General features: G+C 68.8%; 47 protein-coding genes and 3 pseudogenes (1 of these 50 running past the window's edge). 27 read left to right on the top strand and 23 right to left on the bottom strand.

Annotated features, from left to right (window positions below; all coding sequences use genetic code 11):
* Positions 1-204 precede the first annotated feature (204 nt).
* A pseudogene (locus tag ACWCQ6_RS20895) lies at positions 205-357 on the top strand (nitrate reductase); the annotation flags it as partial.
* A 19-nt stretch (positions 358-376) separates the two neighbouring features.
* A complete protein-coding gene (locus tag ACWCQ6_RS20900) occupies positions 377-2,140 on the top strand; it encodes a recombinase family protein (RefSeq protein WP_451091252.1) in 1,764 nt (587 codons plus the stop codon).
* A gap of 559 nt (positions 2,141-2,699) precedes the next feature.
* On the opposite strand, the gene ACWCQ6_RS20905 is transcribed toward ACWCQ6_RS20900, so the two are convergent.
* The 8 genes from ACWCQ6_RS20905 to ACWCQ6_RS20940 form a co-directional block, all read right to left on the bottom strand.
* Positions 2,700-4,379, bottom strand: a complete 1,680-nt coding sequence (locus ACWCQ6_RS20905; RefSeq protein WP_451091254.1) for a hypothetical protein — start codon at positions 4,377-4,379, stop codon at positions 2,700-2,702.
* 219 nt (positions 4,380-4,598) lie between these two features.
* A complete protein-coding gene (locus ACWCQ6_RS20910) occupies positions 4,599-5,015 on the bottom strand; it encodes a hypothetical protein (RefSeq protein WP_451091256.1) in 417 nt (138 codons plus the stop codon).
* Between the two features lie 199 nt (positions 5,016-5,214).
* Entirely contained in the window at positions 5,215-5,949 is a 735-nt protein-coding gene (gene drmC, locus ACWCQ6_RS20915) for a DISARM system phospholipase D-like protein DrmC (RefSeq protein WP_451091258.1), read from the bottom strand.
* A complete protein-coding gene (gene drmB / locus ACWCQ6_RS20920) occupies positions 5,942-7,969 on the bottom strand; it encodes a DrmB family protein (protein ID WP_451091260.1) in 2,028 nt (675 codons plus the stop codon). The genes drmC and drmB overlap by 8 nt, the downstream gene beginning before the upstream one ends.
* Complete coding sequence (drmA, locus tag ACWCQ6_RS20925; protein ID WP_451091262.1) at positions 7,966-11,724, bottom strand: DISARM system helicase DrmA; 3,759 nt, start codon at positions 11,722-11,724, stop codon at positions 7,966-7,968. Before drmA ends, drmB begins: the two co-directional genes overlap by 4 nt.
* Complete coding sequence (locus tag ACWCQ6_RS20930) at positions 11,721-15,761, bottom strand: Eco57I restriction-modification methylase domain-containing protein (protein WP_451091264.1); 4,041 nt, start codon at positions 15,759-15,761, stop codon at positions 11,721-11,723. The genes drmA and ACWCQ6_RS20930 overlap by 4 nt, the downstream gene beginning before the upstream one ends.
* Entirely contained in the window at positions 15,758-18,958 is a 3,201-nt protein-coding gene (gene drmD, locus ACWCQ6_RS20935) for a DISARM system SNF2-like helicase DrmD (protein WP_451091266.1), read from the bottom strand. Before drmD ends, ACWCQ6_RS20930 begins: the two co-directional genes overlap by 4 nt.
* A gap of 152 nt (positions 18,959-19,110) precedes the next feature.
* Positions 19,111-19,707: a hypothetical protein gene (locus tag ACWCQ6_RS20940; protein ID WP_451091268.1), complete on the bottom strand. Its 597-nt coding sequence runs from the start codon at positions 19,705-19,707 to the stop codon at positions 19,111-19,113.
* A gap of 34 nt (positions 19,708-19,741) precedes the next feature.
* Here ACWCQ6_RS20940 and ACWCQ6_RS20945 point away from each other — a divergent pair, with 34 nt between their 5' ends.
* Positions 19,742-20,194, top strand: a complete 453-nt coding sequence (locus ACWCQ6_RS20945) for a hypothetical protein (RefSeq protein ID WP_451091270.1) — start codon at positions 19,742-19,744, stop codon at positions 20,192-20,194.
* A gap of 94 nt (positions 20,195-20,288) precedes the next feature.
* Here the strand turns inward: ACWCQ6_RS20945 and ACWCQ6_RS20950 are convergent, their stop codons facing one another.
* Complete coding sequence (locus ACWCQ6_RS20950; protein ID WP_451091272.1) at positions 20,289-21,038, bottom strand: DNA-methyltransferase; 750 nt, start codon at positions 21,036-21,038, stop codon at positions 20,289-20,291.
* Between the two features lie 639 nt (positions 21,039-21,677).
* Here ACWCQ6_RS20950 and ACWCQ6_RS20955 point away from each other — a divergent pair.
* From ACWCQ6_RS20955 to ACWCQ6_RS21025, 15 genes and pseudogenes are all read left to right on the top strand, one after another.
* Entirely contained in the window at positions 21,678-22,805 is a 1,128-nt protein-coding gene (locus tag ACWCQ6_RS20955) for a C40 family peptidase (RefSeq protein ID WP_451091274.1), read from the top strand.
* A 73-nt stretch (positions 22,806-22,878) separates the two neighbouring features.
* A complete protein-coding gene (locus ACWCQ6_RS20960) occupies positions 22,879-23,187 on the top strand; it encodes a DUF6112 family protein (RefSeq protein WP_451091276.1) in 309 nt (102 codons plus the stop codon).
* Positions 23,187-23,870 (top strand): hypothetical protein, encoded by a 684-nt coding sequence (locus ACWCQ6_RS20965; RefSeq protein WP_451091278.1) that lies wholly within the window; start codon positions 23,187-23,189, stop codon positions 23,868-23,870. The genes ACWCQ6_RS20960 and ACWCQ6_RS20965 overlap by 1 nt, the downstream gene beginning before the upstream one ends.
* Positions 23,871-23,901: 31 nt before the next feature.
* Positions 23,902-25,272: an SCO6881 family protein gene (locus ACWCQ6_RS20970; RefSeq protein ID WP_451091280.1), complete on the top strand. Its 1,371-nt coding sequence runs from the start codon at positions 23,902-23,904 to the stop codon at positions 25,270-25,272.
* Between the two features lie 91 nt (positions 25,273-25,363).
* Positions 25,364-26,833: an SCO6880 family protein gene (locus tag ACWCQ6_RS20975; RefSeq protein ID WP_451091282.1), complete on the top strand. Its 1,470-nt coding sequence runs from the start codon at positions 25,364-25,366 to the stop codon at positions 26,831-26,833.
* Between the two features lie 44 nt (positions 26,834-26,877).
* On the top strand, positions 26,878-27,333 hold the full coding sequence (locus tag ACWCQ6_RS20980) for a DUF6238 family protein (RefSeq protein ID WP_451091284.1): 456 nt from the start codon (positions 26,878-26,880) through the stop codon (positions 27,331-27,333).
* A 19-nt stretch (positions 27,334-27,352) separates the two neighbouring features.
* Positions 27,353-28,858 carry an ATP-binding protein gene (locus tag ACWCQ6_RS20985; protein WP_451091286.1) on the top strand — a complete coding sequence of 502 codons (1,506 nt, stop codon included), beginning with the start codon at positions 27,353-27,355 and terminating at the stop codon, positions 28,856-28,858.
* Between the two features lie 101 nt (positions 28,859-28,959).
* Complete coding sequence (locus ACWCQ6_RS20990; RefSeq protein ID WP_451091288.1) at positions 28,960-29,151, top strand: hypothetical protein; 192 nt, start codon at positions 28,960-28,962, stop codon at positions 29,149-29,151.
* A 185-nt stretch (positions 29,152-29,336) separates the two neighbouring features.
* Positions 29,337-30,110, top strand: a complete 774-nt coding sequence (locus ACWCQ6_RS20995; RefSeq protein ID WP_451091290.1) for a hypothetical protein — start codon at positions 29,337-29,339, stop codon at positions 30,108-30,110.
* Between the two features lie 39 nt (positions 30,111-30,149).
* Positions 30,150-30,647: a hypothetical protein gene (locus ACWCQ6_RS21000; protein WP_451091292.1), complete on the top strand. Its 498-nt coding sequence runs from the start codon at positions 30,150-30,152 to the stop codon at positions 30,645-30,647.
* A 214-nt stretch (positions 30,648-30,861) separates the two neighbouring features.
* Complete coding sequence (locus tag ACWCQ6_RS21005) at positions 30,862-32,655, top strand: type IV secretory system conjugative DNA transfer family protein (protein WP_451091294.1); 1,794 nt, start codon at positions 30,862-30,864, stop codon at positions 32,653-32,655.
* Between the two features lie 101 nt (positions 32,656-32,756).
* Positions 32,757-32,993 carry a hypothetical protein gene (locus ACWCQ6_RS21010; RefSeq protein ID WP_451091296.1) on the top strand — a complete coding sequence of 79 codons (237 nt, stop codon included), beginning with the start codon at positions 32,757-32,759 and terminating at the stop codon, positions 32,991-32,993.
* A complete protein-coding gene (locus tag ACWCQ6_RS21015; RefSeq protein ID WP_451091298.1) occupies positions 32,990-34,168 on the top strand; it encodes a DnaB-like helicase N-terminal domain-containing protein in 1,179 nt (392 codons plus the stop codon). The genes ACWCQ6_RS21010 and ACWCQ6_RS21015 overlap by 4 nt, the downstream gene beginning before the upstream one ends.
* Positions 34,165-34,524 carry a DNA cytosine methyltransferase gene (locus tag ACWCQ6_RS21020; RefSeq protein WP_451091300.1) on the top strand — a complete coding sequence of 120 codons (360 nt, stop codon included), beginning with the start codon at positions 34,165-34,167 and terminating at the stop codon, positions 34,522-34,524. The genes ACWCQ6_RS21015 and ACWCQ6_RS21020 overlap by 4 nt, the downstream gene beginning before the upstream one ends.
* Positions 34,525-34,540: 16 nt before the next feature.
* Positions 34,541-34,750 (top strand): annotated as a pseudogene (locus ACWCQ6_RS21025) (DNA cytosine methyltransferase); the annotation flags it as partial.
* A 120-nt stretch (positions 34,751-34,870) separates the two neighbouring features.
* Here ACWCQ6_RS21025 and ACWCQ6_RS21030 read toward each other — a convergent pair.
* Together ACWCQ6_RS21030 and ACWCQ6_RS21035 are read right to left on the bottom strand one after the other, a co-directional pair.
* Positions 34,871-35,506 (bottom strand): DUF6000 family protein, encoded by a 636-nt coding sequence (locus ACWCQ6_RS21030; RefSeq protein WP_451091302.1) that lies wholly within the window; start codon positions 35,504-35,506, stop codon positions 34,871-34,873.
* A gap of 48 nt (positions 35,507-35,554) precedes the next feature.
* Positions 35,555-36,592, bottom strand: coding sequence for a tyrosine-type recombinase/integrase (locus ACWCQ6_RS21035; protein ID WP_451091304.1), 1,038 nt, complete (start codon positions 36,590-36,592; stop codon positions 35,555-35,557).
* A 14-nt stretch (positions 36,593-36,606) separates the two neighbouring features.
* Between ACWCQ6_RS21035 and ACWCQ6_RS21040 the strand changes: the two genes are divergently transcribed.
* Positions 36,607-37,620, top strand: a complete 1,014-nt coding sequence (locus ACWCQ6_RS21040; protein ID WP_451091306.1) for a hypothetical protein — start codon at positions 36,607-36,609, stop codon at positions 37,618-37,620.
* A 29-nt stretch (positions 37,621-37,649) separates the two neighbouring features.
* Here ACWCQ6_RS21040 and ACWCQ6_RS21045 read toward each other — a convergent pair whose 3' ends face one another.
* The gene (locus ACWCQ6_RS21045) at positions 37,650-38,774 is read right to left on the bottom strand and encodes a tyrosine-type recombinase/integrase (protein WP_451091356.1); all 1,125 of its coding nucleotides are present in this window, start codon (positions 38,772-38,774) and stop codon (positions 37,650-37,652) included.
* 792 nt (positions 38,775-39,566) lie between these two features.
* Between ACWCQ6_RS21045 and ACWCQ6_RS21050 the strand changes: the two genes are divergently transcribed.
* The 8 genes and pseudogenes from ACWCQ6_RS21050 (at position 39,567) to ACWCQ6_RS21085 (ending at position 44,149) form a co-directional block, all read left to right on the top strand.
* Positions 39,567-40,175 carry a DUF4913 domain-containing protein gene (locus ACWCQ6_RS21050; RefSeq protein ID WP_451091308.1) on the top strand — a complete coding sequence of 203 codons (609 nt, stop codon included), beginning with the start codon at positions 39,567-39,569 and terminating at the stop codon, positions 40,173-40,175.
* 1 nt (position 40,176) lies between these two features.
* Entirely contained in the window at positions 40,177-40,416 is a 240-nt protein-coding gene (locus ACWCQ6_RS21055) for a hypothetical protein (RefSeq protein ID WP_451091310.1), read from the top strand.
* Entirely contained in the window at positions 40,413-40,886 is a 474-nt protein-coding gene (locus tag ACWCQ6_RS21060) for a hypothetical protein (protein WP_451091312.1), read from the top strand. Before ACWCQ6_RS21055 ends, ACWCQ6_RS21060 begins: the two co-directional genes overlap by 4 nt.
* 40 nt (positions 40,887-40,926) lie before the next feature.
* Positions 40,927-41,568: pseudogene (locus tag ACWCQ6_RS21065) on the top strand (DUF317 domain-containing protein); the annotation flags it as partial.
* 248 nt (positions 41,569-41,816) lie between these two features.
* Complete coding sequence (locus tag ACWCQ6_RS21070; RefSeq protein WP_451091314.1) at positions 41,817-42,692, top strand: DUF317 domain-containing protein; 876 nt, start codon at positions 41,817-41,819, stop codon at positions 42,690-42,692.
* 397 nt (positions 42,693-43,089) lie between these two features.
* Positions 43,090-43,464 (top strand): DUF317 domain-containing protein, encoded by a 375-nt coding sequence (locus ACWCQ6_RS21075; RefSeq protein WP_451091316.1) that lies wholly within the window; start codon positions 43,090-43,092, stop codon positions 43,462-43,464.
* Positions 43,465-43,505: 41 nt separating this feature from the next.
* The gene (locus ACWCQ6_RS21080) at positions 43,506-43,730 is read left to right on the top strand and encodes a hypothetical protein (protein ID WP_451091318.1); all 225 of its coding nucleotides are present in this window, start codon (positions 43,506-43,508) and stop codon (positions 43,728-43,730) included.
* 161 nt (positions 43,731-43,891) lie between these two features.
* Positions 43,892-44,149 (top strand): esterase, encoded by a 258-nt coding sequence (locus ACWCQ6_RS21085; RefSeq protein ID WP_451091320.1) that lies wholly within the window; start codon positions 43,892-43,894, stop codon positions 44,147-44,149.
* Positions 44,150-44,226: 77 nt separating this feature from the next.
* On the opposite strand, the gene ACWCQ6_RS21090 is transcribed toward ACWCQ6_RS21085, so the two are convergent.
* The 11 genes from ACWCQ6_RS21090 to ACWCQ6_RS21140 all read right to left on the bottom strand — a co-directional run.
* Positions 44,227-46,809: an RNaseH domain-containing protein gene (locus ACWCQ6_RS21090; RefSeq protein ID WP_451091322.1), complete on the bottom strand. Its 2,583-nt coding sequence runs from the start codon at positions 46,807-46,809 to the stop codon at positions 44,227-44,229.
* On the bottom strand, positions 46,806-50,027 hold the full coding sequence (locus ACWCQ6_RS21095; RefSeq protein ID WP_451091324.1) for a hypothetical protein: 3,222 nt from the start codon (positions 50,025-50,027) through the stop codon (positions 46,806-46,808). Before ACWCQ6_RS21095 ends, ACWCQ6_RS21090 begins: the two co-directional genes overlap by 4 nt.
* Positions 50,028-50,164: 137 nt before the next feature.
* Positions 50,165-51,232, bottom strand: a complete 1,068-nt coding sequence (locus ACWCQ6_RS21100) for a restriction endonuclease-related protein (RefSeq protein WP_451091326.1) — start codon at positions 51,230-51,232, stop codon at positions 50,165-50,167.
* A 376-nt stretch (positions 51,233-51,608) separates the two neighbouring features.
* A complete protein-coding gene (locus ACWCQ6_RS21105) occupies positions 51,609-52,007 on the bottom strand; it encodes a hypothetical protein (protein ID WP_451091328.1) in 399 nt (132 codons plus the stop codon).
* Between the two features lie 77 nt (positions 52,008-52,084).
* Positions 52,085-53,833 (bottom strand): relaxase/mobilization nuclease domain-containing protein, encoded by a 1,749-nt coding sequence (locus tag ACWCQ6_RS21110; RefSeq protein WP_451091330.1) that lies wholly within the window; start codon positions 53,831-53,833, stop codon positions 52,085-52,087.
* Positions 53,834-53,837: 4 nt separating this feature from the next.
* Positions 53,838-54,188 (bottom strand): plasmid mobilization protein, encoded by a 351-nt coding sequence (locus tag ACWCQ6_RS21115; protein WP_451091332.1) that lies wholly within the window; start codon positions 54,186-54,188, stop codon positions 53,838-53,840.
* Between the two features lie 269 nt (positions 54,189-54,457).
* Positions 54,458-54,682 (bottom strand): hypothetical protein, encoded by a 225-nt coding sequence (locus ACWCQ6_RS21120; RefSeq protein ID WP_451091334.1) that lies wholly within the window; start codon positions 54,680-54,682, stop codon positions 54,458-54,460.
* A 104-nt stretch (positions 54,683-54,786) separates the two neighbouring features.
* Complete coding sequence (locus ACWCQ6_RS21125) at positions 54,787-55,815, bottom strand: DUF2637 domain-containing protein (RefSeq protein WP_451091336.1); 1,029 nt, start codon at positions 55,813-55,815, stop codon at positions 54,787-54,789.
* A complete protein-coding gene (locus ACWCQ6_RS21130; protein WP_451091338.1) occupies positions 55,812-56,399 on the bottom strand; it encodes a WhiB family transcriptional regulator in 588 nt (195 codons plus the stop codon). The genes ACWCQ6_RS21125 and ACWCQ6_RS21130 overlap by 4 nt, the downstream gene beginning before the upstream one ends.
* A gap of 94 nt (positions 56,400-56,493) precedes the next feature.
* Positions 56,494-57,204 (bottom strand): ATP-binding protein, encoded by a 711-nt coding sequence (locus ACWCQ6_RS21135; protein ID WP_451091340.1) that lies wholly within the window; start codon positions 57,202-57,204, stop codon positions 56,494-56,496.
* Positions 57,204-57,671, bottom strand: the 3' portion of a protein-coding gene (locus tag ACWCQ6_RS21140) for a hypothetical protein (protein ID WP_451091342.1). Its footprint extends 552 nt past the window's final position; only the last 468 of its 1,020 coding nucleotides appear in the window; its start codon lies off the right edge, out of view; it ends in the stop codon at positions 57,204-57,206. Before ACWCQ6_RS21140 ends, ACWCQ6_RS21135 begins: the two co-directional genes overlap by 1 nt.

Below are 57,671 nucleotides of genomic sequence, written 5' to 3' on the forward strand. Positions count from 1 at the left end.
ATACGAAATCCCCTCCCGGACCCTGCGCCCCGGCGGGGCCCGCGAGGCCGCCGGCCCCGCGGCACCCGCATCGGCCGTGCTCAGGGGCCATGGCCCGGCCGCGAGCACGCCACGGTCCGGCATTACCATGGCGCTGATCATTTCTGCGGCAGCGACGTGCCCGGCGAGGCGCTCGGCTCCGCACCTACACAACAGGGAGCGACCATGGGCCTCGGCGTGCGCTGGACCTTGCACGGCGACGGGAAGACCCCCGCACCGGGGGCCGTGGTCCGGCCGGACGAACGGCTCTCCTGGCCCCGTACGTTCGGACTGGGCGCCCAGCACGTGGTCGCGATGTTCGGCGCGTCGTTCGTCGCTCGGAACTAACATCACCGACATGCACAGCCCCGCTCCGATCCGCCTCCGTCCCACCGTTCCGGCTCCCTCCTCCCCCACCGGGGTGTCGCTGGACCTACCGCAGCCCGAGCAACGCCGCAAGCGCGGCGTCATCTACGTCCGGGTCTCCAAGGACCGGCCCGACATGATCAGCCCGGAACTCCAGGTGGAGCATGCCGGGAAGCTGGCGGAGCGCGAGGACATCGAGGTCGTGATGGACCCGATCGTCGACATCGGAAAGTCTGGCCGCGCGTTCGATAACCGCAGCATCGCCGACATCATCGACATGGCACGGCGGCGCGAGTTCGACGTACTGATCCTCTGGATCTGGTCCCGCTTCGGCCGCAACCTGCGGGAGTCACTCCAGCACCTCGACACCCTCACCAACTACGGCATCGAGGTTCGGGCAGCGCGCGAGGACTTCGACGGCAAGACGACGATCGGCAAGTTCGCGATCGCGCAGATGCTGAACATCGCCGAATTGGAGTCCAACCAGAAGTCCGACTCGTGGAGGGACACCATCGAGCGGCGCCGCCGGGCCGGCCTGGCGCACGGCTCCCGCGGCCGATTCGGATACTTCCGCTGCGACGTCTGCCCTCCCCCGGAACGTGGCAAGAAGCTCCTCACCTGCCCACGCTGCAAGGACGGGATCCTGAGGATCGACCGGGTGACGGGACCGATCCTGGCGTCCCTCTACCAGAGGTACGCGGCCGGTGAGTCGGTACGCGGCATGGTGCTGTGGCTGAAGGAGCAGGGCGTGAAGCACTACACCGGCACTGATATCGATGCCGGGGCCCTGTACCAGATCCTCGACTCCGGTTTCGGCCTCGGCTTCGTCCGTTACCAGGTTCCTGAACTGCTGCACCGCACAGTCGAGACGCCCGAAGGTGGGACGAAGCTGGAGCGCACATCCCTGCACCGAGACCTCACGACCTACCTCTATTACCGGGGCGCTCACCAGGCGGTGATCGACGACACGGTGGAGTGCGAGCGCCTCTGGGACGCCTACGTCGAACGACGGCTGTCCAGCAACGACGACAAGGGCCACAGCTTCCGGGCGAAGTACAGCGTCTCAGGCTTCCTGAGCTGCGTCGGCTGCCACCGATCAATGCACTCCATGCTCCGGGCGAAGAAGGTGCAGCGTCCGTGGATCAACGGCCTGCCTGACTCGCGTGATGTGCTGTACCGCTGCACCCGGCACATGAAGTTCAAGGACTGTCCCGGGAACGGGGTGTACGCCACGCTGGCTGGAGCCGAGGAAGCAGTGGTGCAGTGGCTTCGCGACCTCGCCGAGCAGGAGCCCGGGTTGGAGTCGTCAGTGGGCCGGCGGGCTGTCGAGGTGGTGTCGAGCCCCGAATCCCCGGCCGTCGAGCAAGCGGTGCGCCGGCTTCGTGAGATCGAGCAGGTGCTGGCGGAGATCACTGCAAGGGAGGACAGGCTCACCGACGCCGTACTTGATGGCCTGGTGTCGGCCGACGCCGCGCGACGCAAGCGGGCAGAACTGGAGACGCAGCGCGCCGGACTACGGGTGGAGGAAGAGGACCTGAAGCATCAGCTCCAGGACAAGCCAACGGTCCTGCCCCGGCCGGACCGGAACATGTTCGTCAAGATCTTGGATCTCTGGGAAGCCGCTGACCACGACGACCGTCGGGCTCTGTTGAAGCCGGTGATTCGCACAGTGGAGGTCGCGCGGGGCCGCAATCACTCCGACAAGTACACGGTCTACGCGATGTGGGAAGCACCTCCGGAGCCAATCACGTTGTAGGGCATGGAGTTCCCCGCTTCGTTCCCCGCCGTCCGGACCAGGTCGTACTTCACAGCCAACTCGGCGGCCACCAAGCAGAAATCTTCGAGGCAGTGCTGCCTGGTCCGAACGGTGGTCCGGCGGTCGTACGGGCGGACTACTGCCCTGCGAATCCTCTGCGGCTGGCTGGCTTGGCTCCGCTCAGATGCCAGATGCATTCAGGTACTCCTCAACAATCGACGCAAGCTCGCCAGTCTGTGGGGACGGACGGCGATCAGCCGATGTTCTGGAGATTCAACTGCTTGGAGCCACCGGAAAGCTGTGCTAATAGTGGGGTCGCCCGGGGGGAATCTCACCCCCCGGGCTCCCACGGAACCGTAGTGACAGTCTCCCGTCATACAGCTCTTGTCGTTTTGGCCTCGCCCCTGCCGGGGCCGTCCAGGTCCAGTGAGCGAAGTGCTTCGGGCGGAGCGTGTGGCCCTTGCGCCAGCCGCCGCAGGGCCTGTTTCATGCCGACCCGGTACTTCTTCTAGCTTCCGCGAACTCGCCTTCGGCTGAGCAACGCTGGACGGACCCCGTGTTACCACTCGTTGCTGTTGCCCTCGGCGATCCACAGGATCTGACTGGCGAGTCGCTGCACCACGTCGCTGTATCGCTCGCTGCCAAATTCGTCGGCTGCAGAGACCGCTGGGAACGTCTGCTTGATGAGGTCTGCGACCAGCCCCGTGGGAAACCAATCCGGCAATTCGGAAATCCGCTGGAATATCCGAGTTGGATCGGTTCCGTCACGGCTGAAGGCCTCACCCCACTGCCCCATCGCTTCGATCACCGCCGGCAGCAGGTCTGGGTTTCCCTCGAATGCTGTCTTGAGGGTGTCCCGAACTTCTCCGCTGTGGCTGGCGCCCGCAGTCCATGCAAGCAGCCTTCGTGCGTAGTTTCTGTTGTCTACCCAGACAGCGGGAGACTTCCAGTCCTCAGCCAGCAGGAGTTTGGTGGCTTCGGCGGCTGCCGCATCCTGCAATTCCTCGCGACCCTGCTGTTTCGCGATGGCGCCGAGATGCTGAAGCAGAACAACCGAGGCAGCCAGAGACGTCTGCTTGGTGGCCTGACGGATGAGGGCACAGTAGGCGGTCTCGTCGGCATTGCGGGCTACAGTCGCTGCACGCCGGGCCGTAACGTCTAGCCCCATTGGCATCAGCGATGGCACGAGGGGAAGAGCATTCGCCAATGGCAGCGCCTCCGTCAGGCGTGCGTACAGCGGCGCGTCATAGTCACGGTGGTTCACCCGGCCCCAGGGGCCTGCCGATTCCAGTAGTTCCCAGTGCTCCCGGACCGCACGCTGTTGATCTGTCTCAATAGGCCCAGAGATGGCGGGGGCCGGCTCGGGCGGGGAGGCTGTCCGGTCCCTCCGCCAGGCGGCGCTCAGGGCCGCTGAGGCGCGTTGCAGCTCGGCGACCGCGTCTGGCCATGCCTGGTCGTCGTCGGTCGGTGGCCGGCCCGGCCAGCGGCCTGCTGTGGCAATCAGTTCTTCGACCTGTCGTTCTACCCAGTCGCACCATGGCCCGAGGCTCTGGTCGGCGGCAGATACGGCGTGGAGCTCGGCAACGACCTCGACGGCCAGGGGCTCGAGTTCGGCCTGGCTCTCGGCGAGAGCTCTGTTCAGTGCTTCCTCGTGGGGCTTGGTCTCTGCTCTGGAGGGCTCGACGGTCAGGCGGTCCCCGTTCAGATCGAAAGTGGGCATCGTCCTGTTTGTGCGGAGGCGCAATGCCTGCCATTCCTGGGCCGCTTGATGCGCGAGGCGACGTCGTTGGCGACCGACGCTCATCATCTTCCCGACTGCCCGGGCGGCCGCCATGACCGTCGTCGCACTGGCCGTGGCGATGCTCAGCTGATGGGGGTCGAAGGAGAGGGCGGATGCTTCCGCAACTTCATCGTTGTTCAGGTGCCACGACCGCTGAATCTGGTCGTGCTCGGCCAGTTGCGCCGCCTTCCACTCCCGAAGCATCTCCGGAGGGAACCGGGCGGCTTTTTCATCGATCTCGTACGAGTGCTCGATGCATAGCAGGAGCAGGTTTTCCGCGCTGCGGTTCTCCTCGCCCGACATGCCGGGGTTCCATCGGGGGCCACCCTCCCTGCGAGCGTTGATGTGCGCGACACGGCTGTTGAGGGTCCGATCGCCGGTCTCGTTGTCCAACCGGAACAAGGGGCGCTGGCAGTCCGGCTTGCCGCAGCGGAAGGCGGTTCCGTACAGCTGTTTCACGGTTGCGTCGGTCGGCGCGGGGTGCTCCACCGGGCGGCGATTCGGGTTCCCACCTATCACCAGTGCATTGTGCCCCATGCGGCCACGATCAGCGGCAACTTCCGCACACCAGCACCCTCGGCTCGGAATGTGGGCACGGCCAGCCTCTCACGTGCAGTTCATTGAAGAGGGCGGCCTGGGCTGGGGCAGGCAGGTGCCTGCCCCAGCCCAGGTACGTGATCACTGATGCTTCGACTGGCTGAGCGAGGCTGTTGCGGCTCGGTCGAAGGGCAGGTCCTTCAAGGGGAGGAGATGTTTCGTCAACTCTGGCACCGCCTTCGACAGGCAGTCCATGGCATTTCCCAGTGCCTGTCGATGCTCGCGTGCGAAGAGGTGACCGAACGCCGGCGCCTTCCAAGCGTCGCCTCCAAGTAGGGCGTCGAATACCGCCAGGTCGATGGTCTGCGGCAGCTGGCGGGCGATGGGGCTTCGGCCTCGCAGCCGTTCGGCGAGGTCCATGAAGTTGACCAGCCACGCTGGTGTCTGCGACATCGCGTCGCGGACGGAGGGGACAGGGCGCTCAATCGCGGGTGCGCCTGCTGACCGGCACGCCTGATGGATGGAGACGAGCTCCTCATGGAGCAAGGCGTCGGCCATCTCGGAAGATTTTAAGCAAGGCGGCGGCAACCGGAGCGGGAAAAGTGGCGAAGTCCATCCGCGACCAAATGCCAGTCGGTCTCAGTCACTGGGCGATGTGTCCTTCATCTCGGAAGGGATCGGTGTCGTCGTGCTTGTTGTCGATGCTGTAGCGCCGAAGTGCCCGACCCTTGGCTGGCGGGCGCCCAGACCGGGCCCGTCAGGAGATCTGTTCGTATAGGGCCCCCTCTGCCTCCCGCAGCTCGCGCTCGACGGCTTCGGTGAGGTTCGGGTTGTCGATGAGGACGCCGAACTCGACGTTGTTGTTCTCCGCGCTCCAGGAGAAGTTCGCGCTCGTGACCAGGAGGAGGTGGTGGTCGATGGCGAGGAACTTGGCGTGGTTGCGAACGTAGCCGCCGTCGAATTCCTTGGTGCACCAGACCGCTGCCGGGGCCAGGTGCGCGGCTACCTCTCTGGTTGATGGCGACCAGTGCTGTCCGCTGCCGTTGGCGGCCCGGGTGTCCATGTAAACGCAGACGGCGACGCCGTCGCGCTGTGCGGCCTTCCGAAGCGATGTCCAGAGTGCCGAACTGCGCTGGAAGTTGAAGGTCGAGCAGGTGATTGCATGGCGGGCGCTGTCGACGAGGCGGGTGACCGAGGTGGTGAGCGGTCCGCTCTGGGCGAGGTGTCCGGGCATGGTCCACAGCGGTGACAGCGTGGTCGGAAGTGCCCGTGCCCCCTCGATCGCCCTCAGGACCAGGATCTGTTGGGGAGCCGCTCCGGGACCGCCACCGACGGCCTCCAGCAGCCGCCGGATTTCTGCCCGCTGGCCGACCGCGACGACCTTGAGGGCGGAGGTCAAGGTGTCGCCGTCGGCCAAGCGGTCCGCTATGTCCTTGGCCTCGGTTCCTGTCAGAAGCCGGCCCAGCTGGCGTGGCGCGTTCGCGTCACTCATGGGCCTGGAAGAAGCCGAGGTCGCTGCCGGGCAGGTCGAGGAGGAAGCGGCGGTCGAGGAAGCGGTTGGCGCGCTCGCAGGAGGTCTCCGAGGCCATGACGCAGCAGTGGCAGGCGGCGCCGTGGAGGAAGTCCTCGGGATCCTGTGGCGTGCGCTTGGAGCAGATGGGGTCGGAGGAACAGCGTGCGGCCTTGCGCAGTGCGCTGCCGACGACCCGCTGGAGGCGTGTGGGCTCGCTGAGCTGTACGAGGCCGCCGAGGGTGCCGTCGCTGTCTGAGGCGGTGGTGCAGATGAGAAGGCCAGCCGCGGGGTCGCGGCCCTCGGCGGCGGGCCAGGCGTAGAGGCGTTCGCTGAGGCTGGCGGCCGAATAGCCGCAGGTCAGGGCGAGTTCGCGGATGAGGATGTGGGCGAGGGTGTGGACGAGCCAGTAGCGCGGGGGCTTCAGGCGGCTGTCGGGGTCGATCTGGCCCGCCGTGTCGGAGAAGCGGCGCTCGAAGTTTCTGCGGTGTGCCTCTCGGTGGAGTTTCCACAGGTCAGTGTCCAGGACTCGCTTCTCCCATGCGGCGACGGCGTTCTCGTCGAGCTGGAGGAAGATGCCTTCGCCCCGGTCCTCGGTGGCCACGGTCCAGCTCGGCCGGGACGTACGCGTCAGTGGGGCCAGGCGGCGCGGGAGGTCGCCGACGCGGTCCATGTCGTCGATGCGGGTGAAGCCGACCAGGGCATTCACCTTGCGGAGGCGTTCGACTGCGAGTACGCGGGTGATCTCTGGTTGCAGAGCGTCGCCCCGATCGCGGGTGGAGAGTGTGAGTCCGCTCTTGGGGTCCTCGACGCGGGTGCCGACGATGTCGCGCAGCAGGTATCGCCATTCGGGGACGAGTAGGTCGACCGGGTCCCAGTCGCGGAGCTTCTCCTCCTGCTCCTCCGGGGTGTCAGTGGGGGCGGAGGCCGCCTGAAGGATCTGTTCCAGGTCGTGGTCGGGCATGGCGGTGACGTCGACGCGGTCGTCCAGGAGATCCCGGATCATGTCCAGGTTGTGGCGGTACTTGGCGAGCTTGTCGCCGAGGGCGGTGCGGACCCGGTCGGCCAGGTCGCTGGCCTTCTCCTCCTGGGACTCCGGCATCACGATGATCGACTGGGTGGCCGGGAACCACAGGTTGGAGGCTCCGACGAGCATCAGGCGGGTCTCGTTGCGGCAGCCCTTGGGCTCGAAGGCATCCAAGTGAGGGTGGCGGCCTCGGCACTGTGGGAGTTTCGCCCTGCCGGCCTCGCCCTGGGCCTCGTTCATGGGTCGCCGCATGTCGCAGGAAGCGCAGTGGATGACGGCCGAGGCGCCTTTGCCGGCGGTCCGGTCGACCATCTTCAGGGCGGGCAGTTCCGCCTTGCTGCACCGTTGCCCGCGGTGTGCCCACAGGTCGTACGGGAACTCGTCCAGGTGGCCGTCGACGCAGGCCAGCAGATACCGGGCTGGGATGGCGGTGCGGCGCATCGCCTTGCGAGTGCCGGACCCTGCCCGGCCCGGGCACTTCGCGTGCTCGAAGACCGCCAGGTCTGTTCGGAAGGGGTGCGTGTTGCGGTAGTCGAACTGGGCGAGCAGTCCGAGCATGTCGCAGCCCGTGCACCGCAGCCACTGCGGGAAGACCCGAGACGGGACGCCGAGGTCGTTGCCTTCGGCAGACCGGCTGTACTTCTTCGGCTGCCAGGGATACGGCCGCAGCTGCACGTCGGGCGAGCGCAGCATCATTCGGACCACATCGCGCAGGCGCGGAGCATGGATCTGCGGGGGCGCGGACTCGCGGCGTCGCCAGATGCGGTCCCAATCGTCCAGACCGGTGGGCATGATCGTGAACTGCGGCAAGTCCATGATCGCGCCGGGACCATAGGTGTAGAGCAGGGAGGAGGGACGGGCAGAGCCGACCTTGGCACGGTTGTGCTTGGCGGCCTTGTCCGCCTCCTGCTCCAGGTCGCCCAGCGGGTCCACGGCGTGGGCGACGTCGTAGACGAAGCGCGTCTCGTCACTCACGAGTTGTCCTCCGGCATCTTCCACTGAGGGGCATGGTCGGGTGTGCGGTACACGAGTCGTTCCTTGATCGGGCTCACCAGAAGGTTGATCTCCGGCTGTACCTCGCGCATCGAGTTCGCCACGACGAACGGTGCGGCATCTCGGGTGTCGATGCCTGCCTTGGCGTTCTCTGCGCTCATCATCAGCGCGTCGTGCCGGCTCTCGTCCAGGACCCTCTCGTACACCAGGGACTTGCGCAGTTCCACGAGGTGCTTGCGCCGCTTGCCCCATTGGTCGAGCCGGTTCTCCAGACGCATGCGGGCCCGATGGGCGGCGTCCTCGTCGCCAGCCCGCGCAACGCGGCGGACGAGCGCGTCGACGAGTTCGCCCGCGAAGTGCTGCTCGGCCTCGATACGGGCCGCCCCGTCCTCCGGGGACAGTCCTTGGCCGTGGCCGGCCTTGGCGGCCTGCAGGACGCGGGCGGCACTGACCAGCACGCCGTCCAGACCACGTTCCATGGAGGTCACTGAGAATGGAGTCACGGACAGCGCCTCTACCTGGGCGTAGAACGTCTCGTGGTAGTGGCGGAACTGCTCGAAGTGGGCGAGGTCCCTCGGCCGCGCCCAGTTCCCAAGCGCGACCACCAGGCCCGGCCGGTCCGCAGTACGGCCGACACGGGAGGACGCCTGGATGTACTCCGCAGTGTTCTTCGGCTGTCCGACCACGAGCATCAAGCCGAGGCGGGTGACGTCCACGCCCACCTGGAGCATTGAGGTGGCCAGGACCACGTCGTACGGATTGACCTCACGCGTGGGTTCCGGTTTCTTCGCCTCCCGCAGGGCGCGCCGGTTCCGCTTGCCCGCGGTGGAGTCGAAACCCGGGTCGAACGTTGTCGCCATCTGGTCCAGGGTCGCGGTGATGTCCGCGCTGGCCACGCGCGAGGTCAGCTCGGCAACGTGCAGCGAACCATAGTCGGTGCCGGTGCGGCGCGGGAGCTTCGACCATGGTCGGCCCTTGGCGAGCGCGGTCTGGATGTCATCGCTCATGTACCGAGCCATTCCGGCGAGTTCGCGGGTGGCGCTGAAGTAGCCGACCAGGCTCATGTACGGGTCGGCCACGCGTCCGGACCGGTCGAGAAGCAGCTGTCCGCCGGCCAGCAACACCTCGGCGACTCGAATCTCCGCCGTGGTCAGGCGCACGCCGGTCGTGCTGATCCCGACGTACCGGCGCCCCGGGTGCTTCTCGGAGACCGGGATCTCCTTGGAGAAGTAGGTGTTGCCGGCGTCCAGGACCTGCGGCGGGAAGATGGTGACATCACGGCCATACAGCGCGCGCACCTGCTCCGACGCGTTTCGGGCAGTGGCTGTGGAGGCGACGAGCAGCGGACGTACGGGGCGCCCGTCCTTCGCCCGCCAGTCGGTCATCACGTCGATGGCCACCTCGAAGAGGCCCACCGTCGTGCCGAGCGCTCCGGTGATCAGGTGCAGCTCGTCCTGGATGACGAGATCCGGGGGCCGCAGCCGTGTGGCCGGGTGAACGGGGGCCGCCGGCCAGCCGTCCTTCTTGGGATGCTTGTTGCCGTCCTTGATGTCGCACTGCTGGTAGTCGGGGTGCACGAAGCCGTGCCGCTCGCAGCGCCGCGAGACGTGCCCGAACAGCGAAGCGGCCTCACCCTCCCGCGCCAAGCGGGCGAACTTATCCACGGTCGCAATGACGAACGCCGGCGCGAGCCGGTAGATCTCCTCGTCCACCGTGAGAACGGGCAGCCCCTCCGGGACCTCACCTCCGTCGGCGAACGGACAGTCGGCCAGCTCATCGCCGCAGTACACGTACACCCGGCGCAGCGTGGGCTCGGTCCGCACATCACGGGCCTCGACCCGCGTCCCGCACCACGGACAACGCTGGATCTGCAGCACCGTCAAGCGATAGCCACGGCCTCCGTGAGCGTTCTGAAGCTGAGTGGCTGCCTCGTCGTACCTCTTGGGGCTCACATCGGTACCGACCCACAGCCCGATCCGGAACGGCTCATCCCCCCACGTCGCCACATCATCGCGCCGCGCCAGTTCCGCCGCGCACACCAAGGCGGTGGCGCGCTGGAACTGCTGGGCGGTGAGCAGGCGCAACGTGTACCGCATGAGGACGGCGACTCCGGACCGCCCATCCAACGGACCGTCGAAGGCATCCACGACACCCTGGCGGCGACGGATCGCGAAGATGTACGCGGCAAGACCGAGATACGCCTCCGTCTTACCACCACCGGTCGGGAAGAACAGCAGCTGTGCCTTGGCCAGATCCCCCGACCGCTTCTCGGCCGTCGGGTCAGACAGCAGAGGCAACTGCATGAGCACGAAGGCGAGCTGGAAGGTACGCCATGAATGCGCCAGGGCTCCCTTCTCCGCGAGGATCGCTTCGCGGGCCTCGTCGATGCTCTCCTCCGGCCTGCTCGCCCGCCGCTCCGCAACCTGCGACTGCACGCGCTGATCGGCCATCACTCGGTTCATGAACCGGAAGCAGCGCAGCGCCTCCTCGTTCCCGAGGAGATGCTTCAGGCCGTCCTGAAGCTGGCGTTGCACCCGACGAGCCTCGGTGACCGCGTCCAAACCCTCGGACCGCAGATGCTCCGGAAGCGCCTCGGCCCGCTGCTCCTCGCCATCCAGCCAGGCCGTGTAACCCGCGACGATCGGCTCAAGCCCCGTACGCAGCTCGTCGATCGACGCCTCCTGGAGCTTGCGCATGTCCAGCAGGGCCGCGCCGATCTCCTCGGCGGCCGTCTGCGGCGTCTCGGTCACCGGCAGCCACGTCGTCCAGACCTCGCTGGCCTTGCGCGCTCCCTCGGCTACCTCCCAGTCCACCGAGCAGGTCCGGCCATGGGCGAACTCCAGACGGTTGCGGTACTGAAGCCGCAGCCGCCGCAGCTCGTCGTCCGGTTCCTCGCGCGTGTCCAGGAGTACGTCATTGACCGGCAGGAACACCTCAGCGCCACCGGCCGACACCGACAGCTTGGTCTGGTACAGCCACGCCTCGACCGGGATCTTGCGGGGGGTCTCCCGGTCGTTGCACAGCGCCACCTCGATCAGCCGGCAGCCACGCTCGGAGTCGTCGTAACGATCCACCCGAAGCAGGACCTTGTCCTTGAGTACGATCTCGGTCGTACGGGACAGCTCGAGGTCGGCAACCTTGATCGCCTTCGCGATGGCGTGCGGGGTGCGCTGGAAACGACGGAGAGCCGGAGCGGGTGCCGCGTCCTCGCCGTCTTCGGTGCCCTCACCACGCTTCTCCTTCACCGGCTCGTACGTGCCCCACGAGGCGGTCACTGTGAACTCGTCGAGATCTTCAAGGATCTGGAAGCGCAGCCCCATCGAAGCCGGGATCATCAGCCCACGCTTCTGTGGCTGGTCCTCGACCTCGTCCTCGTCCGAACTCGCGCTGCTGTCGTCGACGGCGGTGAGCGGCACGCCCCGGCTCTCGGTGGCGTCCACGGCGTCGCCCACGTCGGTCGCAGCGTCGTCCGAGCCGGCCTCGCCTGGGTCGTCCTGGCCGGCGGTGAGGCGCACGGGCGCTATCCGACCGATCAGGTACGCCGAGTCGGGGACACCGTCGAGGATCTCATCCGGGCCGTTCGCCGGGCCAAGGAGCTCACGCTCCAGGATATCGACCAGATTCTCCCGGGCGGTCCAGGAACGGTCGTCGGGTTCGAGGGCGAGACGGTAGGCCGGGGCCTGGGGGATGCCGGGTGTCGCTGCGGGCTGGGCGCTGTCGCGCCGGGGGGTGGTCACTCGTTGCCCTCCTCTTCCTCGGTGGCCTCAGTGTTGTCGACGGGACTGGCAACGCCCTGCGAGGCGGCACGACGATGGTTCTCCTCGAGGAGGCGGTCGAGGATCTCCACCCGGGCGGCGGGGCTCACCGTCCAGCGCTGCATCTGGCGGTAGGTGTGGAAGCCGTGCTCCAGGGGGACGTCGTCCCAGCCGTAAGCCGCCATGACTGCTCGGTCGAGATCGGCGTGGATCCCACGGAGGCGGGCTACATCGGGGTCGGCCGAGTCGGAGATGTCTGGGTCATTGACCAGGTTGTAGAGCTTGGTGAGGCCAAGGCTGCGGCGAAGCATGATCTCGCGACGCACTCCGTGGAGGGCCCGTCCCAGGTTGTCGAGGTCACCCGTGGGCTGCGGGCGAGGGAAAGTATCGAAGACGTCAGATGGTGTGTACCGGAAACGGGTCTCCAGTGTAGATCCGTACTTGATGGCCCAAGTTTGATGGAGCGACGAAGACAGCACCGCTTGATCGGCGAAGGAGTCCGTAGCGAAGACCCCCAGCATGTGACTGAATACCTGCCCCGCGGGCACTTGGAGCGGCACCACTGATTTACTCGTCAGAGCGATCACAAGCACCTTATCGAGGTGGCGGATTGCCTCCCGCATCCCAGGAGCCTGCTCTGCGAACAACCACCAGCGCTCGCGTCGAACCTTACGATTATTTGTCGCCCGTACTGGCTTTACGCGCTCGAGCACCCGCTGGTACGGCAGCTCGTACATCTTTGCCTGCTCCTCCGACATGCCGGTGAAGTCGATGATCCAGCGCGCAGGCGAGGCATCGGGCCGTGAATTGAGGTTCTCACCGTTGAGGTACGGATATAGAACTTTTGCGTTCGCAGGAGATGCCGCGATCCAGGCTTTCGCCTCCTCGGGATCCAGTACGAAGCCCAGCCCATCGACCTTGCAGCCGTTGTACGCAATCCCGTCTTTCTCCACAAGTGGATATGGGGTGCCGTCTACACGTCCGCCCGCCTCCAACAGAGGGGAAATTCGGGCCACCTCGACGTTCTCCTCACCCTCGGCGACCACTCGTGTCGCAGCCGAGTCCACGACGGCCCGCGTACCCCACACTGCCGCATACTCCAGGTTTGCGCTGGCTGCAGGCCAGGATCGACTCTGGATGGCGCGGGTGATCGTGAATTTAGCCATCACTAGCTGGTCGAGGCCGACCTGTCGGGTGTCACCCTGTGCGATCGTGTTCGTCGCGATTAGCCCCAGCCCTCCACGTCGGGTGAGCATGGCGTATGCCCGCAGAAAGAAGTACGCAGCGAGATCTCCATTGCCTTTCTTCGCGTTGGCAAGGAAGTTGACGAACCAATCTCGGATGTTGGCCCCCATTGATCCGGTAATTTTTGATCCGCCCAGGAACGGCGGGTTCCCGATCACCGCATCGAACCCGCCCCGCTCCATGACATCCGGCACCGCCAAAATCCAGTGCAGCGGCTTCCATCGCTCGTAGTCCGTCATCACCGTCGGTGTGAGCCCGGCTTCCTTGATGTCATCGAGCATCACTCGGTCTGTCTCCCCACCCCCGGCCGGGTACGCCCTCTCCACCGCGATGCGCAGATCCTCATACGCCGCCTTCAACTGCTTCCCAGGCTTCCCGCCCCACCGCAGCCCGGCCGCGATCACCCCGTCCGCGACATCGGCAAGCTGTGCCGTCAGTTCCTGGTACCGGCGCCACTGCCGACGCTTCGTAGCGGCCGAGCGCTGGGGGTCGCTGTCGTCAACCTCGGTGGCGAGCTGACGGCGGAGGCGCCTGGCCTGGTCCAGGATGTCGTCCACGTCCAAGGCAAAGATGCTGAACTGGTTGCCGGCCTCGGCGGGGTCGATGTGGAGGCAGCGCAGTTGGTCACCATCGGTCAGCCCGAGCAGGGCGTTGCCATGCAGCACCTTGTCATCGACAAAGGAGAACGGGAGCTTCGGGTCCAGCGACACCAGCCACAGCGACAGCTTGCACATCTCCACGGCCATGCCGTTGATGTCGGCGCCGTACAGGCAGGTCGCGACGACCGTCCTTATGGCGTGGACGTGCAGGTCGTGCGGTGTCCTTCCGTACGCCACGCCCTCGCGCTGCCATGCTTCGACGAGCCGGTCGGCGAGGTACCGCGCCGCGGCGACGAGGAAGGCACCCGAGCCGCAGGCGATGTCGGCGATGCGTAGGTCGAGGATCTGGTCGGAGTCGATGGGCCGCCACGCGTCCTGGTCGGCGGTCTGGTGTGGTCCGGGCGAGTAGACGAGAGGTTCCAGCGCGTACCGGACGACCTCCTCGGCCAGAGAGCGGGGCGTGTAGTGCGCGCCGGCCGAGGCACGCGAGGGGGTCTCCACCAGCAGAACACCGCCGGGCTCGACCACCAGCGGTCGGTTGCGCAGGTCGCGGCGGATGATGCCGATGAACGGGCGGAGCCGATCGCGCAGGTCCGGGTCGTCGGTGACGTCGCGCAGGGCGATCTCGGTGTCGTCGAGGGTGTCGCCCGCCTTGAGGGCCTTGGAGAGGGCGGCTTTGCTGGACGGCTTCGCGGCCGGCTGGTTCTGCTTGATCCAGGCGAGGATCGCGTCGGCCAGCGCGGTCTCGGTGCGTTTGGCCCGGCTGAGTTCTTCGAGGGTGGCGAGAGGGATCTCGGGTTCGGATCCCGCGCTGCCGTTCAGGCCGACGATGATCTCTTCGGCGGGTTCGCAGGAGTAGCCGAGCAGACCCTCGTAGATGTAGCCGATCTGTTCGACGTCGATGTCACGGAAGGAGATCCGTCGTGCTCCGCCGGGCAGTTGGGCGAACTGGACAGCGCGCAGGACTTCGAGCATGACACGGTCGCTGACCGTGATGGCCAGGGTGTCCTGGGAGTCGCAGGCGGTGAGGAAGGGGAAGCGGGCCGGGTCGAAGAGGGAGCCACCGTACTCAGGCAAGCGCAGGTCCTCGAAGCTTGCGCCCCGGTACAGGGCCTGGGAGGTGGCAAGGAGCCGGTGCCAGGTCAGGAACGTGGCATCGAGGGCCAGTTCGACTTCCTCCTTCTCGCGGGCGTCGAGGAGGTCGAGTTCGTCGCTGATGCCGTATCCCATGGCGAAGAGGCGGCTCTGCGGCAGCAGTCCGCGTTCTTCGGCGAAGAGGAGGAAGACGACGCGCATCATGACGGTGACGGCGGCCTCGTAGACCTCGCCCCTTGCCGCCGGCAGTGGGTCGGGCTCGCCGCGTCGCTGTGCGTCCAGGGCGCCTTCGGACAGGGCCTGGACGATGAGTTCGACGGCGCGACGGACCTGGGTGCCGAGCGCTTCGGTGATCTTCTCGGCAGCGGTGACGGACTCGCCGAAGAGTTCTGTCAGCCGGTCCTGCGGCTTGCCGCCGACCAGGCGGCGGCGCTGGAGGAGTTCGATGAAGGCGTTGCGGGTCTGGGGCTCTTCGATCCAGGTCTGGGCGTCGACAATGCCGGAGGCGACCATGGTCTGCGGGCGGGTGCTGACGATCGCCCACCAGCGGCCGTCGGTGACGACGCCAATGGGGACACTGGAGGCGCGCAGCAGCTCCTCCATGCGGTCCATGGGGCTGGCCGACCAGCCGTCGGTAAGCGGATCGCGCAGGGAGTCCGTGGGGTCGGTGACCAGGACGAGAGCCCCGTTCGTGTCGCCGTGGACGAGGGCGCCGTCGGCGCGCACGGTAACGGCGTAGTCGGGTGAGCGGACCTCGGCGGCGGCTGGGGCGGGCACGGTGTAGGAGGCGCCCCAGCGCAGGCCCTGGCGCAGGACGAGGTCGACCCAGGTGTCGCGGGCCTCGCGGTACAGGTCGAGGGCGGCTTCGTCACCCCGGTGCTCGTCCCAGTTCTCCCATGCCTTCTCGAAGGCGGGCTTGGCGTCCTTGATGGCATCGAGCGCCCGGGAGTCGGGCTGGGGGATGCCCTGGGGGTAAACGCGTTCCAGGGCGGGGACGGCGAGGAACGGACCGTCCGCGTCGACGAGTTCGAGCCAGGCGCGGTGCAGGCCGGCGGCGGTCGGTGGGTAGCGGCGGCTCATGCCTGGACCACTCCGTTCTTCGCGTCTTCGGGGGTGAGGGCGAACACGACCGCGGCGGCGGATACGTAGGGCTTGATGTCGCTGTAGCGCTCCTGGATCGAGGCGATCTCGCGCGCCTCCTCGTCGTCCAGACTGTCCAGGCGCTCGTTCATGTGGTGCAGGTCCCGGCGTCGCTGCTTCTGCTGGTCGTCGGTGAACAGCAGCTCTTCCTCAGCTCGGATGGCCTGCTCCAGGCGGTCATGGGACTCGCGCAGGTTGAGCCGGAAGGCGCCGAAGATCTCGTGGGCGCGCTTGATATCGGCGTCCCGGCGCTGGGCGAGCGCCTCGGTGACCTTCTCTTGACGGCTCGCGCTCTTGCGTTCCATCGCGGTCAGCAGGCGTGTGCGCAGCCGGGAGCCGTCGTCGTTCCACTCCTCGGCGAGGTGAGCACGTACCTTCTCATCGGCGAGGAGCAGATCGGCGGAGTCGAGGGTCTCGTCAAGGACCTGCTCGACCTTGGACTCGGCAAGGGCCTGACCACGCAGCCGGACGCCCGTGAGGAACACCTCCTCGTGCAGGCGCAGCCCGCCGCGTCCGACCAGGACAAGCCGGGAGACGGCGGCGACACAGGACTCGGGAAGGCCGGGGGCGATGACGGCGGTGACCCGGTGCACCGGGGAGTCCGTGCTGAAGAGCGCGGAGCGCAGGGTGCGGGTGGCGCGCTGCATGAGGGCGTGCCCGAGATGGATGTGGACCAAGTCGGTGCGGTGCTGTGCGGCCTGGTCGTCGAAGGTGATGGGGCGCGGGACGCCAGGCTCCAGGCGGGTGTCGAGGCCACGCAGGGCTGGCTGCCAGGAGCGGTCGAGGTTCGGGATCTCGAAGACCTGCGCCTCGGTGCGGTCGTCGCCGATCTCGACGAGCGGGGGCTGCGAGGTCAGCGTGAGCGCCGTGTCCACCACCCGGCGGGCGTTCACGGGCGTGAGATGCATGGCGGCCTTGCTCTCGTGGTACGTCTCCGAGAGCTTGGTGAGCCGGCGGTTCAGCTCCATTCCGCTGGCCAGCACGCGGGTGATCACCTCGTTGCCGTCGTCCGGCGCGGTCAGCCGGGCCTTGCGCACCGTACGGGTGGGGGCGAAGTGTTCCTGCACCTCGGCATCGATGACCTGGTTGACCTTGCCGAGGTCCTCGGTGGCCTGCCCGACCTTGGTCGCGATGATCCCCATGAACTTCATGTCCGCGTCGTATGTCGTGGAGCTGGAGACCGGCACGAAGTGGAAGATCTCAGGGTGCTTGGTCTGCCCGTACCGGTCGATCCGGCCGATGCGCTGCTCCAGGCGGGACGGGTTGAAGGGGATGTCGAAGTTGACCAGGCGGTGGCAGTGGGTCTGCAGGTCGATGCCCTCGCCGGCGGAGTCGGTGGCGAGCAGGACGCGGACCGGGTGCTTGTCCGGGCTCTCGGTGAACCGCGCGCGGATCTTCTCCCGCTCCTCGGTCGGGGTCGAGCCCTGAATGACCTCCAGTACGTCGTTGTAGCCGCGCTGCCGCAGGACGCGCTCGATCCATTCGAGGGTGGCTGCGTACTCCGTGAACACCACGACGCGTTCGTTGGTCCAGTGGGTGCCGTCTGGCCGGCAGACTGCGGCGAGGAAAGTCAGCAGTTCTTCCAGCCGGGAGTCCGGCTTGTGCTCATAGCGGCGCCCCCACTCGATGAGCGAGGCGATCTCGCTGCTGGTGGCCACGGCCAAGGGGTCCGAGCCTTTGGAGTGGCGCAGCGCAGTGAACTCGGGGTGTTCGGCCGCGCCCTCCTCCTCGTCGGACTGGCCGCTGCCCAGCACCTCCGTGTAGTACTGGTCTTCGTCGTCCATTCGAAGCTGGCGATCCCCCTGCGAGCCCTCGTACAGCTCGAGAGTGCGGGCGAACGACCACGGGCTGGACAGGAATCGCTTCTTCAGTAGCATCGCGACGATGTCACCGCCCGAGCCCTTGCCGTTCGCCCGGGCACTGTCCGCCAGCAGCCGCTCCAACCTCGCGAACTGCTGCTGCTCCTCCTCCAACGGCGTGAACGGGAGGGTCCCCAGCTTCCGGGTCTTGAACCCCTTGTCCGGCAGATCGGTCTTCAGCCACCGCACCATCACCTCCTTCAGCGCCTGCTCGTCGATGCTCGCGCCGCGAGTGAACCGGCGACCGTCGATCATTTCCAGCAGGGCGGTGAACGACTCCGAATAGCCGTTGTGCGGCGTCGCACTCAGGAACAGCCGGTGCTCGCATGCCTCGGCGAGCCTCATCGTCGCCGTCGTACGCTTGCTGTCCACCGCGTATCCACGCTGCCCCGGAGCCGTCGTCGGGCTGGCCGGCGCCACATGGTGCGCCTCATCGACCACCAGCACATCGAACGCGTACCGCCTGGCCGTCCCCGCGCTGCGCACATCGGCCAGCACGTCGCGCAGCAGGCGCTGCGCCCGCAGCGACGGCAGCCACGCCATGCTCACGATCACGCGCGGGAAGAGCCGGAACGGGTTGGCGTTCAGCCCGTGGCTCCGCCGCACCTTCGCCATCAGCTCACTATTGACGATGACGAAGTCCAGGCCGAACTTCTCCCGCATCTCGTCCTGCCACTTCAGCGACAGGCTTGGCGGGCACACGATCACTACTGACCGCGCGCGGTGCCGCAGCAGCAACTCCTGCACGACAAGCCCGGCCTCGATAGTCTTGCCCAGGCCGACGTCGTCGGCGAGTAGCAGGTTCGTCCGCGAGGACTGCAAAGCTCGGCTCAGCGGCACCAGCTGGTACGCCTCCACGTTCGCGCCGCTACGGAAGGGGGCCTGGTAGGAGTTGGCGTCCGCCGAGGTGACCGCACCCCAGCGGACCGCGTCCACGAATGCGGCGAGGGTGTTCGGGTCGTCGAACGCCTCGGGTCGCACGGCCTCGGGCAGCCCCTGGTTCGGGGCGACGGTGTGCCCAACCTCCAGCTCCCAGACCACCGTTAGCTCCTGCCCGAGCCGGTCCTCGTCCAGCGACTGCAGGCTGACCACATGGGTAAGGCCCGGCACGCCCTCGTCGGCGGGGCTACGGGGAAGACCCTGCTTCTGGATGTCGGACACGGCCCAGGTGGAGCCCCGGACCTTGACGACCTGTCCCGGCTCTGGGACCGGCGGAATGGCCGCCGTATTCGGGGTGCTGCTCGCCGATCCCTGCGGATACTCCGTCGCGGTCGCCACCTGGGCAGACTCCTTCACCAATGCCTTCAATACCGGAGCGTAACCACCCAGGCACATGGAGATAGCCTCAGGCCGCAGGGGTCACACAATTACCAGTATCTCCGACCTGGCTCCGGCCCGCTGCAAGTCCTCAGGACTCGCGGACACCGTGGTCAGCGAACTACGGAAGGGTCGTGTTGGCGAGGGCCAGTCGGTGCGGGCTTCAGCCCGTGCCCTCGCGCGATCTCGACCAAGACACGCTCGGGCATGGGTCTCCTGGAATAGATGCCTCCCTGACCTCGATTGTTACTTCCGGCGATCAAGGTGTGGTGGGGAGGCTCATGAGCAACCTGAAGGTCTTCAGGGTGAGAGGCGGGCAGGCCCGGGAGGTGCTGGGGGCAGCCGTAGGGGTGGAGGTCGAGCTGCAACGGCTGATCGAGGCCAACATGGAGGCGATGCTCGGCATCCGGTTCCTGGCGACCGAGTACCGCACCGGCCATCACGGAGGCCGGATCGATTCCCTGGGGCTGGACGAGAACGGCACGCCGGTCATCGTCGAGTACAAGCGCAACCGCGACCAGAACGTCATCAACCAGGGACTCTCGTACCTGTGGTGGCTTCACGATCACCACCATGAGTTCGAGAGCCTGACCCGCGAGAAGCTCGGCGACCAGGCCGCTGGGGAGATCGACTGGAGCGCTCCGCGGATCGTCTGCGTCGCCGGCGCTTTCACACACCACGACACGGTGGCTGTGGAGATGATCGGCCACCGGATTGACCTGGTGACGTACCGGATCTTCGAGGATGTGCTCACGCTGCAGCTCATCGCTTCGGCCGGCGGCACCCGCATCCTCCCTGCGAGGCGGAATTTCGGGAGCGGTCCGCGCTGCGGCTACTGCACCGAAGTCGGTCCAGCAGTACCTCGACGAGTCACCCGAGGAGCTGAAGGAACTGTACGCGGACCTCGAACGGCTACTGCTGGCGCACCGGGACGTACGCGAGGAGCCCCAGCTCCACTACATCGCCTGCCGGCGGATCAACAACGTCGCCACGGTGCGCCTGCAGCCGCGCAACCGGCTGCTCGTGGTCAACCTGAAGCTGGATCTGGACAAGGTGGAGCTGCACGAGGGGTTCTCCCGGGACATGCGCGGCGTGGGCGTCCTGGGAATCCGTGGAGGCGTCGAGGTCCGGATCGGCTCGCGCGAGGACCTCGTGCGGGCTACCGATCTCGTTCAACGGAGCATCGACGCTGGGTGACTCCCCCGTACATGGGAACGGCGGTTGTCCCGCCACTCTGGTGGAACAACCGCCCTTCTTTGCGTTCTGCGCCCACTGTCTGGGCTTCTCGCTCTCACTCCTCGGGCCCGGCAAGTTCGAAGTCGTCCTGGGCCAGCGCACCTCGCAGGCGCTGCTCGGCGATGTCGGCGTAGTGCTCGGAGAGTTCGACGCCGATGAACTTGCGGCCCTCGCGCAGGGCTGCGACGCCGGTCGTGCCGGAGCCGGTGAAGGGGTCGAGGACCGTGCCGCCCGGCGGGCAGATCTTCACCAGTTCCTGCATCACCTCCACGGGCTTCTGTGTGATGTGCACGCGATCCTTCCGAGGCTGGCTCGCTGTGTAGAGGCCGGGCAGGTAGACGGGATTCCGATCGGGGTCGACCGGGCCCTTGGTGCCCCAGACGATGTACTCGCAGGACTGCTTGAGCCGCCCCCTCTGCGGCCGGGAGACCGGCTTGTGCCACGCCGCGATGCCGCGCCAGGTCCAGCCGGCGGCCTGGAGCGCATCGGTGGTTGTGGGCAGTTGCCTCCAGTCGGTGAAGACGAGCGCGGCGCCGGACTCGGCGGTGACCCGGTAGGACTCGGTGAGCAGGAGGGTGAGCCAGAAGGCGTACGAACGCTGGTCGCGGTTCTCACCGGGGAAGTTGGCGAGGTCGTGTTCGGCGTCGCCCGAGGTGTACTTCGCGCGGGCGCTGCGGCCGGTTCGTTCGCCGCTGGTGCGGCCGCCGCTGTTGTAGGGCGGGTCCGTGATGACGGCATCGACGCTGTTGTCGGGGATGTCGGCGAGAGCGGTCAGCGCGTCGCCTCGGTGCAGGGTGTACGGCATGTGCGGTTCTCTCTTTCCGCGGGTACGGTCGTGCGCCTGATTCCGTGCTCTCGGAATTCTGCGCACGTCGGCGTGAGTCGCTCCCGGAAGCCACAGAAGCAGCCGCCTGAGGAGAGCGATGGGCTGCAGATTAACCGTTGTTCCCGGCCGCACCCAATGACGCTCGGCCGCCATTGATAGGTCTCCGCTGCCGACCGAGGCGTCGTTTGGTGCGGCCGGAATTCGTCTCTACAGTCTCGCCGTGTTCGACGGACGGGACCCAGCTCCCACCCTGTTGAGCTGTGCTGATGCGCGTTGCCTCGTCCAGGTGGCGGCACGAACGGCGCTCACAAAACGGACTGATATTTCAGCGAGGGGGTTTCTCCGTGCGGCGTGCGAGATTACGAGCGCGGCTTTCTTCCGCTCTCCAGTAACGGGGTTCCGAGGGGTCGGGAGTTAGCCGCTCCCACCCCCTGGAATCTCCATTCCCTGATCTCAGGTGTTGTGAATTTCCGACCGGCGCGGTCCCGCTGACCCTTTCGACGAGAACGCTGGTTCCGCGCTGCCTACGAGTAAGGAGCTGCTGATGCAGCATGCCCAGGCACGCCCGTCTCCGGAGTTCGGCTCCCACACCCGCCTCTTGGCGGACAGCCCGCGATCGTGAAGGCGGGCGCGGCGATAGTCGGGGCCGTGGTGCTCGGCCCGCTGCTGCTGATCGCCCCACTCGCGATGGCTCTGGCCGGTGCCAGCAATGCCCAGGCCGCCTGCGCGGGCGGCGATGCACAGGCTGTGGATTCCGCGGCGGTCGCCAAGCAGGTGGAGTCGATCCTGAAGGACGGCAGCGAGGCTGAGGTGTCCGTCCCAGGGCTGGACGATCCTGCGAAGCAGATCCCGAACGCCAAGACGATCCAGGCCACTGGCGTCGCCTTGAAGGTGCCGGCTCGGGGGCAGGTCGTGGCTCTGGCCACGGCTCTGCAGGAGTCGGGGCTGCGGAACCTGGACTATGGCGACCGGGATTCGCTTGGTCTCTTTCAGCAGCGCCCCAGCCAGGGCTGGGGAACAGCCCAGCAGGTCCGCGATCCGGTGCACGCCTCGACGAAGTTCTACGAGGCGTTGCTGAAGGTCTCGGGCTGGCAGTCGATGACCGTCACGCAGGCCGCGCAGGCGGTCCAGAAGAGCGGCTTCCCCGACGCCTACGCCAAGTGGGAGCCGCTGGCCACGGCTCTGCAGAAGGCCATCGCCACGTCACTGTCGACGGCGTCGAGTTCCGTCGAGGTCGATAGGGGCGGGCAGGTGGATCCGATGCCTGGCGGCTGCGGCACCGGTGAGGACGGGGCGAAGTTCGGCCCGATCCCCGCTGGCTCCGTCCCGAAGGGTTACAAGATCCCTGCTGATGCGCCGAAGTCCGTTCGTACGGCGATCCGTTGGGGCTTGGGCCAGCTCGGCACTCCGTATCAGTGGGGTGGCGCGTGCACCGCTCCGCACGGCCAGGACCCGATGGGCCGCTGCGACTGCTCGTCCCTGATGCAGGCGTCGTACAAGGCCGGCGGCATCTCGATCTCCCGGACCACGTACACGCAGGTCCAGGAGGGCAAGGCGGTCAGCGTCGACGCCCTCAAGCCGGGCGATCTCCTCTTCACCCGCGGCACGGCCGAAGTCCCGGAACACGTCGGGATGTTCATCGGCGACGGCTTGATCCTGCACGCGCCGCGCACCGGCGACGTGGTCAAAATCTCGACCCTCGCCGACTGGCGGCCGGACGTCCTCGCCGCCCGCCGGATCGTCTGACCGGCCTTTCCCGTCCCCCGCTCTCTCCGCCCCTTCCGGGCCTTCGCACGCCCAAAATCGTACTGGAGTTCAAATGAAGCTCATTCAGCATGCCCAGATCCTGGCGTACAACCCCGGCGTCACACCGAGTGAGGGTGGCCTGCCCGGTCTCGACGTCCTGAAGAAGGTCATGGGCAGCATCAACCTGTTCGGCATCATCGCCGTGGTCGGCGCCCTCGCCATCTCCGCCATCGTCTGGGCCTGGGGCCACCACAGCGGCGGCCATCAGGCGGAGGCCAACGGCAAGAAGGGCACGGTCGTCGCCGCCGGCTGCGCTCTGCTGCTCGGTGCGGCCAACGGCATCGTCGCGTTCTTCTCGGCGATGGGCGCGCAGGTTCACTGATGCCGAAGGAACATTTCTCTTCCGCTGGGGAGCGGACGCACAAGGCCCCGTCCTCGGTCCTGCGCCGCGCGTCGATCGGCGGCGTCATCCTCGCCGTTCTGCTGGCCGTCGCCGGGCTGGTCGCGTACGTCACCCGTACAGAGAGTCCGGCCCCGGCGGCCGCCCCGGCGCCCACGCCCTCCTCGGCGTCCTCGTCCCCGGCCGTCACCACGCACGCCGGACCGGCGGTGGCCGCCCCGCCCAGGACATCCGATCCGATCGAGTTCGCCAAGGCCGCGGCCAAGGTCCTGTGGACGTACGACGCCCGATCCTCTTCGCAGGCCGAGCACCTGGCCGGCCTCAAGCCGTGGATGACCGACGAGAGGAAGTACGCCGACTGGAAGTCGGTCTCGGACCAGGTGCCCAGTCCGGTGCTGTGGTCGCGGATGCGCGACAACGGGCAGCATGCCAGCGCCACGGTCGGCGAGGGCCACTTCCCGCAGGCGTTCAAGACCGCCCTGGCCCAGGACCCCGGCGCGATCACCGAGGCGTACGTCTACGCCGTCACGGTCACTGGCAAGCAGTCCATCGCCTGGAAGGGCTCCGGTGCCGGAGCCGAGTCCCGTTCGACGACCCTCGCCGTCCAGTGCCGGCCGGACCGGGACTGCGCCCTCGTCGGGGTCCTGCCGAACGTGGCGCCGTGATCGCCCTCAACCTGGATAAGGAGGCGCCCTGATGGGGGCTTGTGACCTTCCTCTGATGAACACGGTCTGCGACACCGTCGGCGGTGTGGTCGGCGCGACCGGCGAAGCGGTCACCGACGGCATCGGCGCCTGGATCGCCAAGTCGATGGGCGAGATGGCCCAGGCCGCGGCAGACCTGGCCTCGAAGGCCGTCGACGAGACCACAGCCATCGATCTCAACGCCGAGTGGTTCAGGAGCAACTACGAGCTAATCCTGCCCATCGGCCTCGTCCTGACCGTTGGCACATTCTGTCTGCAGCTCACCCGGGCCGCCTGGCGGCGGGACGACCGCGCCCTGGTTCAGGCGGTGTACGGAACCGTGGCCGGAGTCTTGTTCGCTTTCGCCGCCATCGCCTGCACCACCGTAGCGATCACTGTGGTCGACGCGCTCAGCGCCGGCCTCTTCGAGGCGGCCAACAGCTCCGTGGACGACGCAGTACGCCGCATGATCAAGGTCAACGAGCTGGGGGCGATGTTCGGCCTGGGCTGGGGCATCCCCGCTCTCGTCGCACTCGGCTGCGCGGTGGGTGCCTTCCTCTACTGGGCGGTGATGGTCGCACGCAAGGTCGGCATCCTGGTCCTGGTCACCCTGGCCGTGTTCGCCGGGGCCGGCGGCGGCTGGGAGGCCGCGCGGCGATGGCGGCGGGGATGGATCGAGGCGACCAGCACCCTGATCGTCTCCAAGCTCCTGATGACCATCGTGTTCCTGCTGGGCGTATCGGCCATGGGCAAGACGGACGCGAACGACGGACTCAGCGCCCTGTCGGACGCACTCGCGGGCCTCGTCGTGATGGTCCTGGTGCTGCTCTGTCCCTATGCCACGTACAAGTTCGTGCACTGGGCGGCCGATGGCGGCGGCCACGACGATCTGCACCGTACCGGTGTCGCGGGTATGGCGGTCGCCGCGGGTGCGGCGAAGACCGCAGGGCGGCTCGCGGTCCAGGCCGGCACCGGGATGCGGGCTCCGCAGGGGCCGGCGAAGGTGCCGGGCCAGGGCTCTGGCGGTGTCGCCTCCGGGATCGATCCGACCGGCGGACCCGGTGGTGACACCAAACCGAAGCAGACGCACTTCCGCTTCGGTGAGGACCCGGGCGCGACCGGCGACAAGGGCCGGGCGCTGATCCGTCGGCCTCCCACGGACGGCGACCGCGGAGTCCCGCTCATCCAGCGCCCTGGTGAGAGCCAGGGGGCCGACTCGGCGCCGGTGGTCTCCGGGCCGACGCCCCAGGGTGCCTCGGTCGCTCCGCCGCAGGTCACGCACCTGGACCCGCCGGCACCACGGCGCAGCGGTCCTCCTCCGCAGGGTGGCGCCAGCCCGCAGCGGTGGATCTACCCCGGACCGACGGACCGATCGGGCTCGTAGCCCGTTGCTGACGGGGCGGGCCAAGGTCCCGCCTGGCCCGCCCCGTCTTCCTCTTCTTCCTTCTCTTCGACGTTCCAAGGACGGCTTCGCCATGCTCTCTGACGTTCCACACCCCGATGGTCCAGCCACCGTCAAGTTCCCTCACCGCTCGCGCCGGGGCGTGCTGCTCGGTCTCTCGGCCCCTCAGCTGATCGTCGTCGCGGCCTGTGGTCTGCTCCTGCTCGGGGTGCTGCTCACCTCCGGTGTGACCGGAGCGCTCGAGCTCGTACCGCTGTGGGCTCTCGTCCTCGCGGCGGTCTTCATCCGCCACCGTGGGCGCTCGCTCGCCGACTGGGCGCCGATCGCGACCCGATACGCGCTCCGTCGCTTCCGGGGCCAGCTGGTCTGGCTCGCCCGTCCGTCCACCCGGCCGCGGCGTGAGGGCCTGCTGCATCTGCCCGGCACGGCCGCGTCTCTGCGGGTGGTCACCTCGCCGGACGGCCGCCTCGGCGCGGTACACGATCCGCACCACGCCACCCTCACCGCCGTGGTGAAGGTCTCCTCTCGCGCCTTCGCCCTGCTCGATCCCGCCACCCAGACCGGCAACGTCTCCGGCTGGGGCCGCACCCTGGCCGCGCTCGCGCGCACCGGGCACATCGCCCGCGTCCAGGTCCTGGAGCGCACCGTCCCCGACTCCGGCGACGCGCTCAACCGCTACTGGCACGAGCACGGCAACGCCCAGACCCCGCTCGCCGGACCGGTCTACAGCGACCTGCTGGCCGCCGCCGGCCCCGCCGCCGCACCGCACGAGGCGTACGTCGCCCTCGCCCTCGACCTCAAGGCGGCCCGCCGCCTGATCAACCAGGCAGGCGGCGGACTCACCGGAGCCTTCGCCGTCCTGGCCCAGCTCGCTTCCACCTTCGACCAGTCCGCCCGTACCTCCGGGCTCACACCGAGCGGTTGGCTGCCCGCAAGTGAGATCGCCGCCGTGATCCGCACCGCGTACGACCCCGAGGCGTCGGCGGCCCTCGACCGGTGGTCCGACTCGGGCCGTCCGCAGGCCGACCCCGCTGCTGCCGGGCCGGTCGTGCTGGTCGAGAAGGCCGACCGTATCCAGACCGACTCGGCCCACCACGCCACGTTCTGGATCGAGAACTGGCCGCGCATCGAGACCAGCCCCGGCTTCCTCCACCAGCTCCTGTTCACCACCGGCGTGCGCCGCACCCTCTCGCTGACCTACGAACCCAAGGGGCTGGACGCCGCCCTCAAGGATGTACAGCGCAAGAAGGCCACCGTGATCGCGGACGCCGCCGAACGGGCCCGCAAGGGCCGGGTCGACTCCGAGGAGGACTCGGTCGAGTACGCCGACATCAAGCAGCGCGAGCGCCAGCTCATCGCCGGGCACGCCGATGTCGCACTCACCGGCCTGCTCACCGTGAGCGCGGACACCAACGAGGAACTCAACGCCGCCTGCGCCGCCATCGAGACCGCGGCCGTCACCGCCCTCGTCGACCTGCGCCTGCTGACCTGGCAGCAGGCCGAAGCCTTCACCAACGCCGCTCTGCCGCTCGCCCGCCCGTAGCGCGGCCCAGCACCACCGACCACGCTCTACCGAAGGGCACCCACATGCCGACCGAGCCCCTGCCCGAACTGGCTCCGGACTTCGTCCCGTTCGCCACCGCCGCGCTCGACTTCCACCAGGCCATCAACATGCCCGTCGCCCCAATCGCCGCCAGCCGCACCGAACTGGACTCCCTGCACGCCCACCTGATCGCCCTGTACGGACTCCTGGACGCGCACACCGCGCGGACCTCTCCAGTGGCCACAGCCGAGGGCGATCACCTGAGGGCCTGCCGCATCCGGCTGTGGCAGGCAGCCGAACACCTCCACGCCGCCTACCACGCAGCCCCGCACCCGGTCACCGACCGCCTCCCCACCCGGGAGGAGTGCCGGGCCCGCCTTCCCGAAGGCGCCCCCGACCTCACCGTGTGCCAGCGCCACCTGGCCACCGCCGCCCGCGTCCGCCGTGACCACACCCCGGCCGACCTGCGCGACCCCTTCACCGGCCTCACCCGCCACTGACCACCGGAGCACCACCGCCATGCCCACCCGCACCACCCGCGCCAGCGCCAGTCCGCTGTTCGTCCCCCGCAAGACCGACCGCCGCACGGCCCGCGCCGCCCGCGACCAGTTCGCCGCCGCCCGCGACAAGGCCCGCCACACGGCCCGACCCGAAGCCCGCCGTACCGAGACCGGCATCGATCCCGAGCTGCGCGCCAGCTACTCGGCCGCCGGACGCCCCGGCCCCGCCTCCGCCCGCTGCGGCCATCTCAAGCTCCCCACCCACCGGATGACCACCGCCACCGCGTCCGGCGCCTACCCCTTCCTCGCCGAGGGCGGCCTGGGCGCCCAGGGCATCTACGTGGGCCGCGACGTGCACGCCGAAGCCGCCTTCACCTACGACCCGTTCGCGCTGTACGGGCGGCTCGAAGGCTTCACGAATCCGAACATCCTGCTCGCCGGGATCATCGGCATGGGCAAGTCCGCCCTGGCCAAGTCCCTCGCCGTGCGCGCCGTAGCCTTCGGCTACCGCATCTACGTGCCCTGCGATCCCAAGGGCGAATGGACCGTGGTCGCCCAGGCGTTGGGCGGGCAGACCATCGCGCTGGGCCCCGGCCTTCCCGGTCGGTTGAATCCGCTGGACGCCCCCGCCCGGCCGTTCGGTGTCAGCGAGGACGACTGGACGGGCGAGGTCCGCAAGCGGCGCCTGCTTCTCCTCGGCTCGCTCGCGAAGACGGTTCTGCGACGCGACCTGCACCCGATGGAGCACACCGCCCTGGATGTGGCACTCGACCAAGCGGTCGTACACGCCGAAGTCGCCGGGACCACCCCGCTGCTGGGCGACGTGGCGTATGTGCTGGGCTCGCCCGAGCGGCTCGACGCCGTGCTCGGCGACCTGTCCGGACGCCTCGGACGGGCGGCCGAGGACCTGGCCCACGCGCTGCGGCGCCTCGTACACGGCGACCTGGCCGGCATGTTCGACGCGCCGAGCACCGTCGCGTTCGATCCGGCCGCGCCCATGCTCTCCATCGACCTGTCCCGGCTCGGCGGTGCCAGCGACGACACCGCACTCGTCCTCGCGATGACCTGTGCCTCCGCGTGGATGGAGTCCGCGCTCGCCGACCCCACCGGCGGCCGACGTTGGGTGATCTACGACGAGGCATGGCGCGTGATGCGACACGTCGCCCTGCTGGAACGCATGCAGAGCCAGTGGAAGCTCAGCCGAGGACTCGGCATCGCCAACATGATGGTCATCCACCGCCTCAGCGACCTGCTCACCGCAGGCGATGCCGGCTCCCGGGGCCGCGCCCTCGCCGAGGGCCTGCTCACCGACTGCTCAACCCGCATCATTTACCGCCAGGAAGCCGACCAACTCGCCTCCGCAGCTGCTCTCCTGGGCCTCACCGGCGTCGAGACCCAGGCCGTCTCCGCCCTCACCAAGGGGCGCGGTCTCTGGAAGGTCGCAGGCCGGTCGTTCATCACTCAACATCTGTTGCACCCGCACGAACGCGAGCTGTTCGACACCGACTTCCGGATGCACGCCTGAGCCATCCACTCGCGATCAAGGCCCTCCGGGAAGCCGACTCATCGTCTCGTCTCCCCTCTCCGCCCGCCGCACCACACCCCTTCGTACGGGAAGCCATCCCCATGCACCTGCAGCACACGATCCGTCGCGGCCTGCGCCGCCTCGCCCAGCTCTACTCCGACGCCGCCCAGGCCCACACCGCACACGGCCGAATCTCCGCGGCGACAGATCCGTCCGGTCCCCTGGACGAGGCCCTCCGGGTGGACGGCCGACGCTCCGCTGAGCGCGAGGGCGCCGGTGCTCGTCATGGCTGAGCCGGCCTGGATCACGCTCGGCAAACACCCCCAGCTGGGGCTCACCGCCACCACCCACCACGTCGCGATCGACGGCGCCTCTCTCTTCGAACCGGCTCCTCGCGGGGACGCCCAGCCCGCGAACCGCACAGCCCTGCCCCCGCTGCCCCCGCACCCGATAGACCGCACGCCAAGGAGCCCTCGCGATGACTCTGCAACTCGAGCCGGACGTTGCCTTCGGAACGCACCCCGACTTCGGGGTGGCCGCCGCCGTCGCCGACGACCGCCCGTTCCTGGACGAAGTCCTGCGCAAGCACCACTTCCGCTACAGCAAGTACCTCGACGTCTACCTGCTGCCGGACGGCACCCCCCACAACACGGCGGTGCGGACCGTGGCCAGCGCGACCCGCGAATTCCAGGAAGCCGGTCTCTCCGTCGCAGCCGATCCCAAGATCATGGTTCCGCCACCAGTCCCGACTCCGGACGGAGTCCCGGTGCGGGCGACCCAACCCGGCCAGTCCTTGACCGCGTTGACCGGGCAACTGCACGAGCTGCGCCGCGCGGTGGACGTCTCCGAGGTCCTGGGCGAGATCCTCGACGAGCATCACGGCGTCGTGCCCGACCTGGAGGAGTTCATCGACACGGCCGCTGCCTGGTGCGAGCGGCTCGGCACGCCCAATGGTTACGAGCTGGGCCTTCACCTGCGCAACATCGCTCATCACGTCGCATTCCTCGGTGACCAACTCGTCGGAGCCCAGCTCGAACTGGCCGTCATGCCCGACGCGGCTCCCGAGAACACCCCGCCCCTGGCCGAGGTGCCGTTGCCGGACCGGCAGGAGTGGCTCCGGGTCACGCACACCGCGCGAGCGTGCGCCGCTGTGGCGTCGTCCCCCAACCGCCCTGCCAACTCCCCGACGCATCAGGACGACGCAATGCCGCGTCCCCAGAACGCCTCGGCCAGCCCAAGTCGCACCCGCTGATCTCCCCTCCTCTTCCTCAACGTTCAAGGAGTCCATCGCATGGCCGTGAAGAAGCTCTGGACCATCGACCACGCCTGCGGTCACACCAAGGAGGCCGACCTCTCCGACCGTCCGGCCGACCGGCGTGCCGGGTACGCCCGCTGGCTCGCCGGCCGGGACTGCTCCGACTGCTGGCGGGCCTCCCGCGAGGAGGACACCGAGGCCAGGGCCGAGTGGCTCGCGAAGCAAAGGGCGACCGAGCAGACCGAGGCCGAGGCGTGGTCCGAGCAGTACCGCATGCCGCCGCTGGACGGCACCGACCGCGCGGTCGCCTGGGCCACCCGCTGTCGCCACCAGCTCGTCTCCACCGCATACACCGCGCTCGTCGTCGAAGGAACGACGAGCGAGGCGGAGTGGGCGGCCATCGAGGACGCCGCCCGGCCCCTGACCCGTGCCGGGTGGTGGCTCGACCAGCGCGACGCCGACCCCGCGGACCTGCCCGAACTGCTGGAAGCCGCCTCCGCGGGCGACCGGCAGACCGAGAACCCCCACTTCTGAACAGAAGGCGCAGGTGACCAACTACTACGCGGTCACCCCGGCTGCCAGGTGTGCCGTAGCGCCCACCGGCGCACCCGGACAACGCGGCCCTGGCGATGTCCTCGGCCCCTCCTCTTCCACCCGCCCCAGCCGTCAGGAGCTCACTCGTGATCGCCAGAAGAACCCGCCGGCCCCAGCACGCCGCCCATCTCTCACCAAGTAACGGGATCCCGCTTTGTCTCCTGCACGCACCAACACGCCCTCGACCACCACCGGCACCGACTTCCTGCTGTACCTGATGCTGTCCGTCGCCGCCCTCGGCATGGGTGCCGGGACGTTGGCCTGGTTGTTCGGCAACGGCGCCAACGCTTTCACCAGGTCCGGGCCCTGGGCCCCCTACGAGCCGACCGCAGCGCTGCTGCACCCCCATGAGCTCTGGCCGCACCTCCCGCAACCCGTCCTCGTCGGCGCCTGCTACGTCCTGCCCACACTCATCCTCCTGGCCGCCGCGCTGCTCGGCGTGAAGGTGTGGCTACGACTGCGGGGCAATCCCAAGGGGCTGGCTGACCAGCGCGATCTGGCTGATCTGATGCCGAAGAAAATCGCGGCCAAGGCGATCGATCTTCGTCCGAGCCTCAAGGGCACCAGGCCCAAGGACACCGCACCCGACGACCGCGGCGTTCTGCTCGGCACGCTCGCGCCCGGCGCGCGCGAGGTCCGCTCCTCGTGGGAGGACGTGCTCCTGGCAATCATGGCGCCCCGGTCGGGAAAGACCTCCGGTCTGGCGATCCCAGCGATCCTGCGCGCCCCCGGACCGGTACTGCTGACCTCGAACAAGGCGGCACGCGATGCCTACACCGCCACGCTCGCGGCCCGCGCCGAAGTCGGCACGGTGTGGACGCTCGATCCGCAGCAGATCGCACACTCACCCCGGACGATGTGGTGGGACATCCTTGCCGACGCCCACGATCTCGCCGGGGCCCGTCGCTTGGCCGGGCACTTCGTGACCGCCTCCGTGGACGAGTCGAGCGCGGGCGACTTCTGGTCCACCGCCGCCGCCAACACACTCACCGCGCTGTTCCTCGCCGCCGCCCGTGACCGGCGACCGATCACCGATGTCCTGGCCTGGCTCGCCTCCCCGGCCGACCGCACCCCCATCGACCTGCTCCAGGACGCCAAACTCGACGCGGTCGCCGCCCAGCTCCAGGGCACCGTGGCCGGCGCCGTCGAGACCCGCGACGGCATCTTCGAAACTGCGCGGCAGTACGCCAGCTGCTTGCTCGCCCCGGCCATCGCCGCCTGGGTCACGCCGCCCAGCGGCCTCGGCCAGATCCGCGAGTTCAAGCCCGAGGCGTTCGCCACCAGCAAGGACACCCTGTTCCTGCTGTCGAAGGACGGTGGCGGCTCCGCCTCGGCGATCATCGCCGCCGCTGCCGATGCGGTGATGCGCGCGGCCGTCATCCAGGCCGAGCGCGACGGCGGGCGGCTCGATGCTCCGCTGCTCGCGATCCTCGACGAGGCCGCCAACGTGTGCAAGATCGCCGACCTGCCGGATCTGTACTCGCACCTCGGCTCCCGGGGCGTCATCCCGATCACGATCCTGCAGTCCTACCGCCAGGGCGTCCGCGTCTGGGGCGAGGCCGGAATGGACGCCCTGTGGTCCGCCGCGACGATCAAGCTCGTCGGCTCGGGCATCGACGACGCCGACTTCGCGGACAAGCTCAGCCGCCTGGTGGGCGATCACGACGTCCGTACGGTTTCGGTGTCGACCAGCGAGACGGGAAAGTCCACGTCGGTCTCCATGCGCCAGGAGCGCGTGCTTCCGGCTGACGCGATCCGCGCCCTGCCCAAGGGCTCCGCCCTCCTGCTGGCCACCGGCATCCGCCCCGCGCTCCTCGACCTCAAGCCCTGGTACCGGGAACCGGACGCCGACCGGCTCGGCGCCGCGTCCGCCAAGGAGACCGCGACGATCACCGAGCGAGCGCTGGCCAAGAACCCGCGCCTCGACGACTTCGGCCCGGCCGCATGACCCCGGTGCTGCCAGACCCCCTGCTGGCGAGACGCGATGGAGCACACCCCCATCGGCCTCGTATCCCCGGGCTCTCGCCCTCGTCCTCTTGAGGTACTGCCATGTCCCACCCCGCCCCGTCCTGGGCTTCGGTCCGCCGGTCCGAGCGCCTCGCCGGCACACCCGTCGTACGCCGTGGCGCCGACTGGTGGCTCGTGTCCGCGTCCGGGTCCGTGCTTGCCTCGGACCCCGTCTTCACCGGTGAGCTGGACCGCTTCGCGGCCGATCTGGCGGCGGCCAACCACGCGGTCGCCGAGATCCGCGCCCAGGGCAAGGCCACGCGCAAGGCACAGTCATGACGCCGCTCGTCCACGCCGAGCAGGCCGTGCTGGGCGCGATCTTCCTGGAGCCCGGCCAGCTCGACCGGCTCTCAGCCTGGCTGCGGCCAGAGCACTTCTCCCGTCCCGCCCACACCGCCATCTACGCCGCGCTGCTCAAGCTCAAGGCCGACGGTCACCCAGCAGCAGCCACGACGGCCGGCGCACCCGTCCCGCTGGCCTGGCTGACCGACACGCTGCAGGAGGCGACCACGCGCACGCGCGGGCTCACCGCCTCACACCTGCACACCCTCGTGTCGGCGTGCCCGCGCCCCGACCACGCCCCGGTGTACGGGCGGATGGTCCTGGATGGCGCCATCCACCGCAGTGTGGCCAAGCACGCCGCCCGTCTTCACCAGGCCGCGCTCGACGACGCCCAAGCCGGCACGGTGGAAGAGACGCTGCACCACGCCCAGGTCCTGACCGACGTACTCGCCGACCTGGCTCGTGGCTGGGGCGCAGAGGCTCGGCCGGTGGAGCCACCCGCCGCGTACACGCCCCGGGCCGAGCGCCCCCAGCCGGTGGGCGAGCAGCTCCTCGCCGACGAGGAGTTCCTCCTCGGCTGTCTTGTCTCCCGCCCCGAGCAGTTGCTCGGCCTGGTGCGGTGGCTTCGCCCCGGCGACTTCGCCGACCTGGGCCATCAGCAGATCTACCGCGCTTTGGGGGCCCTGCACCATCGCGGCGAGCCGATCGACCAGCTGACCGTGCTGTGGGAATCCCAGCGTCGCGGCGCTCTCGCCGACGGAACGCTCGACGCCGAGCGTGTGCGGCGGATCTGCGATCCGCTCGTGGGCGGGGCCGCCGAGCACTTCGGCGAGCAGGTCATCCAAGCCTCCCTCGTCCGCACGGCCGCCGTGGCAGCCCGGCAAGTAGGGGCCCTGGCCGACCGCGACGCGCTCGCGCCCGGGCAGCTCATCGGCTACGCCCTGCACGCGCTCGGCCCCCTGGACGACGTGCGCCGCCGCTTGCATCTCGCGCAGAAGGTTGAACCCGAGCCGCGGCAACCGGCCAGCCGGCCCGGTGCGCCGCCACCCCCCGCCCGCATCGACGCTGCCCGAGCCCGCAGCCGCCTCGCAGACACCTCGGCCCCCTCGGCACCTGTCGCGGCCTCCCGCGCCGCGCTTCCTGACCGACACAACCATCGGAGTCCGTCATGACCGACCACACTGGCCGCGCCAACCTGGAGGAGGACGAACTGTACGCGGTGGCCCTGGACTTCGAGATGCTCCGCTCCGACACGGTTACGCCGCCCCAGCCATCGATCGGGAGCCTGTGCTCCGGGTACGGCGGTCTGGATCTCGGCGTCCGGGCCGTCTTCGGCGGAACCGTCGCCTGGCATGCCGAGGTCGATCCGGGGCCGGCCCGGATCCTGTCCCGACACTGGCCGACCGTGCCGAACCTCGGCGACATCACGGCCGCGAACTGGGCCGACGCCCCGGAGGTCTGCATCCTGACAGCCGGATTCCCCTGTCAAAGACGTCTCGGTCGCCGGTCGTCGCGCCGGACTGGCTGATGGCACCCGGTCCGGTCTGTGGTTGCACATCGTCCGCGCCATCGAAGCCCTCAACCCGTGCCTGGTGGTCATCGAGAATGTCCGAGGACTCCTCACCTCCCCCGCCGGTTCCCCTGGCGACGTAGAACCGTGCCCGTGGTGTCTGGGAGACACCGCAGGCCAGCCTGCTGTGCGCGCACTCGGTGCCGTACTCGGCTCCCTGGCCGACCTCGGGTTCGATGCGCGCTGGTGCGTGCTTCGCGCCTCTGATGTCGGAGCCCCGCACCGCCGCGAGCGGATCTTCCTCGCTTATCTGGACAGATTCGCCTCAGAAGACGGGCATTTTCGCCCGATCGAGTGTGCTCGGTTAGGGGTGCCCGGAAGGGGCATCGTGCTGCGCGTACTCGTCGGCAAGGGCGCACATTTCACCGATGTACTGCCTCAACTTTTCAGGGGGCGTGTTTCGGTCGTTGCCCCATTGGCTCCAGAGTCCGTCCGGTTCCAGGAACCCGGCGGCGTGCGTGGTGCCGAGGGCTCCGTCGAGGTGCAGGAGTGCGCCCAGCGCCCATTCCTGGTCGTATCGGCACTCGGGCTGCCGGAGGTAGTGGTCCAGGTAGGTGGTGAGCAAGGCCGCGTCCTCGGTGGTGCCGAGCAGGGCGAGTGCGATGCAGTAGCCCTGGCCTGCGTAGGTGAGTTCGCTGGCGAGCAGGAGGCCACCGATGCGCTCGCGGAACTGCTCGCGGCGGTCCAGCCCGATCATCCATGCCGCGGTTATGCGCGAGCGCCAGTTGGGCTGGAGCATGAATTCGAGTTCGGCGTCAGTGACGCTCCGCGAGTCGAGGCCGAGGGTCTGGAGGAACTGTGTGCGTTCCTCGGCAGGCAGCCTGACGAAGTTGCCGTGGAGCAGGTCCAGGTAGCGGCCGGTCTTGGGGCTCGGAGTGGCCATCACGTAGCGGCGGATGGTGTCGGTTCCGGGGGCGGGCATCGGCTCAGGGAAGGGCATGGACGCATCCTCGCTGTGGCGGACGGGCCGGTCCAGTGGGTTCCCCGGTCACGGATTCTCGTAGGCATCACCCGAGGGCTCATCGAGGTCGTCGAGGAGTCTGGAGATGCGGTCGGCGATCCGCTGGTGTCGTTCGATCTCGCGTGCCCAGCCGCGGGCCTCGGCGTCCGCGATCAATTCCCGTTCGGTGCAGAGACGTTCGCGCAGCCTTGGCGCGTACTGAGGCGTGGTGACGAACTTCGCGCAGCTCAGGTAGAGGTCACACTCGCAGGGGCCTTCCTGGGGCAGGCGCAGGCAGCGGCCGAGTTCCAGCTCGGTCTTGTAGAAGTTGGTCTTGAGCCAGTCCAGCGCGTCCTGGTCAAGCTGTCCGGAGCGCAGGGTGTCGGCGAGCGGACCGGCGATGACGGCGCCGGGCTTGAGCACGGCCTGGTAGTCGGCCAGGACCGTGGGGTCGGAGATGTGCGTGTAGGTCATCGACATGCCGGGGCTCTTGTGGCCAAGGACCTTCATGATGGTCTGCATGCGGGCGCCCTTCTCGGCGAGTTGGGTGCCCAGGGTGTGCCGGAAACGGTGCGGGTGGATCGCGGGCTTGCCGACGCCGTTGAGGATGCCCAGCTCCTGGCAGATGGCGCGAAGCGGGTTGGCGAAGAGGTAGTCGGGGCCCGCGAGGCGGCCGTTGCGCAGGAACAGGTAGCGCACCGGGCGTCCGAGATCGGGGTCGTGGATGCCTCGGTCGTGCTGGGTCTGTCGCAGTGCGACGAGCGCGCGGATCGCCTCGGCGGCCTCCTCGTGGAGCGGGACGGTGCGTTCCTTGAGGGCCTTGCCGGCCGCGAGCCGAAGCCGCGGGGTGCCGTCCGGGTAGGCGTCGAGGCAGTCGAGGTGGAGTTTGCGGATCTCGGTGCGGCGGGCGCCGCTCCACCGGGCGACCAGCAGCGCACACCGCTGCAACGGGCAGTCCAGTTGCCGGACGTGGTCCATGACCGGCCCGAGCTGGTCTTCTCTTCGGGGATAAACCGGGGGACGCGCTCGACGACGCGGGGCATGTCGGCGTGCGTGATCAGGGGGCGGGCCGGGACTCCCTCCCATTCCGCGACGGCGGCATGGCGAAAGAACACGGCGACGGTGGAGATGATGCCGGCCCGGTAGGCCCGGCTGAGCGGCTCGTCGGGATGCTTGATCTTGCGCAGCCGGTGGACCGACTCCATGAACGCGATCAGGTCGGCACGGTCCAGCTGGTCGAGGCTGTCGATGTGCGGGCGCTCGGTGTCCAGCCACAGGCCGAAGCGGCGCAGCCCTCCTCGGGTGCTGGACATACTCTCCGGCCGCAGCACCAGGGCGCGTTCGGCGAGGAAGCGTTCGAAGACGGCGTCGATGCGCGGTTTGGAGCACAGCCGCGGCGGCGGGATCGTCTCCTCCCGCAGGGGCGGCCGGTCGGTGATGCCGGCGTGGAACAGGGCCAGGCCGGTGCGGAAGGCGTTGGTCGCCCAGGCCAGCTTGAGGGTGGGGCAGTGGTCTGCGCCGACGACCTGGAGCAGGCCGGGGATGCGTTCGCAGTGGCGGATGGCGTGCCGCAGCTCCTCGACGTCGTCACCGGTGAGCGTGTCCAGGTCCGCATCGCCGCGGTGCAGGGCCAGCCGGATCAGGCCCCAGGGAACCCTGAATCCCTCATCGTTGCGGACATGCCCGAGCGCCAGCAGGCTCTCGCGCAGCCGCTCGCTGTGTTCGCGCAGCGGCAGCCCGAGCTGATCGGCGACATGGAACGGCTTGAGCACACCGATGCCCAGCAGCCAGCCCCAGTCCATGCGCAGTCGGCCGGTGAGAGCGAGGTAGGTCAGGTAGTGGCGGGCGTTGAAGTTGATCCATCCCACGGTCGCATCGAAGCCGGGCTCGGGAGCACACCGCCGGTTCTGTCCCTCGCCGTTGCGCCAGCCCAGACGTTCACGCAGCGGCTGCGTGAACCAGATGTGCAGGTCCGGGTAGGTCTGGCGGAAGCGCAGGTGGAACTGGGCGTGTTTGTGTCGCCACCGGTCGCTCATCGGCAACGAGGCGACGAAGGCCGCGTACTCCGCCTCCGGGCAGTGCCGGGGAGCCCAGCGCGGGGAGGTGTCCGGTGACGATGCCGCCCGCCAAGACGCGTTCGCACTCACGTCTCCCGTTCTCCGATCGCCCGGCGGTAGTCCTTGACGACCTCGGGATCGCTCACCCGGGTGTAGACCTTCATCGAGTCGGGCGTCGCGTGGCCGAGCCGGGTCATCAGCGTCAGCTCCCGCATGCCGCCCTCGAACATCCTCGTGGCGTGGGTGTGCCGCAGGGCGTGCGGGGTCAGCCACGCGTCCCGCACCCCGGCCCGCTGGGCAGCCCGGGCGAACATCCGCACCAGCGCGTCGTAGCCCAGCGGCTCGCCCCGGCGCTTGCCCCGGCCTCCGACCAGGAACACCCAGGGTGTGTCCACGTCGACCGGACGCTCGCGCATCACGTAGGCGTTCAGCGCCGCCAGCGCCCGCGCCTCCCACAGATCGACCACACGGTCGCGGCGCGACTTCTGCCGCACCCCGCGCGGATGATCGTCCCGTTTGCGGACCGTCACCCGGCGCTGGCCGTAGGAGATGTCCTCCAGCTGCAGTCCGAGCACCTCCCCGGGGCGCAGCCCGCCCTCCCACATCACCTCCAGCAGTGCCAGGTCGCGGCGGGTGCGCAGCTCATCGAGCAGGGCCCGGTAGACGTCGTCGGGCATCGGCCGCGGCACCGGTTCCACCGTCTTGACCCGCAACACCCGGCGCACCGGCTGCTGCCGGCGAGCATTCATGAGCGGCGGCCGGTAGCGGTCCGGCACCCGCGCCGCGGCCTGGTCGACCTTCTTGACGATCGGATTGTCCCGGCCGGCGTACTGCTCGCTGGCGATGAGGAACTCGTAGAACGACGACACCGCGGCGAGCACACGGTTGCACGTCTTCGGCGACAGCAACCGCCCCTCGCCGGTCGCAACACCGAGTTCCAGGCGCTGCACGCGCCGCGACGACGACACAAGCCGCAGCCACTCCAGGAACTGCACCGCCCGCGCCGGCGTGAACTCACCCGCTGTGATCCCGTGTTCCTCGCAGAACAGGTACAGCTTCAGCAGGTCGTACGCGTACGCACGGACGGTGTTCGTCGAGTAAGCCCGCACCGTCAACAGCCGCAAGAATTCATCGACTTCACTCACCGGCTCACCAGCCGCGTCCACCAGCCGCACCTGCGGCTGACCGGCCACGGCATCCGGCACCTTCATCACTCGCACGGCCGGAACCCTACGCACACCGCGCGGCCCGCACAGTCGCTGAATCAGGCGAACCGTCCAGATAACTTCGTCGCCTGGCCCTCCTGGCGGACCGCCGCTGCTGAAAACGCCGACGCGCAACCTGGCGACGAACGGTGGCAGTCAGCATCCGGTCAAGCGGAAGGCGGGCGGCCACGGCCCGAACCTGGCGGACGAGGTGGAGTGGCTGCTGCCGACGCCGAAGGCGTCCGACGGGCCCAAGGGATCGCCGAACCAGCGCCAGGGCAACGGGGATTTGACCTTGCCCTCGGCAGCAGCCTGCTTGCTGCATGCCCCGAACATGGCATCCGCGCGTCCGAGCGGGCGGCACACGACCTGCCCCTCCAGGACGCCTACGGCGCAGGCGCTGGCGCTGTTCGAGAAGGAGGAGGACGGCCCCAGAGGTGGGGGCCGTACGCGGCGGCCATCGCCCGGTGGGAGCGAATCACGCGCCCGGCGCCCCCGCCCACCGACGGAGCGGGGCGTCTCAGCCCGCTGTTCGTGGAGTGGATGCAGGGACTTGATCCTGGCTGGGTGACGGCAACACCGGGGCTGTGACGCCCTGCCCAACTGTCCGCTCTCGGCAACGGAGTTGTTCCACAGCAGGCCGCTCACGCGCTGGAGGTCCTCGCTCCTCCCATCCCGGTCTGCGGCCGTCACGGCTCGCGGTGAACGGCGGTCTCTACACCGGATTCCCGGCCGGGCCAAACCTGGATTTCTCCGGATCCTCGCCACCCCAACCACCGATCTCATGGAGGGGCAGCGATGACCGAACCAGCTCAGGAAAGCGAGCCGATACGCGTGCCGGACCACGACCTGGACGACCTGGTCTCCACGGTCGCGAGGCTGGTCACGGAGAGCCGTAAGCAGGGCGAGACGCTCGCCCGACTCACCGACGACGTCCCGCCCTCGGACGACGACGAGGGCAGCGAGTCCGAACACGGTGACGTCGAGGGCTCGGTCGCCGCGTCGCTGGCGGCTGAGCCGGCCGGCTCACAGGAGGGCCCGGCATCCATCTTCATCCTGGCGCTCGCCGGCAGCGCGTACGTCGAGGAACTCGCGGCGCTGACGAGTTGGGTGCACGACCTGCTGCTGCCGGTCTACGGGCGGGAGATCACCACCGGCCGCCCGTGGTGCCAGCAGTGGCAAGAGCACCCCGAGGCCGTGGCCCGACTGCATGCCCTGTGGCTGGCCTGGCAGCAGCTCACCGACATCGAGGCCGGACTCACCGGCCCCTCGACATGGCACCGCGACCATCTCGAACCGACCATGGTCCAACTCCGCACGCCCGACGGCCCGTTCGGTGCATGCACCACCAGCCCGGCCCGCCCCAACCATCGGCTCCTGGCCTCGCCCGAGCCCGCAGGAGCCTGATATGACCGACACATACGAGCCCCGGGCGGCTATCTGGGACGTGCCCAGCACAACGGAGTACGTGGCCTTCCACGTCGCCCGTGACGTGGAGCAGCAGACCCTCGACTTCACGTACGAGCGTGCCCCCGTCGTGCCGCTCGCCCAGAACTGGCTCATCCGCCGAAGCGTCTCCCCAGCGCCTGTCACGGCTCCTCGCCCCACGGTTCCTTCCGCACCGCGTTACCGCCGGGGTGCACGGTGAGCCGGGCGCGGTACGCCTTCGCGGCGCACCCCGAGGCCCTGGCCGACCTGCGCTCGGTCCCGGAGACCATCCGCGACCTGTCCCTGCTGGAGTTGCAGCACCTGGTCCACGGCAACGAACGCGGCGCGGCGCTGACCCGCGAGCTCGCAGGCTGCCACAAGATCTACGTCGATCCGGAAACCCGCTGGCGCATGGTCATCCAGTACCGCGACGCCCCGGCGTCCTCACAGCACCGCCGGGAGATCTACCTCCTGGCGGTCGGCGAGCGCCAGGACCAGGCCACGTACCGCACCGCGGCTCTTCGACTGGACCGCGAACGCGAGGCATCCACCGGGACCGCGCCGTTCCATGGCCGTCGTGCCCAGGCGGCACGGTCCCGGTTCCCGCGCGGGAGCGCAGGCCCGGCACACGCCGGTTCGCCGCCCCCCGCCGCCTCCACTACTCCGCCGCGAGCGCGCCGCCGGTCATGACGCCCAACCCCTCATCCGCCACCGCCTGGAGGTAATCCTCATGCCACTTCTCGACCTCGGCGATCTCGCCTCGGCTACCGAGGTCCTCGTTGCACCAGTCCATCTCGCAGGTCCCGGAACGAGGGAGGCCGTCGTCAACGTCCTCGACAACGCCTCGGGATGGACGAAGACCGTCGCCTTCGACACGGACACGTACTACACCAGCCCGTGTCAGCGAGTCCGTATCGCCAACCCCGTGGAGAGCCACTACGGCGGATGGACGATCACCTACGCCGAGGACCCGCTCGGCGTTCCCGACTGGATCTCCACCTTCGACCGCACCACGCCCCACGAGATCGTCGCCGCCTTCACCGAGACACTCGTCCACAGCCTGCCCAACCACTTCCGGGACCACCTCAGCGACGGCAAGCACTACACCAGACTCGGCCCGCAGGACGTACTGCGCCGTAGCAACTGGCAGCCGGTTCACGGAAGTCGGCCGCACTGGAACGTCTCGCCCGACAAGCACGCGGCCCTGCGCACGCGAAGCGGGTGGCTCGACGAGTACACCGAGCTGCAGACGCCGGAGAGGTCCATGTGGCGACTGTCCGGAGGCGTCGATCCCGTCCACGCACCGAGTTGGAAAGCCTTCTTCAGCGGAAGCACCCCGCAGCACTTGCGCACTGCCGCTACCAGCGCTCTCACCAACCGGGACGCCGTGCCGCGTTCCGTCGGCGATGTCCCCGACCGCCACCGCGCCCTGGTGAACATGCGCCTCGCCAAGCCGACGGCCGCCGTGCCCCGGGCCCAGGCGGCGCGCGCCGCCAGCCGTACACGGCCCACGGGCCCGCGCCCGGGGCGAAGGCCGCAATCCCGTCGGCATCACTTGCCGCGCACGGCCGTTCGCGCCGGCAGCGCTGATACCCCGCCGCTCACACCCGGAGATCCCACATGCCCTCCCACCCGCTCGACGGCGACATCTACGTCACCCCGCTACACCTCGCCGGCTCCACCACCATCGGCGACCCAGCGCTGCAGCCACTCATCGACCACGGCTTCACCGCGCAGGACGACGAACTGGCGAACGTCTACGTCTCCTCCCCCGACCAGCATGTCCGGCTCGGCTTCCTGCCCGAAGGCCCGGACAACACCTTGTGGAAGATCGCCGCCCACCGTGATCCCTTCGGACCGCCCGACTGGCTCGCCACCTTCGACACCAACACGCCGACGGAGCTGGTGACCGCCTTCACCTCCGCCCTCGCCACCGCCTATGCCGAGACCCCGGACACGCTCCTCACCACTCCTCATCGCCCGCCCGAGAACGGCTTTCTCCCACTCGAGGACGCCGGATGGAAGCGAGGAGACTACCGCCCCGCCACCCTCTTGACCGCGCCCGACGGACTCGCCGGCCTCACCTACCAGAACGGAGTCCTGAACCGGCACGCCGAACTCCACAGGGACCAGAACCGCTGGCTGCTCTGGGGTGGCCAGGACGGCTACAGCTCACGCTGGTACGCCACGTTCACCACCGCGGTCCCCGTCGGCCTGATCGCAGCGACCACCACCCGGCTGGCCGACCCCAGCCCTGTGCTCCGCTACGAGATCGAGGTGCCGGAGCGAAATCGCAGTGCCGCCCGGATACGCCGTGTGTCTCCCCCGGTGCCGACTCCGCTGGACGTCCGGCGCGCCACAGCCGCACGCGCACGTTCCCACGGAGGCCGCCTCGTCGGCCGCGCCCCGGCGGCGTCCGTAACCACGGCCAGCCCCAGTACTGTCCTGCCGGCCCGCCCCGCCCACCACCGGCGGGCTACGGCGGCGCGCTCATGAACGACTGAATTCAGTCCCGTCGGCCCCTGGAGGCTCCTGGCCGGGCTCTTTCCCTGCCGCGCCCACCACCAAGGCCAGCTCCTCAACACTCAGCTCGATCCGTCTACCATCCGCCATGCGGGACCGGCCCAAGGACGCCGCCACCACATCATCCATGGCCTCGTCGTACGCATGCATCGCCCTCCGGCACGCCATCCATCCCCCTTTGCGTCGGTCGCCCCGGGAACAGCTCCCGGGGCGACCGATCCATTCCCCTGCTACTCACCAACGGTCGCCGCCGCAGCCAGTTCGCCCACGGCAGACGCCTACCGCCGGCAAGGACTGGAGACCTGTCCATCGACCATGTCAACGTACGACTGCTTCGAAAAACCGCAGGTCAACGAAGGGTCTTCTACTCATGACGGTTGTCGCCAACACGCCCGTCCAGGTCCCCGCCGCACCTCCTCACGCCACGCTCAGCAACCGCGAGTGGCTCACCGACTGCATCTGTGCGCGCCCGGTCCTCGACCTCCTCAACGGCCAGGGTTGGGACGCCAACTCCGACCCGTACGCCAACGTCCACTGCTTCAGCCCCGATCAACGTGTGTACGTCGGGTTCCTCCCCGAGACCGAGCAGGCCGTGCGCGGCGAGCTGTGGGACATCCAGGTCAAAGAAACCAACGGCGAGGTGGCGTGGCGCCAGGCCTTCGGATCGAGTGTCCCGGCCCAGGCCGTGGCCGGATTCCTCGCCGCACTCATCACCTTCCCCAACCGCTGCTGCGCCTGCGTCTAATCCACGCCTACCGCCCTGTTCAACCAGCTCAGGAGTCCGCCTTGTCACATGCGATCACCGTTCGCCAGCTGATCCACCACCTCCAGGCAGTCGACCCAGATCTCCCTCTGTACTTCGCCATCAACCCGGACTGGCCCCACGCCCACCACGTTGGTCGCGTCGTAGAGGTCAGCGACCCGGACGGCGCCGTATACATCGCTGAGAACGGCCAAGAGGGCGTACTGCCACCTGAGGTCCGCGCCCAGCTGGACTGGGCAGACGTGTGAACCCCCGCTCGCGCTCGCAGTTCGCGGCGGAGGCGAAGAGCCTCCCGCAACCGCCTATGTTCCTCGGTGATATCGCCCAACGTCCCATGCCTCCCGGCGTACGCGGCGCTTTCGTCCGCTCCGTGCCCCAGTGCGTCACCAAGCCGATTCCGACGACCTGGATGTCAGCGCGAGATCGCAATCCCCTTCGTCCGGGCTCTGTACTGCTGCGCTGGGAACCCGCCCCTTCCGGCGGGATGAACGTCGTCGCCCGCCTGGGCTTGGCCTCGGCGGACGTCACCCTAGCCACATGGCCGGACCTTCACGGAGACTGGACCCGAGTAGTCCATCCCACGCTGCTGGAGACCACCGGTCTGCACGCCGCCCTGTCCGTGGCCATCAATGCGCTGCACCTCGCCGACCGCCTTGCCGACGTCTGACCCAATGCGCCTCGCACACCGAGGGGGCTGCGCCAACCGGGCAGCCCCCTCCCGCACGGGCTGCCCACCCTGTGCCCCTACACGTCGTCCTGTGTTTCGTCGGCCTCGGGCGTGATGCTGGGCTCGATGCTGGGGCCGCGGTATTCGGGGTGGGCGCGGTCCATGGCGCCGGCGACATGCAGCGGGAACGGGTGGCGGGTGCGCGCGTCCCAGGCCAGGGATTGGTGGCACAACTGAGCTGCGAGGGAAGCGAGTTGTTGTGGATTCTGGTCTCCGGCGTGGGGGACGACAAGCTGAGTAGCTGTGAAACTGTGCCAGTCCTTGCGCTGGAGGGCCCAGTCCTCTTCGGGGAGGGTGAAACGGGTGTAGACGCCGCCGATGCTGCCAGCGCTGCCGAAGCCCTCGTAGGTGCGGGACGCCTGGGCGATGTACCAGCTGGTGTGGCCGGTGCTGGTGGTGCGCTCGTAGAGGCGGTCTTGGGGCTTGGGCGGGCGCTTGGGGTTCTTGCGGGGGCTGGCGGTGTTCTCCACCGGGGTGGGTACTTCGCCGTAAGAGGTGTTGATGGCGACCACGGCGACGGACCGTGTCGGGGCGCGCAGGTCATCGCCCGGCAACGGCCCCTCGCCCAAGCGGACGTTTTGCAGGCCGGGCCAGATGGTGCGGCAGGCTTCAACATCCACAAAGATGATCAACGGGCGGTCGGAGGGGAGAATCCTCAGGGCGGAATCGATGTGCTGGCGTGCCAGCAGGGCGCCCTCTTCGTGCCGGGCGTGACCCTCGCGGCCGATGGCGCCCCGGCCGAAGGCCGCTTCTGCTGCGGCTTGGGGACGCCAGTCGTGGCTGCTGTGGTCGTAGGAGTCCATGTGCCAGGGGCGGTCGGGGTCGCTGCTGGTGTGCAGTGCGGTGAGGACTTCGACCATCTGCGTGCGGTCCGCCGCACCGGGACGGCGGTTACTGATGCGCTGCTGGCGCAGGTGGATACCGACCAGGATGGGTTCGTCGGCCAGGTCCGTGACGTGGCGCAGGCGGTCGTCCACGCAGCCGAGCCGGAGTAGCAGATCGCGCAGGGCGTTGATCGCTTTGTAGTCCTTGGGGGGGTCGGCCTCGGCATCGGCTCCCGATTCGGCGACGTCGTCGGGTTCGGGGGCGCTCTGGCGGGCCAAGAACTGGGAGACGATGTCGCGCTCGTACAGGGCGCGGCGCAGATCGCGTTTGTGGTCGTGGCGGTGCTGGCCCGCTTCGCGTTCGCGTTTGGTTGGTTTGGGGTTCCAGATGGTTTCAACCCAGGCGCCGTTCAGGGTGCCGTCCTCAAGTTGATCCAGGAAGGCCAGTTCGTCGTCCCAGTCGACCCGGTCGGCGCGGTCGAGGGCCGGCAGGCGGTGGAAGCGGACGAAGAGCCGTTCGCTGAAACGGTGGTCGGTGTGGTCGCTGCAGTCCAGCGGCTGGTCAGGGGTGTTCGTGTAGGGGGCTAGGGCCTCGGCCATCCTTCGGCGCGTGGTGCCGTCGCTGTAGAGGGCGATGATGCGAACGGCTTCGCTGCCGGTGGCGGCGAGGGCGTGGTCGAGATCGGCGCGGGCAATGGCGCCCTTGGTCGGGCGGGTCAGCTCGATGGGGGTAGATTCGAAGCCGACTTGGACGATCTTGGGGCGCTTGAACGTCTCGTTGATGTGGTCGGCGAGGATCTTGTTGAATCGGGTGCCGACACCTTTGCCGAGGACGTGGGGCACGGGAGCCGGAACGAGGGCGCGCATCTGGCCTCGGAGCGCGGCGAGATCGTCGTTGGTGGGCCAGGCGGTGAAGTCCATGCCACAGGCTTCGAGAACTTCGGCGGCGTAGTTGCGGGCATAGGGCACCCACTGGCCGTCGCTGTTCTTGGTGTGACCGATCGGCATCCGCAGCAGCGTGTTCTTGTTCGTGCCGTGCTCGATGAAGACGGTTCGGGTGCTGGCCCAGTGGGTGGCCAGGCGGCTGAACGTGGGCAGCACGTGGAGGGCGAAGAGGGGCTCGCCGGGCTGCGTGACAACACGGAAGTCCAGTTTATGGAGGGCATATCCGGTGCGCTTGGGCTTCAGCGTCGTCCGCTTAGTGACGTCGTCCCAGCTGATGAGACTGCCGTTGGTGTCCATGCGCCAGCGGATGCGGCGCATGCGGGGGCCGTTGGGAACGGGCAGCGGGGTACGAGCCAGGCGCTGGGCGAAGTTCCAGGCCGCGACGCGGTAGAACCAGCCCGGGGCGTGCGGGGTGCCGCCCTCGGCACCGCGGACGTAGGAGGCCAGATCGGGGAGTTCGACTTCGGCGGCAGCCAGCAGGGGGGCAAGCGTGTTGGCGTCCTCACCCTTACGTACGCACCGTTCCCATTCGCGGACCGCAGTGGACAAGGCCCAGGCGTCGAACGGCCGGGTGGTGACGGCGACGGCGGGCTGGGCGAAATCGTCGTCGACGGGCTCGTAGCTGTGCGGCATGAGGACGACAGGCTGCCCCGACACCGCGCTGAGAGCGGAGGCCAGCCCGGCATACGGGGGGCGGCGCAGCTTGCCGTTCTTGGCATCGCCGTAGCTGGGCAGGCTGCTCCACGCCTGACCGAACTCGCGGTTCAGGGGGTAGAGCGTGATTTTCCCGAGCGCAGTGTGCGGGAAGAGGAAGGCCAGGGTGCTGATCATCGGACGGTCTCCCGGACGTGGCGGTCGGCGAAGCGGAAGAAGGCGTTCAGAGTGTTGCCGTAGTAGCGGGACATACGGGGCAGTTCGTTGCTCTTGGCCCATTGGGCACGCAGCTCGCGGATGAGGTGGGGCAGGTCGGAGTTGCCGTTGGTGTCGAGGAAAGCGGCGTCGACGAGTTTGATGCGACCCGGTGTGCCCCCACGTCGGGCGCGGCCGACGAGTTGGATGAGGCTGATGATGAGCTCGGCGGCGATGGCTCTCTTGGCCCGGGGCGGCAGGGAACGAAAGTAGCGTTCGCTGGTGATCAGCTTTTCGAAGTAGTGGCCGGCCACAACGCGACGTCGCTCGATCTCGGTCCAGGGCTCGCTACTGGTCTCCTTCTCGTCCAGGGCCCGGGCGCCGACGTGGGCGAGGAGCTCGTCGGGTTCGTCGACCAGCGGGACGGGGCGGACGGCGAGCCAGATGGAGCCGATCGCTGACTTGTTGGACTGCGGCGCCAGGATGTTCAGTCCGCGTTCGGCCCGGCCCAGCGGCGCAATCAGGATCCGGGCCTTGGGCAGCCGGGTGAACGATTCCAGCTGGTCGCCGGGGATCTCGTGCCAGAGCGGTTCGCCGGTCTCGTCGTGGCGGGCCACGGGTTCGTCGTCCGGACGGGGCCTGACGGCGACCGCGATGAGTCCGGGTTCGGCTCCGGCGGCCAGCAGGCCGTCGCGCAGGTGCAGGCAGCTGTCGTAGGAGGTGGTGACGAGCAGGATGGAATCCTGGACACGATGCTTGCTCAGGCGCCCAAGGTCCTTCAGCTCACCCCGCAGCCTGGGCCACATACGCCGGCCCAGAAGACGCGTGGCCTCGATCCGGTCCTTGCCCGTAACACCGGAGATGCGCAGCATCTCTTCGCCCAGTCCGGGGAAGAGTTCGGCTTCGATACTCACCCCGTGATCGACGTCGTCGGGCACCCACCAGGTGGGAACGGCGTGCACATGGTGGCGGTGCGCACCAGGCGCATACGCGGTGGCGGACAGGCCCAGCACTACGCGCTTGTGGCCGCTGTGGGCCAGGGCGGTGATCTGTCCCAAGGTGGTGACGTAGGTATGCGGGTCCCCGCCGAAGGCCGCCACGCTCAGCCGGGTGTCCTCCAGCACGCCGGCCCTGACGTCCTCGGTGAAGGCGAACATGAGCCGCCCTTGGGGGCCGTGCGGGATGGCCCGCCACGCGCTGAAGGGCCCGAGCACGTCTGCGATGTCACGTGCTGTCTCGACGCCGGCCAGCTTGAGCTGCTGCGCATTGTGGACGAAGCGGTACAACAGCAGCCGCAGCGGTTCGAGGAAGGCCCGGCGCAACATCCGGTCCAGCACATCGGCCCGCACCTGCTGATTGGGCACCCACGGAGCCAGCAGCCGCTCCAGCTGCTTACGCACGTGGGACAGGGATCCGGCATCCGCATCCGGGTCGATGACATCCCGCAGGAGCTCGGCGAACGGATGTAGATGCTCGGGCAATGCCGTCATCTTGATCTTGCGCTCGTACAGGGCGGCGAACAGGCCGCGCTCCACCGGGTCCGGGGAGTAGCCGCGCTCTTGCCCGCTCACCTGCTGGTCGTCGTTGGCGAACAGGGCACGCAGCTGGGTACTGATCCACCCGTCCCAACGCTGCGGAATGATCCACCGCCGCTCCTGTGCCGGACGCCCCGACTTCTTGAGACTGCGGCTCCTCTTCTTCGCTTCTTTGCGGTCGCTGGGGCCAAGAGCGCCATGAGCGAGGTGGCTGGTATAGGTCTCGGCGAGCCAACGGGTACGCATCAGCGTGTTGCGCATACTCTCGTCCAAGGCCGGACGCACCCGTCCGAAAGCCTGGATGAACTCACCGTCCAGCCTCAGCAGCGGGCGTTGGTCCTGGCGGTTGCCCCAGGCCAGGGTGAGTCCCCTGCCGGCCCGACCCAGAACGAAGGACTGGAAGGCGTCCACTTCGTCCAGAGCGGTGAACTGGCAGCGCCGCAGGATTAGTTCCTCCACCGTCATCCGCTCGACGACGGCACCGGATTCGACCTGGACCGGGATGTGTAGATGCCCCTGGTAGAAGTTCGCGTGCGTAGTGACGATGATCTGCGCGGTACAGGCCTGCCGGACCAGACGGAACTTCCCGCACACCGCACGGAACGGGCAGGCACAGGTCCCCGGCCGCCGCGCCTTCGAGCCCCTTCCTGATTCCAGGGCGCCGACGGGCCGATACGGAACCAGGGACATGCAGGCCTCGTGACCGGGTACCCAAGCATCAACCTCACCGTCGACGGTGGCCAGCGACGGCAGGGCGCAGCCGTAACCGAGCCGATCCTCCGCCCACTTGATGAAGGCCCGGTCCTTCGACTCCGCTGCTACCTGATCCAGGGCGACCATCATGCTGTTCGGCGACATCAGCGGCACGACCAGTCGCTCGGGATGCTCAACTCCGCGCGAGCGTAGATCCTTCTCGATGCCGTAGGCCATCTTCAGCGCAGCCACGGTGGTGGGAACGGCCAGGCCCAGCGTGACGCCCTCCGCCTGGGCCCAGGAACCCAGGCTGCGCATCAGCACGCTCTTGCCGAACCCAGTCGGGGCCTGGAGGACCTGCAGATTCCCTGACTCAAGGTGCAGCAGATCACCAAGAGCGACGTTCTCGCCTGTACGCAACTGAGTAAACAGCGGCTCGAGGGACTCGGTGCGGAAGGTCTCACCGGCCTGCTGGTCCAGTTCCCTGTTGAGGGTGAGGAACTCGTTCACCTTGAGGGTCACGTGCTCGGCTGGTGGCGCGGTGCGCACCGTGACTGCCTCGGCCTCCGGTGCCGCATGCCGATCCTCCAGCGTGTAGTGGGCCTGGACGGCCCACGTGGAGTCGTGGCCGGCCACCGGCACGCGCAAGGTGGTCACGTAGTCCCCGGGCGTGGCGTCGGCCAGCGCGCTGGAGTTCTCGGCGCGCAGGCGGTCGATCTCCTCCAGCAGCACGTCGGCCAACTCCTTCGGCAGCATGCCGTGGCGGGCGGCGAGCACACCATCGTGCTGCAGGACGTACTCACAGATCGCCCCCGTGGCCAGGAACCGCTCCGCGTCTTTATGCAGCGACTCCTCGTTACTCAGCCGGTTGGGGCGCTGGCGCAGCATGCGGCTGATCCGCCGCTGCTCGTCACCCGAGAGCTGCGGATATTCGGTCCACGCGTCGTACTGCCCCGTGAGTAGATAGGACACGCGCTGCAGGTCGGTGCCAGCGCTGCCGTCCGCCGCCTGTAGCGGAAAGTGCAGTTGCGCGAGTGCGCACGCACAGGCGATGACCTTCGGCAGAATCCGCCGGTCTAGCTCGCTGTCCTTTTCAACCAGTTGCGCTGTCATCGCCGACCGGCCTTTCGCACCTCAGTCTTGGCTGCCTTGAGGACATCACTTACCCGCAAGACCGTCAGATTGGGTAGCAGTTCAGCCAGTTCATCCCGCTGCGCCTCGCCCCGGTAGTCGGGAATTACGATGATGCGTGCCGCTGGCGGCTTCCTGCGTAACTGGTCAGCCAGTGACACCGCGCACCCATAGTCCTTCACGTCGATCCGCAGCTCCCAGCCTGTCGCGGGGACCCGGACCAGCAGGTCGTAGCGGTCCTTGCCCGGCCAGAGTTGGACCTCTACGCCCCGCTCCTTGAACGCCTCCAGCCTCTCGAAGAGGTAGATCTCGGACACCCCGGAGATGACGATGTGGCGCCACACCGCGGTCTCCACGCACATGCTTCGCTTCGGGCCCTCGCGGTGAAAGGGCCGGGCCGCCGGTTGCCGGTGCACGCCGCCGTCGCGTCGCTGCAACATCGGGCGCCCTTTGGCGGAGTCGGCGCGCACGAAGTACGCCGCATTGTGCAGGGGGAAACGGCAGCGCACCTGCTCACCGTCGACGTGCATTGGCCACTGGCACACCGGACATGGCCACCAGCACCTTCCCCGGAACACCTGGTCGGCCGGGATCGGCACATAGCGCACGGACTTACGCATGCCGACCGCCTGGCTGAAAACCTCGCGCTCCACCAACTCGCCATGCATCCACGCCCACGTGGGCAGCCAGCGGCGCGCCGGATCCACACCCCCGCTCAACAACTCGACGATGTCCTCGCAGCCCTCGGCGTACACGTCGTCGCTGAGCTCGCCGCCGTCGAGAACCTTCAACGAACCCATCGCGCTGTCGGCGAACAGCTCGGGAGCGATCTGCGCGAGGGGATAGTGCAACGCCTCGATGAGCATCGTGGGTGTGTTCGGACCCCGGCCCGGGCCGCACACGGACATGACGACTCCGGTCATGCGGGCGATCTCCCGGCGGGCGGCCGGCTCCTCGTAGCGGCAGGTGTGCGCGTACCCGGCACGGACGGCCGCACTGGTGAGCGCCCGGCGGTGATACTGCAAAACGTCAGACGACAGCGTCATCCGGCTCTCCATCTCACATCATTAAGTGACCACGACAGAGCTCTCTGTGATGACGGAATGATGCCAGCAGACCGACGCCGCCCCAACGGAGTCACGACACGTCGCATCGGGCGCTGACCTGCAACAACTGCGGCGTGACGGCGCATCCGGCACAACTGGAATTCATCAGGTCAGTGAACCGACGCTACGTCGAGTTGACGGTCTGCATGGCGGAGCAAACACGCGAGAAGCAGTGGCGCACGGGTGCGCAGCGCTGTTCGTCTGCCACTTCCCCGGGCTATGCGCCGCCTGACCGAACCTCTGGCTGCGTCACCATGCCCCAGTCAATGTCGCTGCTTGCCTCAGCCAGAGGGCGTAACACCGCCGACGCGGGTGCCTACTCGGGCCTCGGCTCCGACAGATAGGTGCCGGCGAGCGTGCCGTCGTACCCCACGGCCTGGGCGGCGGCCTCCAAGCTCGGGTAGTCCTGGCCGCCGACGTCGATCATCGCCTCGTAGTCCGCACGCGTCAGCTCGGGTTCGACCCACTGACGGGCGCACCGGCAGCGAATGCTGATCTCGCTGCGGTCGCAGATGACCATCCAGTCGCGCCTGGCTCCGCACGCCGGGCACATCACCAGGATGCCGCCGATGCGGATCTCCTCGGGGTGGGTGGTGGCGCGGACACGGATGATGACGTCGCCGAGCCGCGTTTCCTTCTGGAGCCTCAGCAAGGGGTCGTTGGCTGCCGTCTCCGGCAGCACGGCTCTCCGGGTCCGGTGGTCTTCGCTGAGCATCGGCATCGTCTCCTCGTCCTGTTGTTGACCAGCCGTAACCGCGCCGGCCGTCAGTGTCCAGCCCTTTAAGGTGCTGGTCAGCGCCGTGGTCCCGGCCTGCGGGAGCCATTCGTGTCATTACGAACCGTAGGCTCTGTTACCTGCGGTTCCGAGGCTCGGGGCTGCGGCGGGGGTGTCCGCGGGCGCACTCGTGTGCGGGGCAGGTCCGCAGTGGCGGGCAGTTTCCCGATGCGCCGCAGGCGCCAGACGAGTACGTCCGTGACGTTGTCGGCGGTCCCCAACTCGCGCCATTCGACCGCTTGCTGGAGCAGCGCGTGGGGGTCGTGTCCCGCTCGTTCGGCTTGGGCGAGGGTGGCGGCGAGCGCGTCCCAGCCGGGTTCGCGCAGGATGTGGTCGGCCTGCCCAGGCAGTGCGGCTTCCACGGTGTGGGCGTGGCGGTCGCGTACGGGGGCGGGCAGTCGGCGTCCTTGCTCGCGCATCGCCTTCATAGGTGTGGCGGCTGCGGACCGGTAGGCGGCACGCAGGTGCTGTGTGGCTTGTCGGGCGGCGGCGGCTTGCTGGGCGTGGCCGCGGGCGGAGTGCCAGTGGATGGTGGCGATCGTGGCGAGGACCATGGTGGACAGGAGCATCGCGGTGGTGCCGCCGTCCTCGCCTTTGCCGAGGGCGTTGCCGGCCTGGGCGATGCCGCGCGCGGCGGCGCGGAGGGCGCGGTGGTCGGTGTGCTCGGCGCGGGTGTGGGAGCGGGTGGCGCGTTCGAAGGCGCGGGCGGCCTCGGCGAGTTCTTTGCGGGTGGAGGCTGGGGCGGTCTGGGCGACGGCGTCGAGGAGTTCGCCGACGCCGACAAGCTGGGCGGCGCCGGCCGCGTCGTCGTCCCCGGCAAGTACGGTGACGGCTTCCTCGGCGACGCGGGTGGCGTCACGACGAGCGCTGGCCGGTCGAGCTGCCCGTAGGGCGGGGCCCGCAGCGGACGTCGGCTCGTTCTCGGGCGGTCCGGCCGCGAGGCGTTGGCGGATCCTGGGGAGGGAGAGGTCGGGGGCGAGTTTGGAGCCGGGGAACCAGATGGGCTCGCCGTCACGGTTGCGGTCGCCCGGCAGGGCGACCTTGTAACCGAGGATGTCGCCGGAGGGGGCGAGGCGCTTTTCGAGGCGGAGGCCGGCTTCGATGAGGCGGCGGAAGAACTCGTCCTCGTCGGCGGCGCCGGCCAGCGCCTGGCGGACGTGTTCACGCAGCGTTTCACGGGGCGGTTCGGCGCGGCCGGTGCGCTCCGCCTTGGCGCGTTCGGCGCTGGTGGGGCGTTGGGCGGCGGTGCGGTCGCCTTCGTTGAGGATCTGCAGGCCCCACTCCTTTTCTATCTTGCGGCATTCGGCCTGGGCGCGGATGCCGTCCTGGTGGCGGCGGGGGCTTCGTCCGTCTTCGCGTTTGAGTGTGGCGACGATGTGGATGTGGTCGTCGGCGTGGCGTACGGCGATCCAGCGGCACGCCTTGTCGTCGCCTTCCTCGGCGATGCCGGTGGCGTGGACGATGCGGCGGGCGACCTCGGCCCATTCGGCGTCGGTGAGGTGCCGGTCGCCAGGGGCGGTGCGGACGGGGCAGTGCCAGACGTGTTGGGGCGGGCGGCGGTTCTTCGGGAGGGCGAGGATGGGGAGGTCGAGCCGGTCGGTGAGTTGCTTGAGGGTGGCGGTCGGGTCGCGGCCTGGGTCGGGTGCGAGTTCCGGCATCCAGGCGGCGACGAGGTGAGGGTCGGTGTGTTCGTCCCGGCGGCCGGGTCCGTAGAGATAGGCGAGGAGTCCGTACGTGCGGCTGCCGGTGGAGATGTCCGGGACCATGGTGTCAGCGCCTCGCCATCTCGATGGCGGCGGCCTCGACCCTGGCGGCGGCGCGCAGGACGCGGGCGACGGCGTCGTCGGCGTATTCGGGCCGGCCGCCGGAGTTGAGGATGCGGGCCACTTGGTTGAGGTTGTTGCCGGCGCGGGCGAGCTGGGCGCTGGCGGACATCAGCTCCTCGACGCGTCCGCGCTGGTCCATCAGCCATGCCTTGGGGCCGCCTTGGGTCTGGGCGACCGTGACCGCGGCGTCGGCGAGGAAGCCTGCGGTTTTCAGGCCGACGGCTTCGGCGGCCCGCTTGACGATGGCGAGTTCGTCGCGGGTCAGGCGGACGCTGCGGACTTGGTCGCGGTGCACGTTCTGGCGCAGGCGAGGGCGCGTACGCGGTGCGGAACGCTCGGCGTCTTCTCCCCCTGGCTGCGGTCCGCCCTCGGTCGCGGCCTCAGAGTCCGGCACCCCTTGGTGCCGGGCCTCCCCCGGCCCCTCAGGGGTGGGGGCATGCGCTTCCGAAACTCCTCCGCGGCCCTTGGCTGCGGAGGAGTTTCGGAAGCTACAGCTTGCTCGGCCTCGTGCCGGGCAGTGTCCTTCGCCCAGGTCAGGGGGTGTGCCGAGCGGATCGGGGAGCGTCATCGGGGCACTCCGGGGATGTCGCGGCGTACGTCGTGCAGGATTTCGGCGACGAAGTCGAGGGCGAGGACGGGGTGGTGGAGGGTGCGGGGGGTGCTCGTGGGTGTGCGCTGGACGGTCCAGACTCCGTCGGGGCCTGGTTCGGCGCGGTGGAGGTGTGCGTAGCGGCTGAGGACAGTGATCCAGGCGTCGGCTTCGGCTCGGGTGGCCGAGGTGGTGCGCATGGTGGCGGCTCCGGTGCGTCTGCGGGGTGGGAGGGAGTCGTGTGCTCGGCGGGTGCGCCGGTCCGGATGTCCGGGCCGGGGCACCCGCCGAGCGGGCTGTCCGGTCAGCCGGTCCGGGTGACCGGAGCCTTGTCCGCTTCCTTGCGGAGGTGCTGCATCAGGACGGTCAGCCGGTCGTTGCCGAGGCCGTGTCCGTGACCGCGGATGGCGTCCGCGACGACCTTCCGGGTCAGGTCGTCGGCCTCGGTGACCGCCTGGCGGGCGATCACGAGAAGCTGCTCGTCGGTCATGGGGGCCGACTTGCGGGCGGCGGCATTCGGACGGGCGGTGGGGCCGGTCTCCCCGGTCGCGCCCGAAGTGGTGTCCGAATGCTTGGCCAGGTCGGGGCGGGTGACCGGGCGCGGTCTGGGGGCGGGGTGTCCGCCCTGGTCAGCGTCGCGACCACCGTGCTCGGGCTCCGGCTCGACCAGCTTCTCCTGCTCTCCGGACAGGGTGTCCGCGGCGTGGGTCTCCGAGGTGTCCGGCCCCGTGGTGACCGCGGGGCGGCCGGTGTCCGGACCGGGAAACTCAGCGGGGTGTCCGGAGGTGACCGGGAATGAGCCTCGGCCACCCCGGGCCGGGTAGGTGTCCGGACGGTCGTCGGTGACCCGGTCCGTCCGGACACCATGCGTCTCCGGGTGTCCGGACATCCCGGCCTCGGTGGCCCGGCGGGCGATGAGGATGTACAGGTGAACGGCTCCGGCCAGGGCGAGCGGGGCCAGGGTGGACAGGACACCGACGGTGAGGTCGCCGAGCTGGAGGCCGACACCGTCGTGCTGCTGCTGGTTGAGGCGTACGGCGTGCAGGGCGTTGGCCCAGATGCTGGCGGCGGTCGCGGTGCCGAACAGCGTCCACACGTAGCAGCGGGCGGCGAGTGGGGCCGTGCGCAGGACCAGGAGGGCTCGGACTCCGTAGGCGATGAATCCGTCGATGACCAGGGGGAAGACGAAGGTCAGGAGCCCTCGGACGTGGATCGCGGCGGCCATCTGCTGCAGGGCGTCGTACGAGAGGGCGCATCCAGCGCCGCCGAGGGCGACGACTGCGGCCCGGTCCCAGCCGTTGATCCGCGGCGGTGCCGGCGCGATGTGGCTCACGCTGCCGTCCAGAGGTCGTCGCGGGCGGGGGGCTTCGCCGTGGGTTCCTTGAGCGCCTTGGGCTGGCTCTCCGGCTTGCTCTTGTTCACCTTCTTCTCATGGTCGACCATCCGGTTGCGGATCTCCCGGCGGGTTCGGCGGTAGAGCTTCTCGGCATGCTCTTCAGTGACCTTGAGCAACCAGGCGAGCCGTTCTGACGGGATGCCAACCTGATAGGCGGCACGGACGACGGCCTGGCGCTCGGCGTCGGTGAGGTGGATGTCGCGACCGGCCAGGACGGCGTTGACGCGGGCGTAGTTGAGGCGGTGCTGGAACTTGCGGTGCAGAGGGTCGCGTTCCTCTTCGGTCATGCCGCCCCTGATGCCGTCGCGGTCGCCGCTTTCGAGGGCGGCGTCGAGGCAGGTGCTGCGGACGGGGCACTGTGCGCACAGGGCCTTGGCGATGCGGATGCGGTCCACCTCATCGGGCTCGGGGAAGAAGAGTTCCGGATCGACCTGGTGGTGTGTGGTCGATCGGCAGGCGGCGCGGTCGTGCCAGGTGTGATCGCCGAGGGTGCGCGGCGTCTGGGACTCGGTGATGTGCATGGGGGTCTCCGTTCGACCCGGGCGCGTTTGGGCAGGCGCAGCCCGGGGGTTGGTGCGTGAACGAGGCGGACCGGGACGACGGTCGCCGGAGAGATCAGGCAGCGGGAGCGATGCGGCGGCGCTCGGCTGCGATAGCTCGTCTGCGGTCGGGGCCGTCGAGGATGACCTTGTCGGTCATCTCGGTCAGGCGTGAGGCGACGCGGTCGCCGATGTGCTGGCGAAGGTCGGCCATGCCGAGGTTGGTGGTGACGAGGGTCGGAAGCATCTCGTTGTATCGGCGGTTGATCAGCCGCATCGTGATCTCCTCGGTCCATTCGCTGCTCTTGGCCGCGCCGAGGTCATCGATGATCAACAGGGGGCAGCGGGCCATGTCCACAAGCTCTCGCTCGCCGTCGTGGCCGGGGCGGGGCCGCAGATCGGCATACAGGTCGGCTGCGGTGGTCGCCTTCCAACGCAGCCGGACCCCGATAGTGATCAGCGAGCGGACCGCTCCGTACGCCTGGTGCGTCTTACCGGTGCCGGTGGTGCCGACGATCAGCAGCGAGCGGCCCTGGGCGAGGCCGGGGGCTCCGCCGGGGCCGGGGCGACCGGCCTGGGCAATCTCGTGCACCCAGTCCGTGATCGCCGGATGGTCGGCGAGAGCCGCCTGGTAGCGGGCCGGGATGCGGGCCTGCGCCGCCTGGAGAGCAGGGATGGGCTCGGCCGCGTCGGCGGGCGTGGCGGCCGGGTCAATGCCCCGGGAGGTGAGGATGTTGGCCAGGCGGCTGGCGATGCCGCCGATGGGCTGGGCGTCGTGGTCGCGCATCACAGCTCCTCGGCGTAGGCAGCAGCAGGGTCGGCAGGGTTGGCCCAGGCCCTGTGACCGGGCACGTTAGGCCGCGATCCCGGCCGCACCAAACCTGCGTGCCCGGCGTTCATGGCTTCGTTGACCATGCTGGTCAGCACGCTGGGGTGCTTGGGGTTGGCGGCGAAGCGCTGCAGCCCGCCCCTGATGTGCTCCGGTGCGATGCCCTCGTCCAGGAGCTTTTTGGTGATGCGCCCGAGGTGGCCGATCACGTCGCCCGGCGGACGTTGGGGGCAGGCAGCGACGTACTCGCCGACGAGGTCCTGCGCCGAAGGGCTGGGGACGGGCGCTGTGCGCCCCGAAGGATTAGAAGATCCAGGATCCAAGATCCTAGATCCAGGCGTCGAGCCCTCGGGGCGATTTCGGGGAGCCTTCGGGGAGTCCTCTACGAGGCTCTTCTGGCCTGCGGCTTTCTTCGTCGCTCGCTC

It is taken from the genome of Streptomyces sp. NPDC001880 (genome assembly GCF_053594575.1).

What these genes read in the sequence shown, in the direction of transcription:
- ACWCQ6_RS21030 (WP_451091302.1), bottom strand. Translation starts at nt 35,506, where the DNA reads ATGCCCTTCCCTGAGCCGATGCCCGCCCCCGGAACCGACACCATCCGC.
- ACWCQ6_RS20965 (WP_451091278.1), top strand. Translation starts at nt 23,187, where the DNA reads ATGCCGAAGGAACATTTCTCTTCCGCTGGGGAGCGGACGCACAAGGCC.
- ACWCQ6_RS21010 (WP_451091296.1), top strand. Translation starts at nt 32,757, where the DNA reads ATGTCCCACCCCGCCCCGTCCTGGGCTTCGGTCCGCCGGTCCGAGCGC.
- ACWCQ6_RS20910 (WP_451091256.1), bottom strand. Translation starts at nt 5,015, where the DNA reads ATGGCCGACGCCTTGCTCCATGAGGAGCTCGTCTCCATCCATCAGGCG.
- ACWCQ6_RS20945 (WP_451091270.1), top strand. Translation starts at nt 19,742, where the DNA reads ATGTGCTCACGCTGCAGCTCATCGCTTCGGCCGGCGGCACCCGCATCC.
- ACWCQ6_RS20980 (WP_451091284.1), top strand. Translation starts at nt 26,878, where the DNA reads ATGCCGACCGAGCCCCTGCCCGAACTGGCTCCGGACTTCGTCCCGTTC.
- ACWCQ6_RS21075 (WP_451091316.1), top strand. Translation starts at nt 43,090, where the DNA reads ATGACGGTTGTCGCCAACACGCCCGTCCAGGTCCCCGCCGCACCTCCT.
- ACWCQ6_RS21050 (WP_451091308.1), top strand. Translation starts at nt 39,567, where the DNA reads ATGACCGAACCAGCTCAGGAAAGCGAGCCGATACGCGTGCCGGACCAC.
- ACWCQ6_RS21020 (WP_451091300.1), top strand. Translation starts at nt 34,165, where the DNA reads ATGACCGACCACACTGGCCGCGCCAACCTGGAGGAGGACGAACTGTAC.
- ACWCQ6_RS20930 (WP_451091264.1), bottom strand. Translation starts at nt 15,761, where the DNA reads ATGAGCCGCCGCTACCCACCGACCGCCGCCGGCCTGCACCGCGCCTGG.
- ACWCQ6_RS21110 (WP_451091330.1), bottom strand. Translation starts at nt 53,833, where the DNA reads ATGGTCCCGGACATCTCCACCGGCAGCCGCACGTACGGACTCCTCGCC.
- ACWCQ6_RS21035 (WP_451091304.1), bottom strand. Translation starts at nt 36,592, where the DNA reads ATGGGAGGGAGTCCCGGCCCGCCCCCTGATCACGCACGCCGACATGCC.
- ACWCQ6_RS20950 (WP_451091272.1), bottom strand. Translation starts at nt 21,038, where the DNA reads ATGCCGTACACCCTGCACCGAGGCGACGCGCTGACCGCTCTCGCCGAC.
- drmC (WP_451091258.1), bottom strand. Translation starts at nt 5,949, where the DNA reads ATGAGTGACGCGAACGCGCCACGCCAGCTGGGCCGGCTTCTGACAGGA.
- ACWCQ6_RS20985 (WP_451091286.1), top strand. Translation starts at nt 27,353, where the DNA reads ATGCCCACCCGCACCACCCGCGCCAGCGCCAGTCCGCTGTTCGTCCCC.
- ACWCQ6_RS21045 (WP_451091356.1), bottom strand. Translation starts at nt 38,774, where the DNA reads ATGAAGGTGCCGGATGCCGTGGCCGGTCAGCCGCAGGTGCGGCTGGTG.
- ACWCQ6_RS20960 (WP_451091276.1), top strand. Translation starts at nt 22,879, where the DNA reads ATGAAGCTCATTCAGCATGCCCAGATCCTGGCGTACAACCCCGGCGTC.
- ACWCQ6_RS21135 (WP_451091340.1), bottom strand. Translation starts at nt 57,204, where the DNA reads ATGCGCGACCACGACGCCCAGCCCATCGGCGGCATCGCCAGCCGCCTG.
- ACWCQ6_RS20970 (WP_451091280.1), top strand. Translation starts at nt 23,902, where the DNA reads ATGGGGGCTTGTGACCTTCCTCTGATGAACACGGTCTGCGACACCGTC.
- ACWCQ6_RS21130 (WP_451091338.1), bottom strand. Translation starts at nt 56,399, where the DNA reads ATGCACATCACCGAGTCCCAGACGCCGCGCACCCTCGGCGATCACACC.
- ACWCQ6_RS21055 (WP_451091310.1), top strand. Translation starts at nt 40,177, where the DNA reads ATGACCGACACATACGAGCCCCGGGCGGCTATCTGGGACGTGCCCAGC.
- ACWCQ6_RS21070 (WP_451091314.1), top strand. Translation starts at nt 41,817, where the DNA reads ATGCCCTCCCACCCGCTCGACGGCGACATCTACGTCACCCCGCTACAC.
- ACWCQ6_RS21120 (WP_451091334.1), bottom strand. Translation starts at nt 54,682, where the DNA reads ATGCGCACCACCTCGGCCACCCGAGCCGAAGCCGACGCCTGGATCACT.
- ACWCQ6_RS20995 (WP_451091290.1), top strand. Translation starts at nt 29,337, where the DNA reads ATGACTCTGCAACTCGAGCCGGACGTTGCCTTCGGAACGCACCCCGAC.
- ACWCQ6_RS21090 (WP_451091322.1), bottom strand. Translation starts at nt 46,809, where the DNA reads ATGATCAGCACCCTGGCCTTCCTCTTCCCGCACACTGCGCTCGGGAAA.
- ACWCQ6_RS21000 (WP_451091292.1), top strand. Translation starts at nt 30,150, where the DNA reads ATGGCCGTGAAGAAGCTCTGGACCATCGACCACGCCTGCGGTCACACC.
- ACWCQ6_RS20975 (WP_451091282.1), top strand. Translation starts at nt 25,364, where the DNA reads ATGCTCTCTGACGTTCCACACCCCGATGGTCCAGCCACCGTCAAGTTC.
- ACWCQ6_RS21040 (WP_451091306.1), top strand. Translation starts at nt 36,607, where the DNA reads ATGGCGAAAGAACACGGCGACGGTGGAGATGATGCCGGCCCGGTAGGC.
- ACWCQ6_RS21105 (WP_451091328.1), bottom strand. Translation starts at nt 52,007, where the DNA reads ATGCTCAGCGAAGACCACCGGACCCGGAGAGCCGTGCTGCCGGAGACG.
- ACWCQ6_RS20990 (WP_451091288.1), top strand. Translation starts at nt 28,960, where the DNA reads ATGCACCTGCAGCACACGATCCGTCGCGGCCTGCGCCGCCTCGCCCAG.
- ACWCQ6_RS21085 (WP_451091320.1), top strand. Translation starts at nt 43,892, where the DNA reads ATGTCAGCGCGAGATCGCAATCCCCTTCGTCCGGGCTCTGTACTGCTG.
- ACWCQ6_RS20900 (WP_451091252.1), top strand. Translation starts at nt 377, where the DNA reads ATGCACAGCCCCGCTCCGATCCGCCTCCGTCCCACCGTTCCGGCTCCC.
- ACWCQ6_RS21100 (WP_451091326.1), bottom strand. Translation starts at nt 51,232, where the DNA reads ATGACGCTGTCGTCTGACGTTTTGCAGTATCACCGCCGGGCGCTCACC.
- ACWCQ6_RS21015 (WP_451091298.1), top strand. Translation starts at nt 32,990, where the DNA reads ATGACGCCGCTCGTCCACGCCGAGCAGGCCGTGCTGGGCGCGATCTTC.